The organism is uncultured Paraglaciecola sp., from assembly GCF_937123705.1.
Classification (GTDB): domain Bacteria; phylum Pseudomonadota; class Gammaproteobacteria; order Enterobacterales; family Alteromonadaceae; genus Paraglaciecola.
In genome coordinates, this window is record NZ_CAKZKO010000134.1 from 1 (window position 1) to 57,671 (window position 57,671).

Annotated in this window: 56 protein-coding genes and 1 other annotated feature (1 of these 57 running past the window's edge); of the genes, 28 read left to right on the forward strand and 28 right to left on the reverse strand. The window is 42.3% G+C overall.

Features of this window, described 5'->3' with window-relative positions; translation table 11 throughout:
• From Q0688_RS16530 to Q0688_RS16550, 5 genes are all read left to right on the forward strand, one after another.
• A partial coding sequence (locus tag Q0688_RS16530) for a thiamine pyrophosphate-dependent enzyme (RefSeq protein WP_299079327.1) occupies positions 1–526 on the forward strand: 526 nt, incomplete at its 5' end.
• Between the two features lie 95 nt (positions 527–621).
• A complete protein-coding gene (locus tag Q0688_RS16535) occupies positions 622–2,424 on the forward strand; it encodes an acyl-CoA dehydrogenase C-terminal domain-containing protein (RefSeq protein ID WP_299079330.1) in 1,803 nt (600 codons plus the stop codon).
• 85 nt (positions 2,425–2,509) lie between these two features.
• Positions 2,510–3,430, forward strand: coding sequence for an alpha/beta hydrolase (locus Q0688_RS16540; protein ID WP_299079332.1), 921 nt, complete (start codon positions 2,510–2,512; stop codon positions 3,428–3,430).
• A gap of 82 nt (positions 3,431–3,512) precedes the next feature.
• Positions 3,513–4,052, forward strand: coding sequence for a DUF6151 family protein (locus Q0688_RS16545; protein ID WP_299079335.1), 540 nt, complete (start codon positions 3,513–3,515; stop codon positions 4,050–4,052).
• Between the two features lie 17 nt (positions 4,053–4,069).
• Positions 4,070–4,690, forward strand: coding sequence for a class I SAM-dependent methyltransferase (locus Q0688_RS16550; RefSeq protein ID WP_299079340.1), 621 nt, complete (start codon positions 4,070–4,072; stop codon positions 4,688–4,690).
• A 28-nt stretch (positions 4,691–4,718) separates the two neighbouring features.
• Here the strand turns inward: Q0688_RS16550 and Q0688_RS16555 are convergent, their stop codons facing one another.
• Genes Q0688_RS16555 through Q0688_RS16565 form a run of 3 tightly spaced genes read right to left on the reverse strand, consistent with a single transcriptional unit; the run spans position 4,719 to position 9,095 of the window.
• Positions 4,719–7,751: an efflux RND transporter permease subunit gene (locus Q0688_RS16555; protein ID WP_299079342.1), complete on the reverse strand. Its 3,033-nt coding sequence runs from the start codon at positions 7,749–7,751 to the stop codon at positions 4,719–4,721.
• 4 nt (positions 7,752–7,755) lie between these two features.
• Positions 7,756–8,502: an efflux RND transporter periplasmic adaptor subunit gene (locus tag Q0688_RS16560; protein ID WP_299079345.1), complete on the reverse strand. Its 747-nt coding sequence runs from the start codon at positions 8,500–8,502 to the stop codon at positions 7,756–7,758.
• Positions 8,499–9,095 (reverse strand): TetR/AcrR family transcriptional regulator, encoded by a 597-nt coding sequence (locus tag Q0688_RS16565; protein WP_299079348.1) that lies wholly within the window; start codon positions 9,093–9,095, stop codon positions 8,499–8,501. Before Q0688_RS16565 ends, Q0688_RS16560 begins: the two co-directional genes overlap by 4 nt.
• Before the next feature lie 278 nt (positions 9,096–9,373).
• On the opposite strand from Q0688_RS16565, the gene Q0688_RS16570 reads away from it, so the two are divergent.
• Positions 9,374–9,625: a type II toxin-antitoxin system ParD family antitoxin gene (locus Q0688_RS16570; RefSeq protein ID WP_299079352.1), complete on the forward strand. Its 252-nt coding sequence runs from the start codon at positions 9,374–9,376 to the stop codon at positions 9,623–9,625.
• Positions 9,618–9,905, forward strand: coding sequence for a type II toxin-antitoxin system RelE/ParE family toxin (locus Q0688_RS16575; protein ID WP_299079356.1), 288 nt, complete (start codon positions 9,618–9,620; stop codon positions 9,903–9,905). The genes Q0688_RS16570 and Q0688_RS16575 overlap by 8 nt, the downstream gene beginning before the upstream one ends.
• 151 nt (positions 9,906–10,056) lie before the next feature.
• Here Q0688_RS16575 and hisIE read toward each other — a convergent pair whose 3' ends face one another.
• The 9 genes from hisIE to hisG are packed head-to-tail and all read right to left on the reverse strand — an operon-like array spanning position 10,057 to position 18,293.
• Positions 10,057–10,674 carry a bifunctional phosphoribosyl-AMP cyclohydrolase/phosphoribosyl-ATP diphosphatase HisIE gene (gene hisIE / locus Q0688_RS16580; protein ID WP_299079359.1) on the reverse strand — a complete coding sequence of 206 codons (618 nt, stop codon included), beginning with the start codon at positions 10,672–10,674 and terminating at the stop codon, positions 10,057–10,059.
• A gap of 1 nt (position 10,675) precedes the next feature.
• The gene (hisF, locus tag Q0688_RS16585; protein WP_299079362.1) at positions 10,676–11,449 is read right to left on the reverse strand and encodes an imidazole glycerol phosphate synthase subunit HisF; all 774 of its coding nucleotides are present in this window, start codon (positions 11,447–11,449) and stop codon (positions 10,676–10,678) included.
• Between the two features lie 6 nt (positions 11,450–11,455).
• The gene (locus tag Q0688_RS16590) at positions 11,456–12,454 is read right to left on the reverse strand and encodes a branched-chain amino acid aminotransferase (protein ID WP_299079365.1); all 999 of its coding nucleotides are present in this window, start codon (positions 12,452–12,454) and stop codon (positions 11,456–11,458) included.
• Positions 12,455–12,508: 54 nt separating this feature from the next.
• Positions 12,509–13,249 carry a 1-(5-phosphoribosyl)-5-[(5-phosphoribosylamino)methylideneamino]imidazole-4-carboxamide isomerase gene (gene hisA, locus Q0688_RS16595; RefSeq protein WP_299079368.1) on the reverse strand — a complete coding sequence of 247 codons (741 nt, stop codon included), beginning with the start codon at positions 13,247–13,249 and terminating at the stop codon, positions 12,509–12,511.
• A gap of 25 nt (positions 13,250–13,274) precedes the next feature.
• Complete coding sequence (gene hisH / locus Q0688_RS16600; protein WP_299079371.1) at positions 13,275–13,880, reverse strand: imidazole glycerol phosphate synthase subunit HisH; 606 nt, start codon at positions 13,878–13,880, stop codon at positions 13,275–13,277.
• 2 nt (positions 13,881–13,882) lie between these two features.
• Complete coding sequence (gene hisB, locus Q0688_RS16605) at positions 13,883–14,953, reverse strand: bifunctional histidinol-phosphatase/imidazoleglycerol-phosphate dehydratase HisB (RefSeq protein WP_299079374.1); 1,071 nt, start codon at positions 14,951–14,953, stop codon at positions 13,883–13,885.
• Positions 14,950–16,047: a histidinol-phosphate transaminase gene (gene hisC / locus Q0688_RS16610; RefSeq protein ID WP_299079377.1), complete on the reverse strand. Its 1,098-nt coding sequence runs from the start codon at positions 16,045–16,047 to the stop codon at positions 14,950–14,952. Before hisC ends, hisB begins: the two co-directional genes overlap by 4 nt.
• A complete protein-coding gene (gene hisD, locus Q0688_RS16615; RefSeq protein WP_299079380.1) occupies positions 16,044–17,354 on the reverse strand; it encodes a histidinol dehydrogenase in 1,311 nt (436 codons plus the stop codon). The genes hisC and hisD overlap by 4 nt, the downstream gene beginning before the upstream one ends.
• A 39-nt stretch (positions 17,355–17,393) precedes the next feature.
• A complete protein-coding gene (gene hisG / locus Q0688_RS16620; RefSeq protein ID WP_299079383.1) occupies positions 17,394–18,293 on the reverse strand; it encodes an ATP phosphoribosyltransferase in 900 nt (299 codons plus the stop codon).
• A gap of 58 nt (positions 18,294–18,351) precedes the next feature.
• Positions 18,352–18,465 (reverse strand) — a sequence feature (His leader region).
• 229 nt (positions 18,466–18,694) lie between these two features.
• Here hisG and Q0688_RS16625 point away from each other — a divergent pair.
• Positions 18,695–18,985, forward strand: coding sequence for a hypothetical protein (locus Q0688_RS16625; RefSeq protein ID WP_299079385.1), 291 nt, complete (start codon positions 18,695–18,697; stop codon positions 18,983–18,985).
• A gap of 72 nt (positions 18,986–19,057) precedes the next feature.
• Entirely contained in the window at positions 19,058–19,516 is a 459-nt protein-coding gene (locus Q0688_RS16630) for a hypothetical protein (RefSeq protein ID WP_299079388.1), read from the forward strand.
• A gap of 11 nt (positions 19,517–19,527) precedes the next feature.
• Here Q0688_RS16630 and Q0688_RS16635 read toward each other — a convergent pair whose 3' ends face one another.
• The 6 genes from Q0688_RS16635 to tsaA all read right to left on the reverse strand — a co-directional run bounded on the left by Q0688_RS16635 (position 19,528) and on the right by tsaA (position 26,361).
• Positions 19,528–20,865, reverse strand: coding sequence for a DUF4932 domain-containing protein (locus Q0688_RS16635; protein ID WP_299079393.1), 1,338 nt, complete (start codon positions 20,863–20,865; stop codon positions 19,528–19,530).
• 49 nt (positions 20,866–20,914) lie between these two features.
• Positions 20,915–21,673, reverse strand: coding sequence for a CPBP family intramembrane glutamic endopeptidase (locus Q0688_RS16640; protein WP_299079396.1), 759 nt, complete (start codon positions 21,671–21,673; stop codon positions 20,915–20,917).
• A gap of 20 nt (positions 21,674–21,693) precedes the next feature.
• Entirely contained in the window at positions 21,694–22,824 is a 1,131-nt protein-coding gene (locus Q0688_RS16645; protein ID WP_299079399.1) for a patatin-like phospholipase family protein, read from the reverse strand.
• 12 nt (positions 22,825–22,836) lie between these two features.
• The gene (locus Q0688_RS16650) at positions 22,837–23,676 is read right to left on the reverse strand and encodes an MBL fold metallo-hydrolase (RefSeq protein WP_299079402.1); all 840 of its coding nucleotides are present in this window, start codon (positions 23,674–23,676) and stop codon (positions 22,837–22,839) included.
• Positions 23,677–23,854: 178 nt separating this feature from the next.
• Positions 23,855–25,570, reverse strand: a complete 1,716-nt coding sequence (locus Q0688_RS16655; RefSeq protein ID WP_299079405.1) for a proline--tRNA ligase — start codon at positions 25,568–25,570, stop codon at positions 23,855–23,857.
• 89 nt (positions 25,571–25,659) lie between these two features.
• A complete protein-coding gene (tsaA, locus tag Q0688_RS16660; protein ID WP_299079408.1) occupies positions 25,660–26,361 on the reverse strand; it encodes a tRNA (N6-threonylcarbamoyladenosine(37)-N6)-methyltransferase TrmO in 702 nt (233 codons plus the stop codon).
• 152 nt (positions 26,362–26,513) lie between these two features.
• On the opposite strand from tsaA, the gene serB reads away from it, so the two are divergent.
• Positions 26,514–27,572: a phosphoserine phosphatase SerB gene (serB, locus tag Q0688_RS16665; RefSeq protein ID WP_299079411.1), complete on the forward strand. Its 1,059-nt coding sequence runs from the start codon at positions 26,514–26,516 to the stop codon at positions 27,570–27,572.
• 32 nt (positions 27,573–27,604) lie between these two features.
• Here serB and Q0688_RS16670 read toward each other — a convergent pair whose 3' ends face one another.
• Positions 27,605–30,118 (reverse strand): PilZ domain-containing protein, encoded by a 2,514-nt coding sequence (locus Q0688_RS16670; protein ID WP_299079414.1) that lies wholly within the window; start codon positions 30,116–30,118, stop codon positions 27,605–27,607.
• Positions 30,119–30,285: 167 nt separating this feature from the next.
• On the opposite strand from Q0688_RS16670, the gene radA reads away from it, so the two are divergent.
• Both radA and Q0688_RS16680 read left to right on the forward strand, forming a co-directional pair.
• Positions 30,286–31,650 (forward strand): DNA repair protein RadA, encoded by a 1,365-nt coding sequence (radA, locus tag Q0688_RS16675; protein WP_299079417.1) that lies wholly within the window; start codon positions 30,286–30,288, stop codon positions 31,648–31,650.
• 65 nt (positions 31,651–31,715) lie between these two features.
• The gene (locus Q0688_RS16680; protein WP_299079420.1) at positions 31,716–32,108 is read left to right on the forward strand and encodes a nuclear transport factor 2 family protein; all 393 of its coding nucleotides are present in this window, start codon (positions 31,716–31,718) and stop codon (positions 32,106–32,108) included.
• Positions 32,109–32,179: 71 nt separating this feature from the next.
• On the opposite strand, the gene ettA is transcribed toward Q0688_RS16680, so the two are convergent.
• Complete coding sequence (gene ettA, locus Q0688_RS16685) at positions 32,180–33,847, reverse strand: energy-dependent translational throttle protein EttA (protein WP_299079422.1); 1,668 nt, start codon at positions 33,845–33,847, stop codon at positions 32,180–32,182.
• 141 nt (positions 33,848–33,988) lie between these two features.
• On the opposite strand from ettA, the gene Q0688_RS16690 reads away from it, so the two are divergent.
• The 11 genes from Q0688_RS16690 (at position 33,989) to Q0688_RS16740 (ending at position 43,324) form a co-directional block, all read left to right on the forward strand.
• Positions 33,989–34,987 (forward strand): Gfo/Idh/MocA family oxidoreductase, encoded by a 999-nt coding sequence (locus tag Q0688_RS16690; protein ID WP_299079424.1) that lies wholly within the window; start codon positions 33,989–33,991, stop codon positions 34,985–34,987.
• Between the two features lie 127 nt (positions 34,988–35,114).
• A complete protein-coding gene (glyA, locus tag Q0688_RS16695; RefSeq protein ID WP_299079426.1) occupies positions 35,115–36,371 on the forward strand; it encodes a serine hydroxymethyltransferase in 1,257 nt (418 codons plus the stop codon).
• Positions 36,372–36,491: 120 nt separating this feature from the next.
• Positions 36,492–36,941, forward strand: coding sequence for a transcriptional regulator NrdR (gene nrdR, locus Q0688_RS16700; RefSeq protein WP_299079428.1), 450 nt, complete (start codon positions 36,492–36,494; stop codon positions 36,939–36,941).
• Positions 36,942–36,981: 40 nt separating this feature from the next.
• Positions 36,982–38,133, forward strand: coding sequence for a bifunctional diaminohydroxyphosphoribosylaminopyrimidine deaminase/5-amino-6-(5-phosphoribosylamino)uracil reductase RibD (ribD, locus tag Q0688_RS16705; protein ID WP_299079431.1), 1,152 nt, complete (start codon positions 36,982–36,984; stop codon positions 38,131–38,133).
• 10 nt (positions 38,134–38,143) lie between these two features.
• On the forward strand, positions 38,144–38,815 hold the full coding sequence (locus tag Q0688_RS16710) for a riboflavin synthase (RefSeq protein ID WP_299079434.1): 672 nt from the start codon (positions 38,144–38,146) through the stop codon (positions 38,813–38,815).
• A 75-nt stretch (positions 38,816–38,890) separates the two neighbouring features.
• Positions 38,891–39,991: a bifunctional 3,4-dihydroxy-2-butanone-4-phosphate synthase/GTP cyclohydrolase II gene (gene ribBA / locus Q0688_RS16715; RefSeq protein WP_299079438.1), complete on the forward strand. Its 1,101-nt coding sequence runs from the start codon at positions 38,891–38,893 to the stop codon at positions 39,989–39,991.
• An 82-nt stretch (positions 39,992–40,073) separates the two neighbouring features.
• Positions 40,074–40,550, forward strand: coding sequence for a 6,7-dimethyl-8-ribityllumazine synthase (ribE, locus tag Q0688_RS16720; RefSeq protein WP_299079440.1), 477 nt, complete (start codon positions 40,074–40,076; stop codon positions 40,548–40,550).
• Positions 40,551–40,973, forward strand: coding sequence for a transcription antitermination factor NusB (gene nusB / locus Q0688_RS16725; protein WP_299079443.1), 423 nt, complete (start codon positions 40,551–40,553; stop codon positions 40,971–40,973).
• Positions 40,974–41,030: 57 nt separating this feature from the next.
• A complete protein-coding gene (thiL, locus tag Q0688_RS16730; protein ID WP_299079446.1) occupies positions 41,031–41,993 on the forward strand; it encodes a thiamine-phosphate kinase in 963 nt (320 codons plus the stop codon).
• 26 nt (positions 41,994–42,019) lie between these two features.
• Positions 42,020–42,502, forward strand: a complete 483-nt coding sequence (locus Q0688_RS16735; RefSeq protein ID WP_299079449.1) for a phosphatidylglycerophosphatase A — start codon at positions 42,020–42,022, stop codon at positions 42,500–42,502.
• A gap of 12 nt (positions 42,503–42,514) precedes the next feature.
• Positions 42,515–43,324 (forward strand): caspase family protein, encoded by an 810-nt coding sequence (locus Q0688_RS16740; protein WP_299079452.1) that lies wholly within the window; start codon positions 42,515–42,517, stop codon positions 43,322–43,324.
• Here Q0688_RS16740 and Q0688_RS16745 read toward each other — a convergent pair.
• A complete protein-coding gene (locus tag Q0688_RS16745; RefSeq protein ID WP_299079455.1) occupies positions 43,321–44,175 on the reverse strand; it encodes an outer membrane beta-barrel protein in 855 nt (284 codons plus the stop codon). The genes Q0688_RS16740 and Q0688_RS16745 overlap by 4 nt on opposite strands.
• A 299-nt stretch (positions 44,176–44,474) precedes the next feature.
• Here Q0688_RS16745 and Q0688_RS16750 point away from each other — a divergent pair, with 299 nt between their 5' ends.
• Positions 44,475–45,020 carry a hypothetical protein gene (locus Q0688_RS16750; RefSeq protein ID WP_299079458.1) on the forward strand — a complete coding sequence of 182 codons (546 nt, stop codon included), beginning with the start codon at positions 44,475–44,477 and terminating at the stop codon, positions 45,018–45,020.
• 3 nt (positions 45,021–45,023) lie between these two features.
• On the opposite strand, the gene dxs is transcribed toward Q0688_RS16750, so the two are convergent.
• The 3 genes from dxs to xseB are packed head-to-tail and all read right to left on the reverse strand — an operon-like array spanning position 45,024 to position 48,075.
• Positions 45,024–46,886 carry a 1-deoxy-D-xylulose-5-phosphate synthase gene (gene dxs / locus Q0688_RS16755; protein ID WP_299079461.1) on the reverse strand — a complete coding sequence of 621 codons (1,863 nt, stop codon included), beginning with the start codon at positions 46,884–46,886 and terminating at the stop codon, positions 45,024–45,026.
• A gap of 56 nt (positions 46,887–46,942) precedes the next feature.
• Positions 46,943–47,833 carry a (2E,6E)-farnesyl diphosphate synthase gene (gene ispA, locus Q0688_RS16760; RefSeq protein WP_299079464.1) on the reverse strand — a complete coding sequence of 297 codons (891 nt, stop codon included), beginning with the start codon at positions 47,831–47,833 and terminating at the stop codon, positions 46,943–46,945.
• Positions 47,833–48,075, reverse strand: coding sequence for an exodeoxyribonuclease VII small subunit (gene xseB / locus Q0688_RS16765; protein WP_299079468.1), 243 nt, complete (start codon positions 48,073–48,075; stop codon positions 47,833–47,835). Before xseB ends, ispA begins: the two co-directional genes overlap by 1 nt.
• A gap of 303 nt (positions 48,076–48,378) precedes the next feature.
• On the opposite strand from xseB, the gene pomA reads away from it, so the two are divergent.
• Both pomA and Q0688_RS16775 read left to right on the forward strand, forming a co-directional pair.
• Positions 48,379–49,143, forward strand: a complete 765-nt coding sequence (pomA, locus tag Q0688_RS16770) for a flagellar motor protein PomA (protein ID WP_299079471.1) — start codon at positions 48,379–48,381, stop codon at positions 49,141–49,143.
• A gap of 3 nt (positions 49,144–49,146) precedes the next feature.
• Positions 49,147–50,049, forward strand: coding sequence for a flagellar motor protein MotB (locus tag Q0688_RS16775; protein WP_299079474.1), 903 nt, complete (start codon positions 49,147–49,149; stop codon positions 50,047–50,049).
• Positions 50,050–50,079: 30 nt separating this feature from the next.
• On the opposite strand, the gene Q0688_RS16780 is transcribed toward Q0688_RS16775, so the two are convergent.
• The 4 genes from Q0688_RS16780 to Q0688_RS16795 form a co-directional block, all read right to left on the reverse strand.
• Entirely contained in the window at positions 50,080–50,541 is a 462-nt protein-coding gene (locus tag Q0688_RS16780; protein WP_299079477.1) for a hypothetical protein, read from the reverse strand.
• A gap of 61 nt (positions 50,542–50,602) precedes the next feature.
• Positions 50,603–54,367: a M4 family metallopeptidase gene (locus Q0688_RS16785; RefSeq protein WP_299079480.1), complete on the reverse strand. Its 3,765-nt coding sequence runs from the start codon at positions 54,365–54,367 to the stop codon at positions 50,603–50,605.
• A gap of 144 nt (positions 54,368–54,511) precedes the next feature.
• Entirely contained in the window at positions 54,512–55,111 is a 600-nt protein-coding gene (locus Q0688_RS16790; RefSeq protein ID WP_299079483.1) for a PEP-CTERM sorting domain-containing protein, read from the reverse strand.
• Between the two features lie 523 nt (positions 55,112–55,634).
• Positions 55,635–56,408, reverse strand: coding sequence for an outer membrane protein assembly factor BamD (locus tag Q0688_RS16795; RefSeq protein ID WP_299079486.1), 774 nt, complete (start codon positions 56,406–56,408; stop codon positions 55,635–55,637).
• A gap of 172 nt (positions 56,409–56,580) precedes the next feature.
• Here Q0688_RS16795 and rluD point away from each other — a divergent pair, with 172 nt between their 5' ends.
• Positions 56,581–57,564 carry a 23S rRNA pseudouridine(1911/1915/1917) synthase RluD gene (rluD, locus tag Q0688_RS16800; protein ID WP_299079488.1) on the forward strand — a complete coding sequence of 328 codons (984 nt, stop codon included), beginning with the start codon at positions 56,581–56,583 and terminating at the stop codon, positions 57,562–57,564.
• Positions 57,565–57,653: 89 nt separating this feature from the next.
• Positions 57,654–57,671: the 5' portion of a peptidoglycan editing factor PgeF gene (gene pgeF / locus Q0688_RS16805; protein WP_367179814.1), read on the forward strand. It continues 657 nt past the right edge of the window; 18 of the gene's 675 nt are visible here — the first part of the coding sequence; its start codon is at positions 57,654–57,656; its stop codon lies off the right edge, out of view.

Consider the following 57,671-nt stretch of genomic DNA (forward strand, 5'->3'; position numbering starts at 1 on the left):
TAGTGTCGAAATTACAGAAACAGGCTTAAACCTTGGTGGCGCCGTAGGGTTGGCAATTCCTGCCGTAATTGGCGCTAAGCTTGCAAACCCGGATAATCAAGTGGTGGGGATCATTGGCGATGGCGCTTTTCTGATGAGTCAAACTGAATTATTTACCGCCGCACATTTAAATATAGGGGCAATTTTTACCATTTTTAATGACGGTGAGTTAGCACAAATCTCTCAAGCTCAGCAAACACCTTATAATAAAAAAACCTGTACCGTATTACCTAATGTTAAATTTGAAGCTATCGCTCATGCCAGTGGTTGTCAGTATCTTCGAATAGAGTCGAATGATGATGTCAGTGAAAAACTTGCACAAGCAATTAGCTATGCGCAAGATAATACCCCTGTAGTGTTAGATGTAAATATTGATTACTCAAAGAAAACCCGCTTTACTCAAGGCATTATCACAACAAATTTAAAGCGGATGAAATTGCCAACCAAAGTTCGAATGATTTCAAGAGCTTTATGGCGCCGAGTTTAATAACGTAAAAATAAGTGGTTTGACCAGTTGATTTTATAGTAAATGTTCAATAATATAAAGTTAATATACAGGTCAGACCTATTTGGAGTTTATTCATGTTGACTTATAAAGCACCTATTGCAGATATAAAATTTCTTTTTGAAGATGTATTTGGTTATTACAAACATTACGAACAATTCCCTGAATTTGAAGAGGCTAGTCCTGATTTAGTTGATGCAATTTTACAAGAATGCGCAAAGTTTTCTGAAAATGAATTATTACCAATGAACCAAAGTGGTGATAAAGAAGGTTGTAAATTTGATAACGGTAATGTCACTACCCCAAAAGGTTTTAAAGAAGCGTATCAACAATATGTTGATGGTGGCTGGACAGGTATGGCGCACCCAGAAGAGTTTGGTGGTCAAAATCTACCTTATTCTTTAAACAGCGTGATGGCCGAGTGGTTTAGTTCTGCCAATCACTCTTGGGCCATGTACCCAGGTTTGAGTCAAGGTTGTATCGAAACCTTAAAGGCTCATGGCACCCCAGCACAACAAAAGATGTTTTTACATAACCTTGTTGGTGGCAGCTGGACAGGCACTATGTGCTTGACCGAGCCGCACTGTGGTTCTGACTTAGGTATGTTGAAATGTAAAGCCGAGCCAAACGCCGATGGCAGTTACAACATTACCGGAACCAAGATATTTATCTCGGCGGGTGAGCATGATATGTCAGAAAATATCGTGCACATTGTTATCGCCCGCTTACCGGATGCGCCTAGCGGTACTAAGGGTATTTCGTTGTTTGTGGTACCTAAGTTTCATGCTGGTGCTAACGGTGAAAAGCTTGAGCGAAACCAAGTCACTTGTGGATCGATTGAACACAAAATGGGCATTAAAGGTTCAGCGACTTGTGTGATCAATTTTGACGGTGCAAAAGGTTATTTGGTAGGAACTGAAAACCGTGGCCTTAACTGCATGTTCACCTTTATGAACACTGCCAGAATAGGCACAGGTTTAGAAGGATTGTCAGCTTCAGAAGCGGCATTCCAAGGTGCTTTGGCCTACGCTAAAGACCGACTTCAGTTTAGAGCCATGACAGGTGTTAAAAACCCAGATGGTCCGGCCGATCCCATTATTAATCACCCTGATGTGCGCCGTATGTTGTTAACTCAAAAAGCCTTCGCAGAAGGAAATAGAGCGTTGGCCATCTACGCGATGCAATTAGTGGATATCACCCATGAAAGTCAAGACGAAGATGCCAAACAATTGGCTGAAGCTAAACTGGCTTTGTTAACGCCTATTCTTAAAGCGTTTTTAACAGAAACGGCGCAAGAAACTACCAGTTATGGTATGCAAGTGTTTGGTGGACATGGCTTTATAGCCGAGTGGGGCATGGAGCAGTTGGCCCGTGATACCCGTATTTGTACTATGTACGAAGGCACCACTGGTATTCAGGCCATTGATTTGTTGGCCAGAAAAGTGGCAGGCTCGAACGGCAAGTTACTCACAGTATTTACCAACGACGTGAAAGATTACTGTAAGAGCATTCGCGATAAGAGCCAGTTTAATGCTTGGTCGAATAGTATCGACAAACATATTGATGAATGGCATCAAATCACCCAAGACATTATGCAACGTGCCGCCAAAAATCCTGCGGAACTAGGTGCAGCTTCGGTGGATTATTTGATGTACTCAGGTTATATAGTGATTGGTTACTTCTGGCTTAAAATGGCTGTGGTTGCGCAACAAAAACTTGATGAAGGTACCAGTGACCCTGAGTTTTATAAAGCCAAGTTACACACGGCTAAATTCTACTTTGACCGTTTGTTAACCCGTACGCGCTCTTTAGTTTCGGCTATGGAATCAGGTGCTGATAACCTAATGGACATGGAAGAAGAGCAGTTTAATATCGTTTAAGCACCTTATAAGGCGTTTAAGAATATTCAAAGGTGAACATGTCAAAGTGTTCACCTTTTTTATTGGAAAAAGTGTGGAGACTGGTATGAAACATCAAACTATCAATATTGAAAATGTGAACCTTCATTATGTTGAAGCTGGCGTTAATAATATTAGCGATTTACCACGAGAGACCATAATATTTCTCCATGGCTTTCCTGAATATTGGGGAACATGGCATGCCCAGCTGGATTATTTTGCAAAAGACTATCGGGTTATAGCGCCGGACTTACCCGGCTATAATTTAAGTGATAAGCCAAGTGATAAAAGCTTTTTTGAAGTGCCCAATTTAATTCAATTTATCGCAAAGTTTATTCAAGGGGTGGCACCTAATGAAAAAATAGTGCTGGTGGCTCACGACTGGGGCGGGGCAATTGCTTGGCCGTTAACAGCGTTTTTTCCAGATTTAATCAAGCGTTTAGTGATCCTTAATGCTGCGCATCCTAGTACCTTCACCCGTGAAATGATCCACAACCCAGAGCAACGACAAAAAAGTGAATATATTCACCAACTAATCGCCCCAGACGCTGCAACAAGGTTATCTGAAAACCAATATCAATACCTTAAAGACAAAATATTCGGCGGGATGCGCGCGGGCACTTTAAGCCATGCCCAGTGCCAAGCCTATCAAGATGTGTGGGCAATACCCGGCGCTGTCGACGGTATGTTGCAATACTACCGCGCTATGCCACAACTGGCACCTTCTGAAAACTCTAATGGCGATACAAGTTCACACGTGATCTCAACCACTCAAATGAAAATACCCAATATTCGGATCAGCTGTCCAACGCTAATTTTATGGGGCGAGCAAGACCAAGCATTTGTTAAAGAAAATATTGATGGCATTGAAGAATACGTGCCCAAGGTACAAGTAAAGCGATTTCCGCAAGCGAGTCATTGGTTGCAACATGAATTACCAGATGAAGTGAATCGAGAAATACAAGATTTCCTAGTGGCAAGTTCTTAAAAAGAATATAAAACAAAACTAGTAGCTTAGTGTTGATTTTGTTCAAATAAAGGTATTCAGACTTTTTGGGGATGAGTGTTTTATGAATGTAAATCTTTCTTGTCGATGCAAAGCGGTTCAAGGTGTGGCGCTTAACCTGACCCCTAAAAACGGTAACCGTTTGGTTTGCTGTTGTGACGATTGCCAAGCCTTTGCCAATTATCTCAACCAAGAGGGCGATATTTTAGATGAGTTTGGTGGCACTGAAATTTTTCAAACCTCACAATCGCAAGTTAGAATTGACAGTGGAGCAGAACATTTACGCTGTTTACGCCTAAAACCTAAAGGCTTAAATCGCTGGTATAGCCATTGTTGCAATACACCAGTGGCGAACACTATGGGCGCGAAATCTCCCTTTGTTGGGTTAATTCACAGCTTTATTAATATCGAAGGTGAGCGCCACAACACCCTTGGTGCCATTAGAACTTATGTGCAAACACAACATGCCCACGGCACACCTACTTATCCGCACAAAGCAGATAAATTCCCTTTAGGTATTACGCTGCGGATGATTAGGATGATGCTGATGTGGAAACTTAAAGGTATGCACCAACCCTCAGCTAAGTCATTAATACCAAATTGAGTTGTAGAATAGCTATTATGAGCGAGAAAAACCTCCACATCCTTCACAAACGCACACCCAAAGTTTATGAAAATAATGCCAAGCTTTGGGATCAGCAACGACCACGAGTATTGTTTGAACAACTTTGGCTAGATAAATTCCTATCAACATTACCAGCTAATGGAAGTGTGTTAGATGTAGGTTGTGGCGCTGGGGTGCCTATTTCAGAATATTGTTTATCAAAAGGGTTTCAATTAAGCGGTCTTGATATCTCAGCGGCGATGTTAACTATTGCCAAATCGCGGTTTCCAGCGGCTAATTGGATAGCAATGGATATGCGAGATTTACAACTCGAGTCAACCTTTGATGGGATTATTAGTTGGGACGGTTTTTTCCATTTAACCCAACAAGAGCAGCGCCAAACCTTGGGTTTATTTGCAAAGCACCTTAACCCTAAGGGGTCGCTTATGTTAACCATAGGCCACGAGGAGGGTGAGGTGACGGGCACTGTGGCGGGTGAACAGGTTTATCATGCTAGTTTAGCGCCTGAAGAATATCGAACTATCCTCACATCTCTTGGTTTTAAAGAAGTCGAGATGGTTCTTCAGGACCCAGAATGGGAGTTTCACTCAATTTTATTGGCGACAGCCAAAGACTAACCTTTGGCTTAGCAACCTCTACTTGGTGTTAAATTTTCCCTACTTCGTACCATTTCCTGATCCAGCTATCCACAGGATAAAGAATCTTGTAAAAGGCGGGCACAACCAAGAGTGCCAAGATAGTAGAGCTAACTAAACCGCCGATCACCGATAATGCCATAGGGGAGTTCATCTCGTGGCCTGCACCGCTGCCAAATGCCAGTGGCATCATAGCGCCCACCATGGCAAAAGTAGTCATTAAAATCGGTCGTAGGCGTTTTTCACCGGCATGGATCAGGGCATCGTCCACTGATTCGCCATCTTTAATGGCGCGGTTGGCAAAGTCCACTACTAAGATGGCATTTTTACCTACCATTCCCAAGAGTAAAATGATGCCTATCATTACAAACAAAGAGAAGTTATTACCACTTAGTCCTAGCGCAGTTATCACCCCAGTAAAGGCTAAGGGCATAGTCACCATGATGATAATAGGTTGAATGAGAGACTCGTATAAGGCCGCCAGAATCAAAAAGATTAACACCACAGCCAATGCCACAGCTGCAGCAAAAGCAACGCCAGTCTCTTGCATACTTTCTACATCACCTGCAAAAATGTAGTTGTAGCCTTCTGGCAGTAATGCCTCGATATTATCTTCGACCTGAGACACGATAGAATTAAGAGGAACATTCGACAAGTTACTGCTTACCATCACTTTTCTTTCACGATCAAAACGATTAACCGTAGCTATGGAGCGACTTTGTTCAAAATTGACTAAGCCATCAAGAAATACATATTCACCATTGCTGGCGTGGATTTGTAGTTTCTTAAGGCTATTCATATCGGCACGGCTTTTATCATCAAATCTTAGGGTGATATCGTATTCTCTGCCGTTTTGTTCGAAATTACTGATTTTGCTTTCGCTGGAATAATTTGAATTCAGTAAAGCGGCGATTTGTGAAGCGGTTATGCCTAGTCGCGTGGTGTTTTGCCTGATCATCGAAATGGTGATCTCGGGTTTCCCATCCTGATAATCACTGTCGACATCCACGGCTCCTTCAAATTTGCCCAACATATCTGATACCTTATCTGATATTTCTTTTAGCGTGTTTAAGTCATCACCAGTGATCACAATTTGCACCGGGGCATTACTAGTACCCGTGCTGATGGGGGGGATTTTCTCGATCGCTAATTTCATAGAGTTGAGAGATTTAAATTGCTCACGGTATTTTGAAATGACTTCAGATTGACCTAGAGGGCGTTGTTCAATAGGTTTCAATTTTACATACACTAGCGCTTTGTGGGATTCTTTTGCGGCGCTATAGCCAATACTTAGGGCATGATATTCAACCATTCCATCTTTGGCTACGGCTTCTAAAATGGGAGACATTCTGCGTTTCATTTCCTCAATAGAGGTACCTACTTCCGCTTTGGCGGTAATTTGAAATTCGCTATCGTCTTCAGCAGGCACAAAATCCATGCCCACGTTAGTGAATATCTGGCTCGATAAAATAAGAAATCCAAAGGTCACAATAACAGTGAGGTATTTAAACTTGATTAGGGGTTTAAGAATTTTTACATAGCCATTATCTAATGCTTCTAAAAGCGGTTCGGTTTTTTTATGAAAAGTGGTTTCTTTGTGACGTAATACTCTTGCGCCAACTGTGGGAATAAACATTATTGCCACAAAATACGATAAGGTAATGCCGCAAGCAACGGTAATAGCAAAAGCGTTAAAAAACTTGCCGATTATGCCATCCATAAAGGCAACCGGGATAAATACCGCTAATAACATGGCTGAAATAGCTAATAACGAAAAGGCAATTTCGTGGACGCCTTCGTAGGTCGCTTGAAACGCTTCCATTCCCGATTCCATCTTTTTACTGATATTTTCAATCACCACTATGGCGTCATCAATAAATATTCCTATCGCAAGGGTCAAGCCAATTAAGGTGAGTTTGTTTAGGTCATAACCTAGATAGTCTATGATAGCAAAGGTACCAATAATCGAAGTAGGGATCGCCAAAGCAGACACTATAGTGGCAGTGAAGTTTCGCAAAAACATAAACACGATTACTATGGATAGCACAGCACCGAATACTAAATCAAACTTTACCTGATCGACACTTTGGATGATTTTACCTGATTGGTCTTTGATTAAGGTGATGTCGTATTCATCGCCAGCTAAGGCTTGAATTTCAGGCAAAATTTGTTTGGTTTGGTTGATAATACCAATCACGTTGGTGCCAGAAATCTTCATGATTTTTAGCATCACGCCCGCTTGCCCATTAAACGATGAATAACTTTCAACATCGCTTAATCCATCAAAAACAGTGGCAATATCTTTTAACGGCAATCCAGGTTTTATTTCAATGTTTCCAAGTGATGCAATGTTTTTGGCGTCTCCTTGAAACTTAATAATTAACTCTTGTTTATCATTAATACTTTTGCCCGAGCTGGATTTGAAGTTTTCTTGGCTAATGATGTTTTGCAATTCGATGGCTGAAATATTGTATTTATTCAGCAAATAAGGGTCGACTAAAATACGAATTTCTCGGTCTTGATAGCCATCAATGGTGACATCACCCACATTTGGAATGCGCTGTAACTTGGGTTTGATTTTTTCATCAACCAACTGCATTAATGCCGACATATCACCGCTTTTTGTGGCAACAAACATACTTATTGCTTCACCGGCAGTACTGATTTTTTGGACCACAGGGGCTAGGGCGTTTTCTGGTAATATAATCGCGCCTATTTTATCTCTGACGTCATTGGCCGCCTCGCTGATATCTCGATCAAGGTCAAACTGCACCACAACTTGGCTTAGACCCTCAAAACTGGTAGAGCTTAACTTATCAATACCACTTATGCCTGACACCGACTCTTCAATTTTATCGGTGATTTTAGATTCAACGGTTTTGGCGTCAGCTCCTGGGTAGGTTGTGAGTATGGTAATTATTGGAAAATCTACGTTGGGGTAGAGCGCCAATGGCATAGAAGAGTATGACTTGAGACCAAAAATTATCAGTGCCATCACGGCCATAAGAATGGTGATGGGGCGATTAATTGCAAATTTATACATAGGACTACTCTTGGCTATCTGCTACTGAGGTATTATTTGCATCTGAGGTGATAATTTTGCCTTCACCAAATAGACCCACTTTTAAATCTTTGGCTTGCACTTGCAATGCAATTTTGCGGTTGTCACCATTCACCTCAGGGTAAATTCGAAAAATTTTGCCTGTGTACTGGGTTTCATCACCATCAACTTTATACAAAAAGAGATCGCCAATTTTCACATCGCTGTTATATTTTTGGTCAAACTCCACCACTAAAATCCGAGCGCTTTCACTTTGAATATTAAAGGCTGTTTTAAGCATCTGACCGCTGACTACATCACCCAACTCAATCATTCTTTTGGTGATCACGCCATCAAAAGGCGCACGTAAGATTGTTTTAGCGTATTGAGTTTTTTCAATCTCTATATGGGCTTTTATGGCCTCGTAAGCTTGAGCATATTTATCCAGCATGGACTTATCAATTAGCTTTTGTTTATACAAGCCTTGATGCCTTTGGTAGTCCAACTTGGCATATTTTAGGGTGACTTTTGAGGCATTATTAGTGGCGACTAAATCTTCACTAGCTAAGGTCGCCAGCACGTCCCCCTTTTTAACCACACTCATAATGTCTACATGTAGTTCTTTCACTATGCCGCTGGAGTTAAAGGCCAAACTTGCCCCCTGTTTGGCAAATACCGTAAAGGTTGCGTAAATTTCTTTTGCATGTACGTTGGTCATGCAAAGAGCTAGTGCTAACGCTATTATTTTTTTCATTTTTTTATCTCTATCAAATCGAATAGGGTGCTTATATATTCTCTAAATGCTTGTTTCAAATCTTGGCCATCTGCCCATGCTACAAGCATAAATCCTCGTTCTGCTTTTATTATTCCGTCAATGAGGTTTCTAGAAATTTCCTTGATTTCACCTTTATCTATGCCTTCCTCGATGATGTCTTCGAGGATATTTCTGACAAATTCTGAGCATTCTCGATTGAATTCCACCATTGGGTTACATTTTGAAGACAAGGTGATGCTTAGGTACTCTCGGTAAAAATCCAAGTGCTTTTCATAAGGATTCGTTTCGGATAAGAAAAAATCGAACAGATAGATTATTTTTTGTTTGGTTGAGGTTTGTTTGTCGTTCTGGCTTAACAAGTTTTGATGATGTTCTGCGATAAAATTGCGAATAATCTCAAATACTATTTCTTCTTTATTGGCAAAATAGTCATACACAGTACCTTTGCCAATGCCTGCGGTTTTAGCAATTTCGGTAATGGTTAGATTTTTTAAGCCTTTTTCCAAAAGCAGCTCGGTACAAGCGGCTGCAATGTCTTTTCTCTTTTGGTCTTTATCTACTTTGATCGCCATGAATACCTACTAAAAGACTCTTTATGTGCCACCCAACAAATGACCGACAGTCGGTCATTAGTTGGGAGTGTAATTTAAGTCAAATAGAAAATACAATTTTTTTGGTCTATTTATTAATACCTATGACGCTAAACTGAATTAAGATAGGCCTGTAGGTTTGAATTGAACTGCAAAGTTGTTGCGATGGATGACTAGAGGGTAAGTACCCTTTAGCGCGTACAAATTATTACTCGTTTGTGGTAGGATTAAATCCTACTAATTAAGCTTTAGAGAAACTTATGGCAATGGTAAAGAAAAGTATCACAGTAACTGATACTCAAGATGTTTGGATGCAATCACAGCTTGAAACAGGAAATTACAGTACAGACAGCGAGTTAATTCGTGACGCATTGCGGGAGAAGCAAATGCGAATTGACGAGATAAACTATATTCGAGAAAAGTTGATTAGTGCGGAAAATAGTGGGTATAGCCTACAGACGCCTGATGAAATTAGGAATATGGTGAAAACTCGCTTAAAGAAAGATGTCTGATTACTTCTTAAAACTTTCGCTCACAGCACAAAATGATCTTAGCGCTATTTATGAAGAAGGTTTCCTTAACTGGGGAGAAATACAAGCTGACTTTTATTACGATGGTATAATAAACCACTTCAATACCTTATGTGAAAACCCTTATCTATACCAAAATGTCGATGAAATTCGTCAAGGTTATAGAAGAAGTGTTTGCGGTAAGCACTCAGTTTATTACAGGGTAATTAATGATACTGTTGAAATTATGGGGCTAGTCAAGCGTCAAAATCGTTACAATTAGCTTAGTTCGCCAAACGGCCGGTTTGGCGCGAATTTTTCCTTGCAGATGTGACAACCTTGGCGGCTTCAATTCGCTCATTAAAGTCTGAATGGCCAAGCTAAAACCTTAAAAACTTTACACACTGGATGTCAACTACTGCTGTTTAGTAGGATCACTTATGCCTTTTCCTCAACACACCAACCACATCTGATAAATTCAAATCGCTAGCCTGTAGCAATACAATTAGGTGATACAACAAATCAGCAGATTCGTTTTTTAATTCTTCTAAGTCTTTTACAGTGGCGGCTAGAGCGGTTTCGACCCCTTCTTCTCCTACTTTTTGGGCGATTCGTTTTATGCCTTTGCTGTAGAGGTGTGCGGTGTAGCTAGAGTCGGGATCTGCGCCTTTACGTGAGGCAATCACAGATTCTAATTCAGAGATAAAACTGATGTCAGCTGATTGGCTATCAGCCCAGCAAGTTTCGGTGCCTTTGTGGCAAGTAGTGCCAACAGGATTAACTAAAGCAAGTATCGAATCGTTATCACAATCACTGCTAATTTCCACGAGATTAAGGCTATTGCCAGACTCTTCGCCTTTGGTCCACAAGCGCTGTTTTGAGCGACTAAAAAATGTCACTAAACCTGTTTCTAAGGTTTTACCTAATGCGTCTTGGTTCATAAACCCTTGCATTAACACTTTGCCGCTTACTGCATTTTGCACAATACATGGAATAAGGTTATCCATCTTGTCCCAAGCTAAATTTACCACTGTGTCTTTTGTAATAATCATCTTAATCTCTTATGGCTATATTTTGTTTACGCAAGTATGCCTTCAATTCTGGTATGGGGATAATGCCTTTATGAAACACCGAAGCTGCTAATGCGCCGTCTACATCGGCTTGTTCAAATACATCCTTAAAGTGAATGCTTTCACCTGCGCCGCCTGAGGCAATTAAAGGTACTTTGCAACTTTGTCTGATTGCCGACAGTTGTTTAATATCGTAGCCCTGACGCACACCATCTTGATTCATGCAGTTAAGCACAATTTCTCCGGCACCTCTTTGTTGCACTTCTTTAATCCAATCGGCGGTTTGCCATGCAGTCACTTGGGTGCGTGATTCGTCGCCTGTGTATTGATGCACTTGGTATTGTCCGGTTTCTTCATTGAAAAAACTGTCGATGCCCACCACTACACATTGTTGACCGTAAGTATCGTGTAAACGGGTGATCAGTTCTGGGTCGGCCAAAGCGGGTGAGTTGACGGATATTTTGTCGGCGCCCATTTCTAATATTTTACCGGCGTCTTCGATGGTTTTGATACCACCGGCTACACAAAATGGGATATCAATGACCTGTGCAATACGGGTGACCCAGCTTTTATCTACCACGCGCTGATCGCTGGATGCTGTGATGTCGTAAAATACTAACTCATCTGCCCCTTGCTGTGCGTATTGCTGGGCTAAGGGTACAATGTCACCAATGATTTCGTGATTACGAAATTTAACCCCTTTGACTACTTTGCCGTCTTTGACATCTAAGCAGGGAATAATACGTCTAGCTAACATTAAATATTACCCTACCTTAGTTAACCAGTTGTGTGTGTCGGGTGTTTTGCCCCACTGAATGTCATTCAATGCTTGGCGTAATTTTTGGGTCGTTGGACCATGCTCACCTGTGCCAACTGGGTACTCTTTGCCGTTGTGAATAAGTGTACCAACCGAGGTGAGTACTGCTGCAGTACCAGAAAGGGCGGCTTCAACATTAGGTTTGGCAGCTCTCTCAAGTAATTCGGTAACGCTTAATTGGGTTTCGGTCACTTTCATTCCCATATCGGCGGCTAGGGTTAAAATAGAGCCGCGGGTTACACCGTGTAAAAACGAAGAATCTAAGGCTTTGGTAATCACTTCGTTGCCATCTATAAGTATGAAATTGGCCGCACCGGTTTCTTGTACATCACCATTGGGACAAAATAATATTTGGTCAGCTTGCACATCTTGTTTGGCAGCTAAAATAGGGCCTAATGCGCTGGCATAGTTGCCACCACTTTTTACCATACCCATATGCGGAGCACAGCGCATGCCTGTTTCGTCTAGTAATAATCTAAGAGGTTTAGCACCACCAGAGAAGTAGTCGCCTACAGGGGACGTAAGCACATAAATCATCGAGCTTGCACTGGGCGCGGCGGCTTTACCTATAGCGGCTTCAGTGCCTATGTGGGTCGGGCGGATATACATTGAGCCGGGAGGCTCTGGAATATCGGCGCTGTATTGTTCTACTATGTCCAATATCATCTGCGAGACTTGCCCTTGGTCTATATCAGGCAACGACAATAAACGGCTACTTTGAGCAAAACGGTTGAGGTTTTGATCCATACGAAACACATGAATACTACCATCCGCATGCTTAAAGGCTTTTAGTCCTTCAAAACAGGTGCTTGAATAATGTAAAACATGGGCACCGGGATGTAACTGGATGCTGTCGGATGCAACAATGTTTGCTGCATTCCACTGATTATTTTCAAAGCTAGTGTATGCCATCTTGGGCATAAACACTGTTCCAAAAGCCGCCATGATAATTTCCTAATTTGTTGTTTTTAAAGTGCTTACTAATATAATTTGTGCTGATTATATACCGCTGTTCCAACACGCAATGGCTTGCTCTACGGTAAATTTACCTTCTAGTAGTGCGCGTCCTAAAATCACGCCACTGACGTTAGTCGGTTTAAGTATGGCTATATCATCCAGATTACCAATACCACCAGAGGCTTGCCAACCTACAGTTGGAAATTGTTCGGTCATCTGGGTGTAAAGTTGATGATTCGCGCCTTGCAAAGTGCCGTCACGGCTGATGTCGGTACATAACACGTGTTTAGCGCCCACTGATAATAAGTCTTCGAGCAAGGCTTCAATCGACACGCCTGAATTTTCTTGCCAGCCGTGGGTTGCGATAAACTTATTCCCCGACTCGTCAATGTTTATATCTAAAGCTAACACTATGGCATCGGCACCGTATTTAGTTATCCAGCCTTTCACCAGCTCTGGCTCTTTTACTGCCAACGAGCCTATCACCACACGTTTAACGCCAATATTTAAAAGTTGCGCTACGTCTGCTTCGCTACGAATGCCACCGCCTGCTTGAAAGTCCATACGGTTGGTGGCAACCATTTTACCTATCAAGTCGAGTTGGCGTTTACTGGTGTTTTTAGCGCCCGTTAAATCAACTATGTGTAACCATTTTGCACCTTGATCGGCGTAGCTGTTAACCACATCAATAGGGTCGAGTTTATATTCGGTTTTCTGCTCATAGTCGCCTTGGTATAAACGTACGACTGAGCCATCTATTAAATCAATTGCTGGGATGATCATGAGTAACCTTGTTAATCTCTTGGTCTTATAATTCGATAAAGTTTTTCAAAAGTTGTGCACCCGCATCGCTGGAACGCTCAGGGTGAAATTGCACCCCAAAAAAGTTGTCCTTGTGAAGCGCCGCAGAAAAGTCCATACCATATTGGCAACTGGCCATTGTGAATTCTGAAACCGCCACCGCAAAGCTGTGCACAAAATAAAAGTAGCTACCGCTGTCTAGGCCTTTAAATAATGGTGCACCGGCAACTGGGGTAATGGTATTCCAGCCCATGTGCGGTAAACGTAAAGCACCTACTTGCATACGCTGCACTTGCCCGGGTATAAGACCTAAACAAGGTGTATTACCGCTTAGACTCTCTTGGGATGATTCAACCATCAACTGCATGCCTAAACAAATGCCTAATACCGGCTGAGTTAAGCCTTGAATACAATTGCTAAGTTGTTTCCTCTCTATGCTTGCCATCGCTGTATGAGCACTGCCTACACCAGGTAAAAATACCTTGTCGGCTTGTTGAATGACCGCTAAATCATCACTCACTGTGACTTTTTGGCCTAAACGTTCAAGGGCAAATTTCACCGATGAAATATTCGCGCAGCCGGTATTCACAATGACTATTTGTTGAGCCGCCATATTTACAGTGCACCTTTTGAGCTAGGTAAGGCTTCACCTTGTTTATGAATGGCTTGGCGTAAGGCGCGGCCAAATACTTTAAATAAGCTCTCAACTTGGTGGTGAGCGTTGCCTTCGGTGGTAGAAAGGTGCAACGACAACCCCATAGATTGTGCTAAAGAATAGAAAAAATGTGGCACCATTTCGGTGGCCATGTCGCCCACTTGTTCGCGGCTAAATTCAGCTTCAAACTTAAGATGCGGTCGGTTAGAAATATCTAAAATACACTCGGCGCGGCATTCATCCATTGGTAAGGCAAAACCAAAGCGGCCTATGCCTCGTTTATCGCCTAAGGCTTTTTTAAGGGCATCGCCTAACGCAAGGGCGGTGTCTTCAACGCTGTGGTGGTCGTCTATGTGTAAATCGCCGTCTACTTTTAAGGTAAGTTCAAAGCCGCCATGGGTGGCAATTTGATCCAGCATATGATCAAAAAAGCCAAGGCCAGTCTCGATAGTTGACTTAGCACTTGAGTCCAAATCTACCGTCACATGAATATCGGTTTCTGAGGTTTTACGCACCACAGAGGCAACGCGGCTTGAGGCCAATAATTGTTTTTCAATCTGCTGCCAATTTAAGTTTTCGCGATCATATTGGATCCCGACTATGCCCATATTTTGTGCTAGTTGCATATCGGTTTCACGATCGCCAATCACAAAAGAGCGGGTAAAATCGACTTTGCCTTGTTGCAAGTAGTCTTTGACTAAACCGAGTTTAGGTTTACGGCAACTGCAGTTGTCGGCGTCGAAATGTGGGCAAATCAATACCTCATCAAACAGTACACCTTGGCTTGAAAAAATATCCATCATTTTATCGTGGGCTAAGTCAAAATCAGTTTGCGGAAAACTAGCTGTGCCTAGGCCGTCTTGATTCGACACCATCACTAAACGAAACCCACTTTGCTGTAGCTTTAAAAGTACCGGGATCACTTGTGGTTCGAACACCAATTTATCGAGGTTATCTAATTGTTTGTCGATGGCCGGCTCTTCAACTAAAGTGCCGTCACGATCGATAAAAAGAATGGCTTGTTGGCTCATGCTGTTTGTTCCTGCTGCGAGAAAAAGCTTGCCATTAAGGCCAGCAATTTTTCATTTTGTTGTTGAGTACCCAGAGAAATACGAAGGCAATTTTCTAAGTTATGTTGTTTAGATTGATCGCGAATAAGTACCGAGTTAGCCACTAAAAAGTCCATCAATGCTTGCTTTAGAGGGTGTCTGAATAAAATAAAATTAGCTTTGTCATCGCCTATCAATTCTAATTCTGGAAACTGTAATAATTGTTGCTTTAGTTGCTGTTTTTGAATGCCCAAATACTCTACTTGCTGTGTCATTTGTTGTAACCCGCTGTTACTCAGCGCTTGAGCAGCTATTTGTGCCACAGGCTCGGGCACAGGGTAGGGCGCAATCACTTTCATAATATTGTGGATCACCTCGCTATTCGCCAAGGTAAAACCACAACGTAGCCCCGCCAATGCAAAAGCTTTAGATAGTGTGCGCAATACCACTAAGTTAGGGTAATTTGCCAGTTCAGGCGCCCAAGTATTTTGTGCATCAAATTCAATATAAGCTTCATCAACCACTACTAAGGCCGAATCGGCGAAATGGGTTAACACTTGTTGTAATTGTTCTTTGTCTACGGAAGTTCCAGTGGGATTATTCGGTGAACAAATAAATACTAAGTTGACTTGGCCTTGAAAACTTTTAATGGTCTCAAGATTTAAACTAAAGTCGTTATTTAACGGTGCTTTTTCGATAGCTACATTGCAGGTTTCGGCACTAATGGCGTACATACCGTATGTCGGCGGACAAATTAAGATTTTGTCCTTGCCTGGCGTGCAAAAGGTGCGAATAAGTAGTTCAATTCCTTCGTCTGCACCACGGCTAATAAGTAATTGATTGTTTTGCACGCCCGCATATTCAGCGTAAGGCAATAAAACGCTCGGTGGTTGGCAATCGGGGTATCGATTTAAGTGGTCGCTATCAATACTGTAGTCATTGGCAAAAGGGGACTCATTAGCATTTAGCCAAGTTTCGCTGTTACTGTCGCCACCTGCAAAAATTCGTCTTGCTGATTCGTAAGGTTTTAACGCTTTTAAGTTTTCAGCAACCAATTTATCGATTAAAGCGCTCATGACATACTACCTTGGGTTTGCTTGGCATCGAGTCTTAATTTCACCGCTTGTTTGTGAGCGTCTAAGCCCTCAGCATCTGCCAAATCCATAATGGCATTACCGATGTTTTGTAAGCCTTGGTAACTGAGCTGTTGCACAGTGTAACGGCGCATAAAGTCGGCTAAACCTAAGCTTGAATAATTGCGGGCATAACCATAAGTGGGTAAAACATGGTTGGTGCCACTGGCATAATCACCGGCTGATTCGGGTGACCACTGTCCAACAAATATTGAGCCAGCGTTAGTGAGCTTATCTAAGCTGTCACGGGCATTTTTGATTTGTACAATTAAGTGTTCCGGCGCATAACTATTACTGACTTCAAAGGCTTGTTCTAAGCTGTCGGTCAGGATATAACGGCTGTTTTGAATGGCCTGTTCGGCAATCTCTTTTCTGCTTAATTGGGTCAACTGTAAGGAGACTTGCAGCTTAACCTCATCAATTAGTTCACTGCTATTAGAAATTAAAACCGCTTGTGAGTCGGTGCCGTGCTCTGCTTGAGATAATAAATCGGCAGCCACAAACACCGGATTGGCTTGGGTATCGGCAATCACCAACACTTCAGATGGACCTGCTGGCATATCAATGGCAGGGCCTGCTGGAATACGACTTACCTGTTGTTTGGCTTCGGTCACATAACTATTGCCGGGACCAAAAATTTTATCGACTTTAGGTATGCTTTCGGTGCCTAATGCTAAAGCGGCAATCGCCTGCGCACCGCCTACTAGGTAAATTTCGTCGATGCCACATAAACTGGCTGCATAGCGAATTTCAACGGCTATTTGCCCTTCTTTGTTGGGGGGCGTACATAGCACTTTGCGTGGGCAACCTGCTACTTGAGCCGTTGCGCCCAGCATTAATACGGTTGACGGTAACGGCGCTGTGCCACCTGGGATATACAATCCTACCGATGCTAATGGTGCGTGTTTAAGTTCGCACACTACGCCGGGCGTGGTTTCCACTTCGACATCTTCTGGGTATTGCGCTTGGTGAAATGCCTTAATATTGGCATAGGCTTGATCTATGGCCCATTTCACTTCGGGCTTTAACTCGCTAGCAAAACTACCTAAAGAACTATCACTAAAACGTAATCCATCCAATTTTGCGCCATCAAATCGTTCAGTCAATTGCAACAAAGCAGCATCACCTTGTTGCTTAACCTGCTGAATAATACCGGCAACAGTATCGCTCAACGCTTGGCTATCGGCGAGTGCAGGTCTACTTAACAGCTCGGCTTGTTGTTTTGGGGTCAATTTTGGCCAATTTTGCATGACGGAACTTTGCCTCTACTTACTTGTGCTTTTTTGTCGTTAAGACATCATTTTTTCAATTGGCATCACTAGGATTGAACTACAACCCAAAGCCTTAAGTTTTTCCATGGTTTCCCAAAATAGAGTTTCAGGGCTTACTACATGGATGGCAACTGTATCGTCGTTACCCGCAAGAGGCAGTACAGTAGGGTTTTCTGAGCCTGGTAGTAAACTTTTGACTTGTTCCAAATAGGCTTTAGGCGCGTGAAGCATGATGTATTTACTTTCTTTGGCCTGGGTTACACCATCCATACGTGGCAACATTTTGCTGATAAGAGCTTGTTTGGCTGCTGGCATCTCGCCGCCGCGTTGAATAAATACTGCTTTGGAGACAAATATTTCGTCGGCTTCTTGTAAACCATTGGCTTCAAGCGTGGCACCGGTAGACACTAAGTCACAGATTGCATCGGCCACACCGGCTCGAGGGGCAACTTCAACCGAGCCTGTTAACATCACAGTGCTGGCATTAATGTTCTTTTCTTTGAAAAAACGTTCAAGTAAATAAGGGTAAGTGGTAGCGACCTTTTTACCTTCTAAAGATTGCACCCCTTGGTAATCCATTTCGTTTGGCACCGCAAGAGACAAACGGCAACCACCGTAATCTAAACGTCTTAACTCTGTGTATTCAGCTTGTTTACCGGCGGCTTGACGCTCAAGCATTTTTTCTTCGAGTTCGTTTTGACCAATAAAGCCTAAATCAACCGCACCATCCATGACTAAACCGGGAATGTCGTCGTCACGTACTAACAATAAATCGATAGGTTGATTGGTAGAATGTGCAATCAACAAACGATCACGAATTTGTAGTTTAATGCCAATGGCCTTTAATAACGCGATACTGTCGTCGCTTAAACGGCCCTTTTTTTGTACGGCTATACGAAGTCTGTTGCTATCACTCATGTTAGTTTTCAATCCTATTTTAATATTTATCGCTTAAGCAGCTGATTAAGCTCCAAAAGAAAAACCCCCGAAAGATGCCTTCCGAGGGTTTAGAGTGTGTCTGCGCCGCTAGAAGGTTCCAATAGACCTTCCAGCAAATACCTGAAAGGTTATGCTATATGATGATGGACGACTGCTTTCAGGGTATTGTTCATAATATTTTGGACTCGATAAAATCACTGCGCTTCAATGGCGCATACATTATTCAATCGGCCCGATTAATGCAAGACTATTTAAGAACAAATCAGCGGTTTTCTTACAATTTTATTAACTATGTTAGTCTAGAATCTCATGGTTGAATGTTTTATGAACAAAGTTGTCAAAATAACTGTGAACTCTTATTGGCCAAGTAGGAATAAATAATGACAAGTGATCTTTTATTTTCAGTACTTCCCCGTGAAGGTAAAGTGCCTATAGCGCACGATAGCCAAAAAGTTGCTCAGGTTGAAAAGCAAGAAAAGCTTAGGTCCTTGAGTGATGAAGAAAAAGAACTTAAAGGCGAGGAAAGAGACGCGAGAAAAAAACAACAACAGCAAAAAGAGAACGAGCAAGACTCTGAGCAAGAAGCTAATTCTGAACAAGTTAACCTAGACAATGACGAACTTGAAAAACAGCAACCCAAAGGGCCTAAACATTTGGATATTTATGTTTAGCATAAATAAACTTGAACATTAGGTTAATGTAAACCGCTTGCAAGCTAGGCATCAAAATAAACAGGATACAAAATGAAATATTTCGCAGCAATAACCTTATTAATCAGTTTGTTGGCGGGTGCTGAGGTTGAAAATAGCAATCCCAAGTTCGATCCTGAACTGGCAGCAAAATTAGGTGCCGATGATTACGGCATGAAGAGTTATGTGTTAGTGATACTTAAAAGTGGCAATAATTCCTCAAAAGACGAGAGTGCAAGAAAAAACGCATTTAGAGGTCACATGGAAAATATCAAACGTTTGGTTGCAATGGACAAGCTGATTGTTGCCGGACCGCTAGGTAAAAATGATAAATCCTATCGAGGCATTTTTATCTTAAATGTAGCCACGCTAGAGGCTGCTAAAGAAATGTTGCAATCCGATCCTGCCATCACTGCGCAATATTTAGACGCTGAACTATACAACTGGTACGGTTCTGCCGCTCTACCTGAATATTTACCGGCGTCCGATAAAATATGGAAAGCGTCGCCATAAGACATAATTTGCTATGAATTGATTGAGTAATTTTTTATCCAGGCAATTATTGTGGGATAGAGATCTACAATTTTTTGGGAAGATGTTTTAAGGCGGTATTGGCGAGTAAGCTCTTGGTTAAAAGCTTTAAATTGATGAAACCCTTTACGGGTCACCATAAACTGCTGAATGTATCTTTGAATAAACAAGTAGTCTTTTGAGGGGTAATTTTCCAAGGCATATAAAGAAAACAGTGACCAAGTCATATATTCATTAAATACTAAGTAGGGTTTGTTATAACTACCTCCTTTATACCAAAGTGATAAATCTGTAAAAGCGGCATTGATCTCGTCAATATATTTGTCTGAAGTCGGATTGACATAAGCATGATCAATTTCAGTGAAAAATGAGCGAGTAAACTTAATAAATTGAATGGGTAAAGGATCGAGGGTATTTTCATAACGATTCGGCGCGCTGATAAACAAAATGGATTCATCAAAGCCGTTATTAGAAAACTGTCGAGCACTATTGTTTCCGGGACCTAATGGTGAAAAGAAAACTTTAAGGCTATGGTATTTTGTAGGGAAGTGAGATTCTAACCAGCGCCAAATATATTCTGGTTGAGCCCCTAGGCGGAAAGTTTCGCTCAATTTTGCGTAATAACTAGTCTGTAGTTTATAAAATGTTTTGAAATCACTTTTATTTGCGAAGTCCTCTAACAAGGAAATGTTGCTGTTAATATTATCCTTTGCTCGAAAGCCATGGTATTCATGAGATCTTTGTATTTTGTCGCCGTTGAATACATATGCTGGGCCATTTTCAACGAATGAATAGTAATTGAGATCATCGCGTATTGTAAATATGTCATGGTCTTTAAAGGGCGCAAACCACTGCAACATGTCCTCGTAATATTCTCCTTTAGAATGCATCTTAAACTGGGTGTCATAAAATTTATCCGACAAAGCCAAAATGATGTTACTAAGCTCGTAAACTTCAGGTATTTCAATGCTGACCTTGCCTTTATGCCTTTGCATATATTTTTGACTGTAGTGGGCAGGGTTAGTTTGAATATTGAAGGAAATGGTTTTGACTTGTTGTTGAAATTTTAAATGTAAGTGTGCGGTTTCGTTGTCATGACTAACTATAGGTAAGCTTGTATGGTCATATTTAATTTCTACACTCGGCGTGGCTGACCAAAAAGTTAAATCAATCACTCTATTTTCGGGCAAAGAATTAAAATTTAAGTTTTCATTAAAAAAGTCATAGGTGAGCAGCGAAAAGTCAGCAGTCTTCAATGAAAGGTAATAGTCCTTAGCTTGTGTTACGCCACAACAGCAAAGGGTTAAAATTATAAATAGATATTTCAACACTAACTTATCCTTCAAACTATATTGCTGGTGATAGTTTCTTTTTTAGAATTTAGCTAATCGCAATGCCAAACATCATGGTTAGATGGGCAACTATGTGAGCTGCTATGGCACATTCCAATCCCCGTTTCCAATATAAATATCCAGCGATGAAGCCAAAAATGGCATTGGCCAAAACAATATAACAGATTAAAAGTAGACTTATTTGCGGTGACAATGCAAAAGCGATAGGCAGGTGGCCCGCCCCAAATAACAGGGCAGAGAGGGCAATTGCCAAGATATAGTTATGGGCTTTTATTACTTCGCCTTGGGTTTGCGTTACGCGATAGATTATCCACACCAAAGTAGACATTAAGCCCCAACGGATCAGTAATTCTTCGGTGATCCCGCCGTATAATATTTTTGTATACCAAGGTAAGGCTAGCTTTTCGCCGGCCACAATAAACTCTGCAGGAAGATAGGAGTAACTTGCGAAAGATATGATTAATAAAAGGGCTCCACCCAACACACCACCTAATAAAGCTGGCACTATTTGTGGTCTTAGTTCTTTAAACATAGCTGTAGAATTTGTCATGGCTAGAATAACCGGCGACTTTAGTCCTACTTTTTCTGAAAATACTTTGCCCAACACAATCATTAATAACAGAAACAGCGATGATTGTAATACTGAAATAAGCTGGAGTATTTCAATGGGAAAAGGAGGAGGTTCAGGTTGCAATGCCATTAACTTTGGGATCACCGGCAGCATGGATATCACACCAAGCAAGCCAAGTGAAAAAAGTATTGTTGTAGGTTGGGGTTGTTTAAACATAGTTACCCGTTTCATTTTTGTTAAATAGACAAAAAACTTCTTAATTCGTCTTGTCTTGCCAGCCCATCTTGCATACCTAAAGCAATTAACTCACGGCAAAATTCTTTCTCAAATAACAAGTAACTTAATAGGCTGGAGTCGGCTTTATCGTGCAGCCCCATCATGCGTAGTAAAATCTTAATCCCTGAGGGCATACGATGAAAATGACTTGCCGCCATATCGTTAAAGTTAATACTAGGATTAATCACTAAGGTGTCTATGGTTTTGAGCTTAGTTTGTTGTCGTTGTTGGTGCGTCATGTGGGCGATGGTTTGGTTTATCCGTGTGAGACGTTCGAGATCAGATTTAAGGGTATCGGCAAAAATGGTATCGAGCAAATGCCCTGCTATTGCGATACTACTGGGATATTTACTCATATCTACAAATCGCGAGATTTTTTCTGGTTGTTCGACCCCTATAACTAGTATTTTTTCTGCACCCAAATGGATCGCAGGGCTAAGAGGTGATAATTGATGCACCGAACCGTCTCCCAAAAACTCACCTAACATTTTTACTGGCGGAAACAACATAGGGATAGCCGAAGAGGCAATCAAATGTTCGGAGTTTAGAGTACAAGGTATGCCACGTCTTTGTTCTCGTTGCCAGGCAGTTAACTCACTATGGCCTTGGTAAAAGCTGATGGAATCGTGGCTAGAGTAACTCGACGCATTCACACATATTGCGCGCAACTGACCCATTGAAATGTTTCTATCGATACGATGAAAATCCAAGCTACTTCTTATGAGGCGGCGCAGAGGTTGATTGTTCAATAAGCTCGACGGGTGCTTTTGACTTTGCTCGGATTGAAAGCTAGTTAAAAAATTACCTGCTAGATGTTTAAACACATCTCTAATGCCACTGTCGTAGACTTGGCGAGTGTGAAAGTTTTTCCAAACCCATTCTAATTTTCTAAGGCCAAGATGGTAACAAGAAGCATAACAAGCTAAACCTGTAGCATTGATAGCACCTGCAGAGTTGCCACACACTATAGGAAAAGGTAAGCCTTGGTTGCGGGGTAAAAAAGTGGCTATGGCTTTCAGTACACCCAATTGATAGGCGGCTCTGGCACCACCACCAGATAATAACAAGGCATATTGATTTCGCTCTGACAAAAAGCATGCTCCTTATAATGTAAGCGATAACCCTTCGGCGGCAGCAAAAAGTACCAGATCTGCGCCACCAATTTCGATGATCTCTTGGCAGTGATGCTCGATCTCGGCAATATCGTCGTCGGTTCGAATATGGTCGTGGCTATACAAAGCCATGCGTTTTGCGCGACTGCCCATGGCGAGTTTTACCGCTTCTTCTGCGACCGAGTGCCCCCAGCCTGATTTAGCAGGCATGTCAGATATCATGTATTGGGCGTCATGGATAATGAGGTCGGCATCGCGGCTAAATTCCACCCATTCCAAAAAGTCAGTATTTTTTTTGTAGGGTGGATATAGCTCGTTGTCGGTGATATAGGCGACTTTTTTACCGTCTGCCTCTATACAAAAGGAACTGCCACTACCGGGGTGATTCATGGCTAGGCGGCTAATTTTAGCTGAGCCTATGTGCCACTCTTTAACTGTCTTTGGCTGCGGGGTAATCTGGATGTTAGACGGTAATGTTTTGTAATCAACGGGAAAGTAACTGCCACTCATTTGTTCGAGAATGGCATGGTCAGCGTCGAAGGTAATCTGACCAGGGGTGATAAATATATTACGTTTGGGTTGATAGATGGGTGCAAAAAAAGGAAATCCCTGAATATGATCCCAATGATTATGGGTCAGTAATAAATGAATATCATTGGATTGTTTAATGAGCTTTTGACCGAGGTTTTTGATCCCCGTACCGGCATCCAAAATGATATCGGTACCATCGTCTAAACACACGTGCACGCAGGCTGTATTACCGCCGTATTTAATAAACTCAGGGCCGGGAGAGGGGCAGGAGCCACGTACCCCATAAAAGGTCACTTGCATTTAAGATCTCATTAATAAGCTGGTTACTTCCATGGATCTAAACAATATCACTAAAGATGAATTGAATTAAGTATAAACTTATGGGGTATGTATGCAATAGTATAACAACTTGTTTTTTATAATAAAAAAGCGCCAAGAGGCGCTTTTTTAATGTACGTCATAAAAGTTGTGGGCTGGTTTATAAGTTAGCTACAAAGTCTGTCACTTGATCAATTTCAAGTAATTGTTTTTCACCGGTGCGGCGATTTTTAACTTCTACTTTATTTTCATCTAAATTACGTTCACCAATAACAATAGTGTAGGGGATCCCTACTAGTTCCATATCGTTGAACATTACGCCGGGACGCTCTTTTCTATCATCAAACAACACTTCTACTCCAGCTGCTTGGAGCTTCGCGTACATAGGCTCTGCAACCTCTTTAACGCGATGAGATTTATGCATATTCATGGGTACCAAAGCCACTTTAAAAGGTGCGATAGCGTCTGGCCAGATGATCCCGTATTTGTCATGGTTTTGCTCAATTGCAGCCGCCACAATACGTGATACACCTATGCCGTAACATCCCATGCTAAGGGTTTTGTTTTTACCGTTTTCATCTAATACGCCACAATTCATGGCTTCTGAGTATTTTTCACCGAGTTGGAATATGTGCCCTACTTCGATGCCGCGTTTTATTTCTAAGTTGCCGTTACCGTCTGGTGAAGCATCTCCGGCAACCACATTGCGAATGTCTGCGACTGTATGCTCAGCTGCATCTCTTGCCCAATTCACGCCAGTGTAATGAAAGTCTGTTTCGTTAGCACCACACACAAAGTCGGCTAAATGAGCGGCGCTGTTGTCAACTATAACTGGGATAGTCATGGCAACTGGTCCAAGTGAGCCAATAGTGCAGTTTAGCGTGTCTTGTATTTGTTGTTCATTTGCCATAGTTAGAGGGGCAAACACCCCTGTCAATTTTTCTGCTTTGACTTCGTTTAGCTGGTGGTCGCCACGCAGTACCAGTGCAATTAACCCTTGCTTACCTGTTTTGTCAGGTTCAGCCAATACAATTAGGGTTTTAACCGATTGCTGTGGGGGAATAGTTAAAAACTCGGCTACCGCCTCTATGGTCTTTTGCCCGGGAGTGGCAACTTTCTCTAAATTTTGTGTCCCTTGCGGGCAATCACCACTCGGTGCTAAGGCGGATGCTTTTTCGATATTGGCTGCGTAATCGGAGCCATTGCTAAAGGCAATGTCATCTTCGCCAGACTCCGCTAACACGTGGAACTCGTGCGAGGCACTGCCACCAATCGAACCATTATCGGCAATAACGGGGCGATAATCTAACCCTATACGTTCAAAAATATTACAGTAGGCTTGAAACATAGTTTGATAGGTGGTTTCTAAGCTGCTTTGATCTAAATGAAATGAATAGGCGTCTTTCATTGTGAATTCGCGGCTACGCATAATGCCAAATCTAGGACGAATTTCGTCTCTGAATTTGGTTTGGACTTGATACAGATTTAAAGGCAGTTGTTTATAGCTACTGACTTCGTTTTTAACCAGCGACGTGATCACTTCTTCGTGAGTCGGCCCCAATACAAAGTCACGAGCATGCCTGTCCTTAATTCGTAATAATTCAGGGCCGTATTCTTCCCAGCGGTTTGATTCTTGCCATAAATCAGCAGGTTGGACTACAGGCATCAAAATTTCAATTGAGCCAGCTTTATTCATTTCGTCGCGCACTATATCGGCCACTTTATTCAGCACTCGTAAACCAGACGGCAACCAAGTATATAAACCTGAAGCTAGTTTTCTGATCATACCGGCACGCAGCATTAACTGGTGGCTAATAACTTCAGCATCGGCTGGGGTTTCTTTTTGTGTGGATAACAAATATTGACTAGTGCGCATGAAGAATAAAATCTCTGGGTTTGAAGTAAAAATCGGCGCTTATTCTAACAGCTATATTGGCTAAAGCTAGGATGGAATATGGGATAGCGTTAATTTTTTTGGATGGCGATGACCACATTTTGTTGCTGAATAACTTGCCATTGAATATTGAGGTCGTACAAGCCCATACCGTAGGTTTTATCTGGCTGCGAATTGTGGTGATAAGCGGGGCGGGGATCTTGACTCAGTACTTCGCGAATAAGCGTGCCTAATGTGGGGTAGCTGTGCTCAAGTTGTTGTAATTGTTCGGTGGCTTGTTTATTAAAAGTTACTTCCATTAGATCTGGACTATCTTGTGCAATTCCGCCTTGAGCATGTGTAATGCTATCTGCGTAGGGTATATAAGGTTTAATGTCTATGATGGGGGTTCCATCTAATAAATCCATACCTTTAACCGTTAGAGTCACCTGATTACCTAGAGTGCATAGAGATTTAAATTCCACCACAGACATACCCAAACTGTTGGGCCTAAAAGTGCTACGAGTGGCAAATACTCCGAGTTTTTGATTGCCGCCCAAACGAGGGGGACGAACTAGAGGGGAGTGGCCTTTATCGGCAGTGTGGTGAAAACGAAATAACAACCAAAGATGACTAAATTGCTCTATGCCGCGCAAATAGTTAGGATCATTAAACTCCTCAAAAAAAGTGACTTTTCCTACTGCACTTTTAACTAAACCCGGCTGGCGAGGAATGGCAAATTTTTCTTTATAAGGCGTACAAATTTTTCCAATTGGCTGAATATTGATGGTCATAAACCTGAGTTCGTTGAGGTTGCAGAGGGTGTATTGCTATATGGTTGCCTAAACTCATGGCTTATTCAATGAAAACTATAAGGGCCTATTGGTATTCTGATAAGTCATTGGATACCATGACTTTATATTTGACCAAATAAAGTTGCTTAAGTGTGTTTGAATTAAAAATTACTGATAAAAATTTGTTGTCCCATTGGTATTTACATGATTTGGTGGCTCAGCAAAATCTAAAAGACTTTCGCTTGATTGACAGCATATTGTATAGCCCTAGCACTTTTGCAGACGCTCGGACTTCTAACTCGAAAATAAATGCACCAAAGGAGCATCTGCATAAGTTAGTCATTTTTACTGAAGCACTGCATCTACAACAATTAACCCAAGTGACAGATTCGTTAGCTGGGTATGTAGATTTAGCCTTTTATCGCGTTATTACAGTTGCTGGTGTTCAGGGATTCGCCATTTGTGCTTATGTGAGTCTGAAAACCCAAGATAACCTCAATCAGCAGTTAGAAAATACCGCTGAGCTTTTTAGTGTTGAGTTATGTTTATGTGATTCTGTCCCCACTTTAGCTCAACCTGGTTTGTTATTGATGGATATGGACAGCACGGTAATTGCCGTTGAATGTATTGATGAAATTGCCTCGTTGGCGGGTGTTGGTGAACAAGTGTCGGCCGTAACTGCACAAGCCATGCAAGGAAAGTTAGACTTTGCACAAAGCCTACGCACTCGCGTTGCCTGTTTAGAATACGCAGATGAATCCATTTTGCAGCAAGTGCGTGATGCCTTGCCTTTAATGCCCGGCGTGGCCAACTTAATTAGGATATTAAAAACCTACCATTGGAAAATCGCGATTGCGTCGGGTGGCTTTAGCTATTTTGCCGATTATCTTAAAGGCAGGCTCAACCTCGATAGCGCTGTGGCGAACGATTTACAAATAATCAATGCAAAGCTCACAGGTAAAGTCAAAGGCGATATCGTTGATGCCCAAGTTAAAGCACAAACCCTTAAAAACCTCGCCGAAAAGTGGTCTATAGCGCCAAGTCAAACTATCGCTATGGGAGATGGTGCCAATGATTTGCTGATGATGAATGCCGCTGCCTTAGGAGTCGCTTTACACGCTAAACCTATAGTGCGGCAACAAGCAGATATGGCTATTCGCCGCTCAGGGTTAGATTCACTACTGTGGGTATTAGCTGCAGCCCAAAGGTAGTTTGCCTACAGCTTTGAAGATAGCACTAAATATTAGGCTTTAAGTAACTGTTCAATGCCCACTTGCTTAATTTTGTGCGTTGCAGGGGGCTTGTGATTCAACTGTATTACATTTGCATCAAACTCAAAACGTCTTAACACTTCGTCGCTTACATCTATAATATCCCCCATTGCGGCAACATTCCAAAGTTGCTCTTCCAATGATTTCGCTTTATGTACAGCATAGGAGCTTACGTAGTTGAGTTCTGATTGCATGGTCTCAAAGTCGGGTCTTCCGGTGCGCGCTAGAAAAACTTTTAACGCAATGAATTGGCCATTTTTTAACGCTTGAGTAATAAACTGGCGGCGTTGTTCCGAGTTGCTAAATTGCTCTGAAAAGTAACTGTTGATTGCATCTCCAATTGCTTCTTGGCTTGGGTCAAAGGCCACAAATAACTCTCGCATTTCAGGGCGATCGTTAGGCCTAATCTTTGCCAATGTCCGATTGATAAAATCGTGACGATTTTTAGCATTTCGATACAGTGGGTATAAGTTAAGCTGGTTGGATTTAGCTTGAAATTGTAAAAGTTGAAATAGTCTATTGTTCACTGCTGCTGTAGCAACGACATCAGGAATAAAATCAACACTGTTTTTACGTAAAAAGAAAGCGACATTAATCACATTCTGAGCGTAAATGTTGCGCAGGGCTTCACCTATTCCCGGCACTTCTTCTTCGTCTCTGTAAGACTTAAGTTTAGAACGGTTTGACTTAATTAAGGCTTCAAAAAAACGTCGCGCGGTATTACTGTCTTCTGTGACAAAATTTTGTAAATGTAGGACGTTGCGATCATTTGATAGGTGGCGAACCATATAAGGTAAATTTGACAGCTCAAACTTAGATGTAACCGATTGTAGTTGTGGAAAACTCAAACTCACTTTAGCTTTAACATCTTGATGAAAAAACTTATCTAATTCAACCCTTAATCCTTGCGTAGAAATATCCTCGGTATGCCCATCAAACACCAGATCATCAATAGTCACTTTCACTGAGGTACGTAATAGAAATCGTGTCTCTCTGCGTTGGTTAAAATATTTGAAGCGATAAACTGTTACCACAGCAGGGGGCTTATTGCGTGGGTGTCCAAATACTTTAAGCTGCGACAGTTGTTCACGCTTGATCTTAATTTTTTGGTAGTGTTCGGTACTGTTGTCGTCGGTGATGTTAGTCAATAAGGCCACATGAGTAATATTTTTTAATCGCGACATTAAACGTGGAGAAGGTGGATGATTTTGTCTTTTAACTTTGTCGTTAATGGCATTTCCAATCGACAATGGTACAAAGCTTTGTTTTGGATCGACCTGCGTAAATTGCAATTTATAAATCCGCCAACTGGCTTTACGGGCACCATAACCTAGAAATAATTGCTTTAACTCGGGTTTTGCATCTAGCTCTGTATTGCTGGCCGAGTAAAAGTAGATCTTTTCATCTTTAATATGATTAAACACAAAAATAAACATTTCTTGCTGGCCTTTTGCAAGCCCTTGTTTTATGCGTTCTTCAGTTAATAAATAGCCAATTTTCAAGTCTTGTAATTCATTGGCCCAATACTGAATTTCTTCTCTATTACAGTCATTGGCTAAGGCGTACTTGGGCGTATACTGCTCATTTACTTGGTCGATAAAAACCGGAATAGAAGCAAAATTTGGAATGTAATATTGCTCGTAGGTTTTGTTTTGAATGGCAGTGATAGTATTGTCTAAATTGACTTTGTAGCGACGTTTATTGCCATGTATAAAGCGTTCGAAGAATTTGTCAAAAGAAGGAAATGGGATGTCGAATTGACGTTTTAGATGGACCCTTTGATCGTGATCTGTTCGCTCTACATGACTAATAATGTATGCCACGCCTTGGCGTTTATCGAGTAAATATTCTTTCTCTAAACCACGAAACTGTACGGTAAGGCGATCGTCAGGTTTGAGAAGGTGCTCTTTACTGGCTTTTACTTTAAGCCCATTGACCGAAACATCAATAGTTGTGGCTTGGATGCTTTTGTTTAGCTCAGTAAACATTTCAATGTTCACCGAAAAATTCATGCGCTCTTCGCCACGCTGTACAAAATTGCCAAACTTGATAAGCGGCGCCTGAAAATTTTCTGGTTTGGTTTTTTCGGATACGGGATTGGTTTTATTTTCTAACGCGGCTTGTTGTTCTTTTTTATGCATCACCCGAAAGTTGTTTTCGGTATTCATAACCGCTTCATATACACCTATGGTGTATTCACCAAAAATGCGTACTTGGCGTTCGAAGGTTTCTATTGCATGATCATCTAAAGAGTGCTGCTTGCCTTGGTGTACGTATATTCTGCATTTGCCGTCAACTAAGCCCCGTAAATCTATTAAACGGATACATGGCCTAGCCAATCGCATTAATTCCATTTTTAGTAGAAAGCGTTTTTGTTTTGGCACAGCTGCAGCAACCTGATTCAACACCTGATTAAATTCAGGCTCGTTGATCATAGGTTTAAGCTCTTCAATAATGTCGTGGTATTCTTCTAAGTCTTGACTCATGAATTCAGGGTAAACTTTTCATTATTATGAGGTTGAGTGCTTAATGTTATCGTTATCGGCATTATTGCTAAAACGTTGACTTATTGGTCATATCACCTAAACGTAAAATATGACAGTTAGCTGATGACAAACAACTTAAAACTTACAACAATAAAAGATAAAAATTAATGGCTAAACGCAAAACCGCTTATGTGTGCTCTGATTGTGGAGCCGAATATCCTCGATGGCAAGGACAATGTAACGATTGTAACGCATGGAATACCATTACCGAGTTTGTGGTATCTGCTGCAAGTAGTTCAAGTAGTCGCCATAGTGGAGGGTATTCAGGGCAAACTCAAGCAAAAGTAGAGTCCTTGGCAAGTATTGATTTACAAGCGTTGCCTAGATTCGCATCCACCTATAAAGAACTAGATAGGGTGTTAGGCGGAGGCATAGTGCCCGGCTCTGCCATCTTAATTGGTGGCTCACCTGGTGCCGGTAAAAGTACCTTGTTATTACAAGTTATGTGTCAAATGGCTGCGAAGAAAAATGCATTGTACGTTACTGGTGAAGAGTCTTTACAGCAGGTGGCCATGCGCGGGCAGCGCCTTGGTTTAGCAAATGACTCATTAAAATTGCTAGCAGAAACCAATGTGGAAGTGATCTGTGATTTAGCTTTGCAACACAAACCCGAATTGATGGTGATTGATTCAATTCAAGTGATGCAAGTGCCTGATGTGCAATCTGCACCGGGCAGTGTGTCTCAGGTGCGTGAAAGTGCCGCATACCTAACCCGTTTTGCTAAGCAACAACATATTGCCATGTTTTTAGTGGGCCATGTGACTAAAGATGGCAGTTTGGCCGGACCTAAGGTACTTGAGCATTGTATTGATTGTTCAATGATGCTTGAAGACGAAAGTGATAGCCGTTACCGCACATTAAGAAGTCAAAAAAATCGCTTTGGGGCGGTAAATGAACTAGGTGTGTTTGCCATGACCGAAAAGGGTCTGAAGGAAGTGAATAATCCATCTGCCATCTTTTTAAGCCGCGAAGAGCAACAATCACCCGGCAGCATAGTCATGGTGGTGTGGGAAGGAACAAGGCCGTTGCTGGTGGAGATCCAAGCCTTAGTCGACTATTCACAAATGGCTAATCCAAGACGCGTGGCCGTTGGGCTCGATCAAAATAGGTTGGCGATGTTATTGGCCGTATTGCACCGTCACGGCAATGTGCAGATGAACGACCAAGATGTGTTTGCCAATGTAGTAGGCGGGGTGAAGGTCAATGAAACCAGCGCCGATTTGGCATTGTTATTATCCATAGTATCTAGTTTTCAAAACAAGGTGTTGGATAAACAGCTGATCGCGTTTGGAGAAGTAGGGTTAGCAGGTGAAATTAGGCCGGTTCCCAATGGTTCAGAAAGGATCAGCGAAGCCGCCAAACATGGCTTTAAAAAAGCCATAGTGCCCAAAGCCAATGTGCCAAAGCAGAAGATGGCTGGCATCGAAATCGTTGGTGTGTCGAGGTTATCTGAGGCTCTTGAAGCAATATAAAGGTTGTGTGTTACAGTTAGGTGATTATCAAACGATTATTATTTAATAAATAAGGATATGATCCCATGACGAATCTAGAAATCATTCAAAATTTATATGAGTCTTTTGCTAAGGGTGATGTTACGGCTGTTCTTGCTGGCATGCATGAAGATATTATTTGGAATGAAGCTGAAAATTTCCCTTATGCCGATAGAAACCCTTATGTTGGTCATCAAGCCATCTTAGAAGGTGTGTTCACACGTTGTTTAGAGGATTGGGAAGGGTTCGCAGCTAAAATGGATAAGTTATATGATGCTGGAAATACGGTATTTGCAACAGGTCGATATGAAGGGATAAATAACCTAACGGGAAAACCCATGAACCCCCAGGCGGTGCATATTTGGACTGTGGAAGATGGAAAAATCATTAAGTTTCAACAGCACATAGATACCTTCAATGTTATAAATGCGATGACTTAGTTAATACCAAACCACATCCATAAGTGTTCAAGGTGAAAAAGGCGCTAAATGCGCCTTTTATGTTTAACGAGTTATTTACTGATTTTCTTATATTTCAACCTGTGGGGTTCGACTACATCTGTGCCATAGGTTTCTTTTAACCACGCTGCATATTCGGTGTAGTTACCTTCATAAAAATTGATTTTTCCTTCATCGCGATAATCCATGATATGGGTAGCAATTCTGTCTAAGAACCACCTATCATGTGATATCACCATTGCGCAGCCGGGGAATTCCATAATGGCGTTTTCAAGAGCTCGAAGGGTTTCAACATCTAAATCATTGGTTGGCTCATCCAACAACAATACGTTGCCGCCAGCTTTAAGTAATTTGGCTAAATGTACACGATTACGCTCACCACCCGACAAGTCTTTCATAAATTTCTGTTGATCAGAGCCTTTAAAGTTAAAGCGACCACAGTAAGCACGGCTATTAAGTTCAAAGTTACCAATACGAATAATGTCGGAGTCGTCAGAAATTTCTTTATAAACCGTATTGTCACCATTCATATGATCGCGGAATTGATCGACGCTGGCTAATTGTACTGACTCACCCAAATCAATCTTACCTGAGTCGGCTTGCTCGTCGCCGCTGAGCATCCTAAACAGTGTGGATTTACCAGCGCCGTTAGGGCCAATAATTCCCACTATTGAGCCTTTTGGCATAGTAAAGGTTAAGTCGTCTATTAGAACGCGCTCGCCATAGGATTTATTCAGGCCGGTCACTTCTATTACTTTATCGCCTAAACGTTCACCCGGTGGGATAAACAGCTCGTTGGTTTCATTACGTTTTTGGTAATCACCGGTATTAAGTTCTTCAAATCTGGCCATCCGTGCTTTGCTCTTGGATTGGCGACCTTTAGCATTAGAGCGTACCCATTCGAGTTCGGTTTTAATGGACTTTTGTCTGGCGCTTTCGGTTTTTTCTTCTTGTTCAAGACGGGCATCTTTTTGTTCAAGCCAAGATGAATAGTTCCCTTCCCATGGAATGCCTTGACCACGATCAAGCTCCAAAATCCAGCCCGCTACGTTATCTAAGAAATACCTATCATGGGTGATAGCCACCACTGTGCCTTCGTAATCGTGTAAGAAACGCTCTAGCCATGCCACCGATTCTGCATCTAAGTGGTTGGTGGGTTCGTCGAGTAATAACATTTCGGGTTTTTCTAGGAGTAACTTACACAGAGCGACGCGGCGTCTTTCACCACCGGAAAGTTTACTTACGTCAGCATCCCAAGGGGGCAGGCGCAGGGCATCGGCGGCGCGCTCTAAGGCGTTATCGAGGTTGTGACCATCCTTACTTTGAATAATGGCTTCTAGTTCCCCTTGCTCTTTGGCTAAGGCATCAAAATCGGCATCTTCTTCAGCGTAAGCGGCGTAGACTTCTTCGATGCGTTTTAAAGCATGTGCTACGTCGGCTACTGCTTCTTCGATGTTACCGCGCACGTCTTTAGACTCGTCTAATTGCGGCTCTTGGGGCAAATAACCAATTTTTAGTCCAGTTTGTGGAATGGCTTCACCTTCAATATCGGTATCTAGCCCAGCCATAATCTTAAGTAGCGTGGATTTACCTGAACCATTTAACCCCAATACGCCGATTTTGGCACCAGGGAAAAAGCTAAGAGAAATATTTTTGAGGATATGTTTGCCCGGTGGGACAACTTTACCAACCCTAAGCATGCTGTAAACGTATTGAGCCATAACTGTCTTTTGTGAGTGAACTTGGCACTAGTGTAATTCAGTGCAAGGGCAGGGTAAAAGGGAATTGCGAATAATTGCTGTGATTTTATGCTGTCTAACGTAGTATTTTCTATCTTACTAAGCTTGTAACTAAGGCAAAACATGCAAAGTTTTAATTGGGGAGTGTTAGGACCCGGAAGTATCGCCCATACCTTTGCAAAGGCAATCGCGCCGTCTAAAAAGGGAAAGATCACAGCAGTGGCGAGTCGTTCACTGCAACGGGCAACAGACTTTGCCAAAAGATATGCAATTGAAAAGACCTACTCAGATTACAAGCAAATGTTAGCTGATCCCAACATTGATATCATTTACATTGCCACTCCCCATAACTTTCATTACCAACAAGCAAAAATGTGTTTAGAAGCAGGCAAACATGTATTGGTAGAAAAACCTTGCACAGTAAACGCCGCACAAATGCAAGCACTGGTCGCCTTGTCTAAATGTAAAAAGTTGTTATTGCAAGAAGCATTGTGGAGCCGGTTTATGCCGTGTTTGTCGCAGCTTAGGCAGGTGTTAAAAGAAGGCCTTATTGGGCAAATCCAATACATTCAATCCGATATCGGTTTTGCATTTCAAAGCAGAAAAGAAAGCCGTCTACATCAAGCTGAGTTGGCTGGTGGCTCCTTATTGGATTTAGGCATTTACAGTATTAGTGTTAGCCAATTTTTACTTGAAGAACATCCAGATTCGATTAACGCGATCGGGCAACTGACTGAGCAACAAGTAGATGGTCACGTATTAGCAAATATGCATTATGCTTCCGGTCGATACGCGCAATTCACTTGTTCCATGTTATCCCAAACTAGCAATACCATGGGGATAGTAGGGACTGAGGGCCATGTTTATTTGCCCGCCTGTTTTTGGGATACCGATCTAGCCTTAATTTATAAAGATAATGAGCTAATCCAAAATATTGAGATACCTCACCCAGTCAATGGTTTTGAATATCAAATCGAACAAAGCATGCAATGCATCGAGCAAAACAAGCAATGTAGTGACATGATGTCCCATAAGGACAGCATAGGCGTGATGGAAGTGATGGATGACATTCGTAAGCAAATCGGCGTGAGATATCCAACAAATATTGAAGCCTTAAACTAAAGTGCAAAAGCGTTACATATAATGACGTTTCAAACTACAAAGTCACTATACAAATTAATTAAAATAACTAAACTATGCGCAGCTTTTATAAAGCCATTTTAAATTACCGCCGATTTGAGGAAATGTGATGCTTACACGTAACATGAATATTGCTGATTTTGACCCAGAATTGTACCAAGCAATTCAAAATGAAAACCAACGTCAGGAGCATCATATTGAGCTGATCGCCTCCGAAAACTATTGCAGCCCACGTGTATTAGAAGCACAAGGCTCACAACTAACTAATAAATATGCCGAAGGTTATCCCCACAAACGTTACTACGGTGGTTGCGAATATGTGGATATCGCCGAAGACTTAGCTATCGAGCGTGCAAAACAGTTATTTGGTTGTGATTACGCCAATGTGCAGCCTCATGCAGGTTCACAAGCTAATTCAGCGGTATTTATGGCGTTGCTAAATGCTGGCGATACTGTGTTAGGTATGAGCTTGGCCCACGGTGGACATTTAACTCATGGTTCGCACGTTAATTTCTCGGGCAAAACTTATAATGCGGTGCAGTATGGTTTGCACCCAGAAACAGGCGAAATTGATATGGCCCAAGTGGAAGCCATGGCAATCGAACATAAGCCTAAAATGATCATTGGTGGCTTCTCGGCTTATTCTGGCATTGTTGATTGGCAAAAATTCCGTGAAATCGCCGACAAAGTGGGCGCTTATTTATTAGTGGATATGGCGCACGTGGCAGGATTGATTGCTGCTGGTGTATATCCAAGCCCGCTACCCCATGCCCATGTGGTTACTACCACTACCCACAAAACCTTAGCGGGCCCTCGTGGCGGATTGATTTTATCTAGCTGTGGTGATGAAGCTATTTATAAAAAGCTAAATAGTTCGGTATTCCCTGGCAACCAAGGCGGTCCTTTGTGCCATGTTATTGCAGCCAAAGCAGTGGCCTTTAAAGAAGCGTTAGAGCCTGAGTTTAAAGTGTATCAACAGCAAGTAGTTGAAAATGCCAAGGCTATGGTTGCAGTCATCCAAGAGCGTGGTCACAAAGTGGTATCTGGCGGCACCGACAACCATTTATTCTTGCTGGATTTAATTGGTAAAGAATACACAGGTAAAGATGCCGATGCAGCCTTAGGCACAGCCAATATCACAGTAAATAAAAACTCGGTACCTAATGATCCGCGCTCACCTTTTGTGACTAGTGGTTTACGTTTAGGCTCTCCAGCCATCACCCGTCGAGGTTTTAAAGCAGAACAAGCCAAACAAGTGGCTAATTGGATCTGTGATGTGCTGGACAATATCAATGATGAAACTGTTATCAACCGCGTCAAAAGTGAAGTGGTTGCACTTTGCGAGCAATTCCCCGTTTACGCTTAATACTCAGTCATATTGTTATCAATAGCCGGCGAAAGTCGGCTTTTTTATTGGTTTAGGTATGCCTCACACAGGAATTTTGCTAATTTAGCTCAATTCATTACCGCGAAATTAAAATCCATTATGCATTGCCCATTTTGCTCAGTACAAGAAACAAAAGTTATCGACTCCCGATTGGTAGCCGATGGCAGCCATGTTAGGCGCAGAAGAGAATGCACAGTGTGCAAAGAGCGCTTCACCACCTTTGAAATGGCAGAGCTGGTGATGCCAAGGGTAGTAAAACGTGATGGCTCACGGGAGCCATTTAACGAAGATAAACTTCGCGCAGGATTACAGCGGGCACTCGAAAAACGCCCAGTGAGTACCGAACAAGTCGAGCAGTGTATTAGCCGCCTTAAGTCTTCTTTGCGAGCCACGGGGGAACGGGAAGTTGGCAGTGAGTTTCTAGGTAATTTAATTATGGATGCCCTAAAAGAGTTGGATAAAGTGGCTTATGTGCGTTTTGCTTCTGTGTATCGTTCTTTTGAAGACATTCGTGAGTTTGGTGAAGAAATTGCACGTCTTGGGGATTAGGCGCAATGTTCATAGGTAAGTTTTCTTTGGTTGGCAGAGCATGACGCAATTTTCTCATTTCGATCATCAAATGATGGCCCGCGCTATTCAACTGGCCAAACGGGGCCAATATACCACTGCTCCTAACCCTAATGTGGGATGTGTTATCAGCGATAGCCAAGGTACTGTTGTGGGTGAAGGTTGGCATCAAAAGGCCGGCACGCCTCACGCCGAAATTCATGCATTAAGCCAAGCGGGACAAAAAGCCCAAGGGGCCACTGCCTACGTTACTCTAGAGCCTTGCAGCCATTTTGGTAAAACGCCGCCTTGTGCCGACGCCCTGATCACTGCTGGCGTAACAAGAGTCGTGGCAGCTATGGTCGATCCTAATCCTCTGGTATCAGGTAATGGCTTAAAAAAACTGCAACAAGCTGGTATCAAGGCGGAGCATGGTTTATTACACAATGCAGCTGCACAGCTAAACCGCGGATTTATTAAGCGCATGAGCCGCGGAAAACCTTGGGTAACGGTAAAATTAGCAGCAAGTTTGGATGGCAAAACTGCCCTTGAAAATGGCCAAAGTCAGTGGATCACCAGTCCAGAGGCGCGGCAAGATGTGCAAAGGCATAGAGCCCTAAGTTGCGGGATCTTATCGGGCTCTGGCACTGTGATGGCCGACAACCCCATGTTAAATGTGCGCTTTAGTGAGCTGAATTTAAGCAACCAAGTACTGCCTGAAGAGGCGTTACGTCAACCACTACGGATTTTGTTAGATGGGCGCAATCAGTTACCCCCTTCTTTAAAATGTTTGCAGCCGATGCAGGCTAATCTTGCTGGTAATGTGTTATTGGTCAATGGGCATACCAGTGAGCATCAATTCCCCGAGCATGTCAGTCAGTGGCAAGCACCTTTTAAGGGCAATAAATTAGATTTAGTCACTGTCATGAACAAGTTAGCTGAGATGCAGTTAAATCATATTTGGGTCGAAGCTGGTGCGAAGTTAAGCGGCGCACTGCTTGAAAATAATTTGATTGATGAATTGATTTTGTATCAAGCGCCCAAACTTATAGGAGGCAGTGGTCAAAATCTATTTGATACTCAGCCTCTTGTGGCGATGGAAAAAGTGCCAGAGCTGAGGTGGAGCGATGTTCGCCAAGTGGGTAAGGATATTAAGATGACCGCCCTGTTTAACCACCCAGCAGCGACTAATTAGTAGAGAAATTATGTTTACCGGAATAATAGAAGATGTAGGTGTGATTGAAGGGTTAGTACCTTCAGGTGAAGATATAAGGTTGTCTATAAAAACCGACAAACTTGATATGAGCGATGTGTCATTAGGGGATAGCATTGCCAACAATGGAGTGTGTTTAACGGTCGTGTCCATGTCCAAACATGGCTTTAGCGCCGATGTATCTCACGAGTCCATTAAGCGCACCGGGTTTGCTCATTATCAGGCCGGTAGCAAGGTCAACCTTGAAAAAGCCTTACAAGCCAATAGCCGCTTAGGCGGACATATTGTTAGCGGTCATGTGGACGGTGTTGGCGAAGTATTATCGATAGCGCCCGTTGGACGCTATGTGGAAATCTGGGTGCAAGCCCCAGATGATCTGGCCAAGTATTTGGCTGAAAAAGGCTCGATAACAGTAGACGGTGTTAGCCTTACCGTGAATCAAGTAGATGGCGCGAAGTTTTTATTGACCCTTATTCCACACAGCTTGCAAGAAACCATCATTGGTCTGTATCAAGTTGGAACGCAAGTGAATTTGGAAGTCGATGTCATAGCCAGATACTTAGAACGATTAATGTTAGGCGATAGAGCGGCAGAATCCTCAACAGGCACCGCAAAAAAAGATATTAGCATGGCGTTTTTAGCTGAAAACGGCTATTTGAAGTAACATAGACATCGCCGTAACGTGCTTGGCATAATAGCGTAAGCAACACATTTAACAAATCACAAGAAGATAGTAGACATGCCATTAAATAGCAGTGAAGAGATAATCGAAGATATCCGCCAAGGTAAAATGGTTATTTTGATGGACGACGAAGACCGCGAAAACGAAGGCGACCTGATTATGGCCGCCGAACATGTGACCCCCGAAGCTATTAACTTTATGGTGACCCATGCCCGCGGACTGGTGTGTTTGCCTATGACAGCCGAGCGCTGTAAGGCGTTAAATTTACCTTTGATGGTGGATGACAATAGCGCGCAATTTTCCACAAATTTTACGGTTTCTATCGAAGCCGCAGAAGGTGTGACCACAGGCATATCAGCCTCAGACCGTGCCAAAACTGTATTGGCGGCTGTTGCCAAAGATGCAGACGCTAGCAACATAGTACAACCTGGGCATATCTTTCCACTCATTGGTAAAGAAGGTGGCGTATTGAACCGTGCTGGGCATACCGAAGCAGGTATCGATCTAGCACGATTGGCAGGCTGTGAACCCGCATCTGTGATAGTTGAAATACTGAACGAAGACGGCAGCATGGCCAGACGCCCAGAATTAGAAGTGTTTGCCGCTAAACATAATATGAAGATTGGCACCATTGCCGATCTAATTGAATATCGCAATTTAAATGAAACCACTATTCAGCAGGTGGCTAGATGTAAACTGCCAACTGAATACGGTGATTTTGATTTAGTGACCTTTAAAGACGTGATCGATAATCAAGTACATTTTGCCATGTGTAAGGGCGATATCGACTCAGAAACGCCCACTTTAGTACGGGTGCATTTGATTAATAGCTTTAGCGATTTATTAGGCTCACAGCGTTCTATTTCTCGCAGCATGGGCTTGCCTCAAGCCATTAAATATATTGCAGACAATGGCGGCGTATTAGTGCTGTTGGGCAAAGATGAAGACTTATTGCACCAAGTTAAACAATTTGCCGCCGAAGACAATGGTGAAACACCCACTCATGCACCCTGGAAAGGCTCGTCAAGAACCATAGGGGTCGGCAGTCAAATATTGGCCAGCTTAGGTGTGCGTAAAATGCGCTTGTTAAGCAAACCTAAAAAATACCACGCCTTATCGGGCTATGGATTAGAAGTGGTAGAGTACGTCGAAATTTAGAATGTATAAGCATTAAAATTCTCAATCTTTCCCATTACGGATGTGCTAAACTGCGCGCCGATTTTTCAAGTAAGGTTTTTAGATGAATATTATCGAAGGTAATATGCGCGCAACAGGCAAAAAATTTGCGCTTGTGGTCGCTCGCTTTAACAGTTTTGTGGTTGAAAGTTTAGTAGATGGCGCTTTAGATGCCCTTGAAAGGCAAGGCGAAGTAAACCAGCAAGATATCACATTGGTACGTGTACCTGGTGCATATGAGTTACCTATTGCTGCTAAAAAACTTGCCGAACAAAATAAATACGATGCCATTATCGCTTTAGGTGCTGTTATCCGAGGTGGTACTCCACACTTTGATTTTGTAGCGGGTGAGTGTAATAAAGGCCTAGCCCAAGTATCGCTAGAATATGGCATTCCAGTTTCATTTGGCGTCATTACCACAGATAGCATTGAACAAGCCATCGAGCGCTCTGGTACAAAAGCCGGAAATAAAGGCGCAGATGCAGCTGTAGGTGCGCTGGAAATGGTCAATGTATTAGCTAATATTGCAGAGGCCAAATAGGTGAAACCTAAAGCTCGCCATCTAGCCAGAGAATTTGCCGTTCAAGCGGTGTATTCATGGCAAATGACCCAGAATCCAGTTGAGCAAATTGAGCTGAGTATAGTTACCAATAACAATATGCAGAAAGTAGACACCGAATACTTTTTGGAATTGTTACGCGCTGTAGTGAAAGATTGTGCAGACTTGGATAAAAAAATTAAGCCTTACCTTGGGCGCCTGCCTGAGGAGCTCGATCCTGTAGAGTACGCTATTCTCAGAATTGCGACTTACGAACTGACCGCAAGAATTGATGTCCCATATAAGGTGGTCATCAATGAAGCCATTGAGTTGGCGAAATCTTTTGGTGCAGAAGAAAGTCATAAGTTTGTGAATGGTGTACTAGACAAAGCGATTAAAACTCTTCGCAAAGATGAGTTGTCCTAGCCTATTTGTATAGGCTATGGGCAAATTTTCCCAGCTTATTAACTCTAAGTAGCAACAGTGAAAGAATTTAATGTGATTGAAGACTTTTTCAAGGCAAAAAGTATTCAACGTAAAGACGTGATTATCGGAATTGGCGATGATGGCGCTGTCACTCATGTCCCTCAAGGACAAGCCTTAGTGACCACCACTGATACCTTGTTAAGTGGTGTGCATTTTTTGCCAGATACCTCACCCCATGCTATCGCCCAAAAAGCCATCGCCGTTAATCTGAGTGATTTAGCCGCTATGGGCGCACAACCCGCATGGATAAGTTTGTCGTTGAGCTTACCTGAAGTTGATCAAGCTTGGTTACAGGCATTTTCGACTGGATTACAGCAGCATGCCGAGTATTATTCAGTGCAACTTATTGGCGGCGACACAGTAAAAGGGCCGCTGGCTATTACTATTACGGCTCAGGGCTTTGTACCATTTGATCAAGCATTAACTCGCAGTCAGGCCAAACCTGGTGATTCAGTGTATGTCACAGGCACTTTAGGAGATGCGGGGTTAGGTTTACATATCGCCCAAAACAAATGTGTTGTAAATGACCAGCTTAATCGAGAATATTTGCTAAATCGTCTGCATTACCCAACACCAAGGTTAATGGCCGGTACTAGCCTAAGGCGTTTGGCCAGTGCCTGTATCGATATTTCAGATGGCTTGGTGTCTGATATCAAACATATCCTTAAGGCTTCTCAATGTGGTGCTACATTACATGTCGATAAGTTGCCCTTGTCTCAAGCCTTAAAAGTTTCGGTGAGCAGTAGCCAAGCAATAGACTATGCCTTAAGTGCGGGAGATGATTATGAGCTGTTGTTCACTGTGAGTGAAGAGCAAAAAGGGCATTTAGAAACCACCTTAGCCAGTGCCAATGTGCCCGCTACCTATATTGGCCAGTTAAACGGCAATATGGGTAAATTGGAGTTGCGTCAAAACGACAAACCCTTTGAATCCAGTGCCGAAGGTTACCAGCACTTTTAATTGAGTCAGTTACGAGGAGTCTAACTGTGGATAAGGCAATACGAGCCCGTGTTAGCTTACTAAATCCTGTGCATTTTTTAGCACTAGGGTTTGGCAGTGGTTTAGCGCCAAAAATGCCAGGTACCTTTGGAACCTTAGCGGCGTTACCATTAGTTATCGCCTTATCTTACTTCAGTCATGTTTCAAGCTACTTAATGGTCACTGTATTGGTGAGTATTATTGGTATTTGGATCTGTGAAAAAACCGCACATGATATGGGGGTACACGACGACTCATCTATCGTTTGGGATGAAATTGCAGGTATGCTGATTACTATGCTGGCTGTGCCTTTGAGTTGGCAAACTTTATTAGCTGGTTTTGTGCTGTTTCGGTTTTTTGATATTCTAAAACCATGGCCTATCAGTTATTTAGATAAACACGTACATGGTGGCTTTGGCATTATGATTGATGATGTTTTAGCAGGGGTGTTTGCTTTAGGTGTGTTACATTTAGGGCTGTGTTTAGTTTAATAAGGGGTTTGAATGTTAAGTAACCAGATTAGATTGTTATTTTGCACTTGTCTTATCTCCTTATCCTTACAGACTTGTGCAGCAGCGCAAGATGTAAAACGTTTTGCCTTAGTGATAGGTAATACTAACTACCGCACCGCCCCCCTAAAAAATGCCGGCAACGATGCTAATGCCATGGCTCAGAGTTTAACTGCATTGGGATTTCAGGTTAGTTTATTCAAAGATGGTAATTTGTCTGATTTGACTAGCCAAGTGCAACGGTTTTATAGCCAAGTCCAAAAAGACCAATATTCGAATAAGTTAGCGCTAATTTACTATGCAGGCCATGCTATTCAAGTTAATCACCACAACTATATTGTGCCTTTGGCTATGAAGTTCGACAATTATTCAGAATTTATGTCTGGTTTGTATAAAGTCGATAGTTTGTTTACCGAGATCAACAAATCTCCTGACTTACAAAGTATTATTATTCTGGATGCATGCCGTAATAACCCATTCGAAAGCAACGCTGTTGCAAACAATGGCAATATGTCCCAAGGCTTAGCGCCAGTTAAAGCACCGTCAAATACAATGATTGCCTTTGCAACGGCACCAGGAGGCGTGGCGGCCGATGGGGCAGACAAAAACGGTGTGTATACTAAGCATTTGCTGCAACATATAGCGAAACAAGTGAGAGTTGAAGAAGTATTTAAAAAAGTCAGATCTGCAGTGGCAAAAGAAACGGCCAATAGGCAGATACCTTGGGAGCACTCCTCCTTGCTGAATGAAGTGTTTTTTAGCCCACCAAAAAATCGCGACATCCCAGATTTAATTTCTTTCTAGAAGACATAAGCCAGACCAATGTGTAAGGTGGTAAAGGTTTCGTCGATATTCTCAAAACGCTCCCCATCAACCATTATATCTTGTTGGTAGTCATTGATCTTAAATCGGGTTTGAAACAACAAATTGCTTGAAAGTGGCATAGTCCAACTTAGCCCATAGCTGAAACCTTTTGTATCGCCTTTTACTCGACCGCTCAAATCATCAAATTCTGGCAACTCATCTTCCTCGTCGTCATCGTCAGTATTCGCAGAGAATTGGTTAGTTGCCTCTAAAGAGGCGTATGCCAATGAAACACTTAGGCTTCCCGCTTTCTCAAACCTCCAGCTGTAACTCACACCAATAAAAGGGCCTTTTTGACTGTAGCTTTCGTTGCTTAGTTCAACAATATCTGGTGCATCTACTTCATCTGGTCCATCATCTTCATCCAAATCTAGTTCGTTATCTTCTTCAATCTCTTCATCTAAGTCTCTAGGAACAAAAGCCATGTCGGTTTTACCATATTTAAGTCCAGCAAACAGTGACCAGTTTTTGTCGACTCTATAACCTAAAGTAACATCTAAATCTTTTCGTGATGCCTTTCCTATATCTTCTTCTTCTGCAATATCTGCATCGGTAAGGGTACTGCTGGCGTTTAATGAAAGCTGCCAGTTATTGGTGGTTAAGGCAATAGGAATGTTGGCGCTAGGAAATGAAATATTGTGATCGAGTTTTTCAGGAAACGAAAAGTCGCTGTAACCTAGGGATAAACCTGTTACCACTCGGATGTTGTCAAAACTTTCTTGGCTCAAGACACTTTGTGACACTAACAATAATGACCAACAAGAAACACCACAGCTTGTTCTTATATGCATGATTACCCTTAATTTTTATTTAAACACTATTACATTAACTACGCATAAATATTAGTATAGTGTTAATCATAAACCCCAACGATTGGAAATCCTATGAACTATTTTCTATTGCGACGAATGTTTGTTTTATGTGCTACTTGTACGCTATTTTTAGTCGCTTGTGAAAGTACGCCAGAGCAAGATAAGGGATCACATTGCAAAGATGACGCGAACCAAACTTGTGTAAAAAAAGCTGACAATGGTGAGGATCGTGGATATAACCCCTGCCTAGTTAATAAAAATTTACCCGTTTGTAAAAAATGACCGAACAAGAATTAAAACTTCAACTCGCCGAAGTAGCCGGAACTTGGGTGGCGGCAATAGCTGTAGTGATTGGTGGTTTGTTTGGGATCTATCAATACTTGGAGCATAAATCTGCGGTGCGAGTGGATAGATCTATGGCATTTGTGGAACGCTACCAAGGTAATAGTATGTTAGTAGCGGCTAGAGTAAAAATTACCGAGTCCCAGAAAAAACACGCCATTCAATTGAATCAAATTTTACAAGATCCCACTATTCAAGCTAAAGACTTAGCGGCAAAGTATGAAAATGAAATTTTAAAACAGATTGATGAAGACCAATTAAATGGTGCCTTAGAACAACTTTTTACTTTCTATGAACAAATTATTATGTGTCGTGAAATGGCGCTATGCGAAGCAGATGTAGCCGAGCAGTTTTTTGATACAAATGCGCAAGATCTTGTGCACACTTATTACCCTTATATTTGTAAAGTACGAACCGAGTGGCATAATCCCAATCAATTTCGAAAAATCACCCAGTTTTATAGCCCTAACTTACTCTGTTAATCGTTACGCCTTGAATGCAGCCAATTTTGACAGTATGCCGTCACTGTCTAGTCCTAGCTCGGCATACATTTCTTGTTGAGTACCTTGCATAATAAATGTATCAGGCAGTCCAAGTTGGATGAGTTTACTGTTGTGTGGGCTGGATATTAGATATTCAGCTACCGCACTGCCAGCACCACCTATTACAGCGCCGTCTTCAATACTCATAAACACCTCATGGGTGGCAGCAAGCTGGTTAATAATGTTGGTATCTAAGGGTTTTACAAATCGCATATCAATCACAGTGGCATTAATTTTTTCTGCTGCTTCAAGAGCATAAGGCAATAAAATGCCAAAATTGAGAATAGCGACTTTTTCTCCTTCTCTAATGGTGCGACTTTTACCTAATTCATAGCTTTGCATTTGTTGGCTAGGAACAACACCAGTTGCAGAGCCGCGAGGATATCTTACGGCTGCTGGTTTTTGTAGTTTGTGCCCTGTGTACAACATTTGGCGGCATTCGTTTTCATCTGACGGCGCCATAATGATCATATTAGGAATACAGCGTAAAAACGGGATATCAAAAGCGCCTTGGTGAGTCGGGCCATCTGCACCCACTAACCCAGCCCTATCTATGGCAAATAAAACCGGAAGGTTTTGGATAGCCACATCATGTATAAGTTGGTCATAGGCGCGTTGTAAAAAGGTTGAGTAAATCGCCACCACAGCATTCAAGCCTTCTTTTGCAAGACCGGCAGCAAAAGTGACGGCATGTTGTTCGGCAATGGCTACATCAAAATATTGTGACGGAAATTGCTGGGAAAACTTAACCATACCCGAGCCTTCACGCATCGCTGGGGTAATCGCCATTAACTTTGAGTCTTGTGTTGCCATGTCGCATAACCAATCCCCAAATACCGCCGAGAAAGTTGGGTTACTGGGCGCGGCTTTAGGTAATGCTTGGTCTTGTGGGTTGAACTTAGGTACCGCATGAAACTTAATAGGATCTTGTTCGGCCGATTGGTATCCCTTGCCTTTTTTAGTGACCACATGGAGTATTTGTGGGCCGTTTATATTGCGCATATTACGCAAGGTGTCCACTACGCCATTGACGTCATGACCGTCTATGGGGCCAATATACTTAAAGCCTAGCTCTTCAAAAATGGTGCCTGGCACTACCATGCCTTTAATATGTTCTTCAGCGCGGCTGGCAAATTCTTTAATGGGCGGGACATTGCTTAGTAACTTCTTACCGCCATCTCGGATGGAGTTAAAAAAGTTGCCGGTTAGGAGTCTGGCTAAGTGACTATTTAAAGCGCCAACATTCTCAGATATAGACATTTCATTGTCATTTAACACCACCAGCAAATTTTTACTAATGTCGCCGCCATGATTTAACGCTTCAAAAGCCATACCCGCAGTCATGGCGCCATCACCAATAACTGCTACTACTTTGCGACCTGAAGCTTCTTTTTCGGCCGCAACGGCCATGCCTAATGCGGCGCTGATTGAAGTAGAAGAGTGGCCAACGGCAAAGGTGTCATATTCACTTTCGGGTGGCCAAGGGAAGGGATGTAACCCACCTTTTTTGCGAATGGTAGGCATACGCTCTCGACGACCCGTTAATATTTTATGGGGATATGCCTGATGACCCACATCCCATAACAAACGATCAAAGGGGGTGTTGTATACGTAGTGCAAGGCGACCGTTAGCTCGACTGTGCCTAAGCCTGATGCAAAATGGCCACTGCTTTGGCTTACGCTAGTCAATAAATATTGTCGTAACTCAATACTCAGTTGCTGTAGTTTATCTTGGGATAATTCTCTTAACTGCTGAGGAGTATCAGCTTGAGCGAGGATAGGGTAGTGAGCAATATCTAAGGTCATTAAATGGGTATCAACTAAGTAAATTTCATTTTATCCAGCGGTCCTTACTATGCAATTTAGTAATGACGGTGGATAACAAAGTCGGTAAAAGAAACCAACATCTGGGTATTGTAAGGCAAAGCACGCAAAGCTTGAAGTGCTTGTTGCTGTAGATCTTCAAGATAACGTTGCGCTTGCTCTAATCCTAATAAAGCTGGATAGGTACTTTTGAGCTGGGCCTGATCTGAACCTTGCGGTTTTCCTAGTACCGAAGAGTCACCCACTACATCTAAAATATCATCTTGAACTTGAAAGGCCAGGCCAATAATTTTGGCATAGCTCATCAAATGCTGACGATTTTCAGCTGATATTTCTGACGCCAAGGTGATGGCCATTTCTACACAAGCAATGAGTAAAGCCCCGGTTTTTTTACTGTGTAAATTTTCGAGTTGCTGCTGCGTGACTGAGTGGCCAGTTGCGGCTAAATCCATAGCTTGGCCACCGCACATACCGTTGTATCCAGCCGCTTGACTGATAATTTTGACCAAATCGATACGTTTTAAGGCTAAGTCGTGTGAAAGTGGATGGTTGCACAATATCTCAAAAGCCAAAGTTTGCAGGGCGTCACCGGCCAATATAGCTGTGGCTTCGTCAAATTGAATATGACAAGTGGGTTGCCCCCGCCTAAGCGCATCATCATCCATTGCCGGTAAATCATCATGAATAAGTGAGAAAGCATGAATCGCTTCAATGGCCGCCGCTGGGCCTTGGAGATCGCTCTCTTTAACCCCGAGCATTTTGCCTGTTGCAAATACTAAAAAGGGGCGCATTCTTTTTCCCCCCATTAAAAGGGAGTATTCCATGGCTTGCTTAAGCGTTTTCGCATGGTCAGGTAGGCTGTTTATCACTTGGCTTAAGGTTGAATTGACAGTATCGCAACTAACCTGTTGAAAGGTGGATAAGTTCATTAGTTATCTGTTTCAAACACGTCTAGGGTTTGCTGCCCATTTTGAGTGGTAAGAATTTGCACTTTTTGCTCTGCATCTTTTAGCTTTTGTTGGCTATGTCTGGCTAGCTGCACACCTCGTTCAAAACTCTGTAGTGCATCTTCAAGGGGAAGATCGCCTTGCTCCATCTTGGCTACTAATGTTTCTAGCTCTTGCATAGATTGTTCAAAGGTGAGTGATTCTGCTTTTTTACGGGTTGTCATAATACTCTTCAATCGATTTCTGAAGTGGCACGCACCTTACCTGAGGGGAAAAATAGGGTCAAATACTTTTCAAACTCAAGGCGAAAACAGATGAAATAAAACGTCTGGTGTGCGAAAACGCTAGCCTTAACACCAGTAACCTGAATGGTGGCTATAGAATTATTCAGGATTGTCGATAAAATAAATTGATAAACAGTTAATTTTATTACCTTTTAAGTTTATTGTGGATACCTAAAGTTAACAAAAGGCTGAATCTTTAGTCTTTGAATGTAGTATTTATACCTTTATTTTGGGGAGCATAGTGTGGATTTAGCAACCATAATCGGTATTCTTGGCGCTCTTGGTTTAATCATCATGGCAATGATCCAAGGTGGTGATATTGCCATGTTTGTCAACGTACCTTCGATACTGATTGTATTTGGCGGCAGTTTATTTGTGGTGTTATCTCAATATACCTTAGGACAATTTTTTGGGGCGGGTAAGGTGGTTGGTAAGGCCTTTATGTTTAAAATAGATACGCCCGAATCACAAATTGAAAAGATAGTTGAAATGGCAGACGCTGCCCGTAAAGGGGGATTTTTAGCGTTGGAAGAAGCTGAAATAGAAAACCCTTTTATGCAAAAAGGGGTGGATATGTTGGTAGATGGCCATGATGTTGAAGTGGTCAGAGAAACCTTAAGCAAAGATATTTCCATGACATCTGAAAGACACGAATTTGGTAAGTCGATTTTTAAAGGTATGGGGGATGTTGCACCAGCAATGGGAATGATAGGGACTTTGGTTGGTCTGGTTGCTATGTTGTCAAACATGGACGATCCTAAGTCAATTGGGCCAGCTATGGCAGTGGCACTTTTAACTACCTTATATGGCGCCATGCTCGCCAATTTATTTTGTTTGCCGGTCGCCGTTAAGTTAGGCAATCGAGCAGATGAAGAAAAACTCAATCAAAGCCTAGTGTTAGATGGCATTATTGGTATAGCCGATGGACAAAACCCTCGTGTTATTGAAGGCATATTGAAAAACTATCTCGCCGCCAGTAAACGCGGTGCAGCAGAAGATGCAGAATAACTGATGGCCGATGAATGCCCTAAATGTCCACCCGAAGGGCTGCCAGCTTGGATGGGAACCTTTGCCGACTTAATGTCACTGTTGATGTGTTTCTTCGTGTTGCTGTTGTCTTTCTCAGAGATGGATGTACTTAAGTTCAAACAAATCGCAGGTTCGATGAAGTTTGCCTTTGGGGTGCAAAATAAAATTGAAGTAAAGGACATTCCTAAAGGAACCAGCGTGATAGCTATGGAATTTCGCCCTGGACGCCCAGAGCCCACACCTATCGACACTATTCAGCAACAAACCACAGATATGACTCAAGAAATGCTTGAGTTTCAAGCGGGCAGTGAAGACTCAGCAGGTGGTCGCCAGAAGCAACGTGGTGAACAAAGAGGTGGTGCGGCCCAACAAACGGCTGCAGAGCAACAAACGACCAGTCAAGAAGTTTCTGAGAGGATGCGTAAAGTTGCCCAGCAATTAGAAAAAGAAATCATTGATGGCGCCATTGAAATGGAGTCGCTAGGTCAGCAAATTACTATTCGTATTCGAGAAAATGGCTCTTTTTCCGCAGGCTCAGCGTTTTTACAGCCGCAGTTTATTCCTATTCTAAGAAAAATCGGAGAATTGTTAGCAGATATGCCCGGAGATATAGAAGTCTCTGGGCACAGTGATAGTCAGCAAATTTCCAATGAGTTGTACCGTTCTAATTGGGATTTATCGTCGCAGCGAGCAGTAGCCGTGGCCGAAGAGCTTAGGCGTGCAGAAGGCTTCGATGAAAGCCGCATGTCTGTAGTTGGCAAAGCCGATACAGCGCCTATGAGCGATGGTAACGAAGCACAAGATCGCAGTCGCAATAGGCGGGTGGAGATTTCAATTAATCAAGGTAAACCTAAAGTTTCAGATCCAATATCAGTGCTAGAGTAAAATTTAGATTAATCCAATCCATCCCAAAGACTAGATTTTGTCAATTTGCAGTTTAATGATCTGCGAAAGCTGCGGGATCACTTTTCCTTTTTTGGGATGAGGCGCCACATCCACTAAGCGAATTCTATAACCTAAGGCATTCGCAGTGGCAGACTTAGGTTGGTTTAGCAAGGTAACCACTGTTTTTTCTGAATGGTTATTGGATACCTCAAGCGTGACTTTCACCTGACCTTCCCAGATACATTGTTCGCCTGTAGGACAACGAGAATCTTCCACGGCAATCACTGCCAATTTAATCTCTTGATAAGCTAACTCTTCCCCTGCACTTAAGGTGACTTCAGATCCTAACGCGTGCTGACTTACTGAATTGAGCGAAGTTTGTTGCTGTACTTCGGGTAATACCTCAGCTTTAGACTGGGTATCAGCTTTTGTTTCTTTGCCTGTCATACAGCCAGATAAAAGGATGATGGCAATAAAAGTGAGTTTATACATATATATTTTCCCCAAAAAAAAAGCTCGACTTACGCCGAGCTTTTGAGTGTTAAGTTATGATTTACTGCGGTGCTGGCGAAGCACAGCGCGGTAAAGTACATACAGCCATACACTGACGGGCATCAGACATAGTAATGGCACCATCACCATCATTGTCGCGAACATCCCCTGGTGCTGGCGTTTCGTTACGTCCAGATAAGATCATATTAACATCAGTACGGTCAACAACTCCATCTGAATCAACATCACATCTAAGGGCTTGTGGCTCATTGCTACAAGTTAAAGAAACATCATCAACTTGAGCAAACCAATCCCAATCACCTGAATTAGGATCGAAGTAGTGCCAGCGTAATTTAACATCAGACTCACCTGCATAATGAGTCAAATCAACTGAAACAGCTTCAGCTCTATGACTATCATTCCAAGTAAGCAAGTTGTTCCAGCTACTGCCGCCGTCGGTACTGATGTCCAAGTTAAGGAAATCTGAATTAGCTAGATTTCTGTAATCTACAAGGAATTCTAACGATGCTCCAGTCCAACCACTTAGGTCAACTGAATTAGAATGTAACTCAGTATCAAATTCAGTGAAAACGAATGCATCACTATTAGCTGTTGCTGCATCACCAGCACCACCTGTTCCGTTACCGGCTATGCCAGAATCAGCAATGTTAGACCAAACAACGCCAGTGCCAGCATTATCTACCACCGACCAGCTAGTAGGAATGCCGCCATCAAATCCAACGGGCTCTACATTACAAGCCACTTCTGTTACGTATTCAGTACATACGCTAGGCATAGCAGGTTGAGCCATGTTGTCTTCAATCACCACATCATCGATAAAGAAGTTAGAGTGAGTGCCATTTGTTCCGCTAGCTGTACCACCAATATACAAGGTATGCATTGCGCCATCATTGTAAGGAGCAATGGCGTAACTACGAGGAACAAACCCAGCGTCAACTACCGAACAATCTACCTTGCCAATTTCATTACCATCAATAAGAACATGAATGAAATCATCTGGAGAGTCACACAGTGCAGCTTGAACATTAAGGGTTATCTCTGTTGCACTTGATGGGATCATCACGTCTTGAGTGACACTGCTGGTTATACCTGCCAATCCACCAACCCAAACAGACCAACCACCTGAAGTGGCAACACCAGCTGCAGGACAGCCATTACCAGCGCCACAAAGTGGGAAGCCGTCAATGCCCCCAAAGGTAGAAGTCGCTAACCATTCTGCATTAGGAACCCCGCCTTCAAAGCTCCAATCGGCAACAACATTAGTACTGTCAACTGCTTCTGTTGGTGCAGTACAAACAAAACCATCTTCTACTTGACAAGTAGCAGAACAACCGTCGCCATTTGCAGAGTTACCGTCGTCACACATTTCGCCTAAATCAAGTATACCGTCACCACAAACTGGTGGTTGTTCAGTAGAGCAAGAATAAGCTTCAACGCTTTCAACGTACCAGCCTGTAGAGCCGTTACAACCATCAGTACCAAAGTCGAAACGTAATTGCACGGTATCGCCAGGAGAAGCTAAACCATATAAGTCAACTTGTGATTGACCCCAGCTTCCGCTCAAGCTGCCGCCATCGGTACCAGTAAAGGCTTCTTCACCTGCTAATGGATTGTCGCCTGCTGCTAAAGCACCGTTATAAGGGTTAAATGAATAAGCTGCGCCTGGTACAACAACAAAAGGCCCACCATTAATACTCATTTTAAGATTACCACCATCCCAAGTAGCTTCGGTAGAAACCCAATGGTTGAATGCCAGATGTGGAATTTCACCAACAGGTAGCTCTATTACAGGGCTGTCCATATTGACGGCACCCGCTTCAGTATCGGCAGCACAATCACCAGATAGAAGATCTGGTGCAAAGGCAGCTTTAGTACCGTTAGAACCAAAAGGTATCGCATCTGTTACTAACCAGCCTGGGCTGTCGAAAGTGGCAGGGTTTGCTACATCATGCGAACTCACAGTCCACCCAGCAGGTAAACCTGACTCGAAATCAGCAGCGTAGAATGATTCTACGTCACCTAAACCATCACAAAGTGGTGGCGCTTCAGCTAACATAGGTTCAAAACCACATTGTTCTACTGGAGAAACACGGAACTCAACGGCAGCAATGGTATCGCTAACTACTGCACAATCGCTGGCAGTGATCATTTCGCCTGAAGGCGAACCATCGGTTAAGCTTGCGAGATCTATACCTTCTAAAGCACTACATGAGGCTTCTAATGCATCAGCGTGATCAAAAAAGTTACTGGATGGCGTAAGCATGTTTTGCGCTGCCCAGTGGATATGAGCTGCCTTAGTTAAGCCAATGCCTGCAACGGTATAACCATTGTAAGTGCCGCCGTCAGTCATCAAAGAATAAGCACGGTTAGGTACACCTGAATTAATGTGCACACCACCAAAGTCTGAAGTATCACAGTGATACAGTGCATCTGTCACTTTAGCTGGGTCACCGGCACAATTTGGGTTCCACATATCACGTAGCGCACCCGTTAATCCAGGAGCGGTCGAGTCTTCACCCAACAACCAACGAACGCTATCATCGCCTGATCCTTCCTGATAAATTGAACAGCTTCCGTCGGTACGAGGCGTTACTGGATCAGTTGTATCATCTCGGCCATTAAGTCGATCAACAGTTTCCCCCCAAATGTCTGAAAAAGATTCATTTAAAGCACCGGATTGCCACTGATAGATCAAGCCATTAGTTTCTTGAGTATAGGCATGACCCCATTCGTGAGCAGTAACATCGTCGGTGGTTAAACCAGGACAGAAAGAAATGTAAACACCATTCCAAGAAGCGTTAGGACAAGAATCACCACGGTTAAATATGGCGTCCATTGTGCCACCTATGCCATCAAAAGAGTCTCGACCAAAAGAGTTAGCAAAGAAATCATAAGTCTCTTTAGAAGCATTAATCATGTTGTCTGCTTCAACATTTCCTGTTGGTAAATCCTGACCTTCAACCCAAAATGGATTAGCGGCATAGTTAGGACCAGGATGCGGTTGACCTTCAGCATCAAAGGCTCTACGGTCAACTTCTAAATCGTGAGTACCAGTAATTTGGTCAACAACACCGCCCTTAATGGCATCTACGTATACAAATTCACGTACATCACCGGCTTTGTTTACCACTTCTACTTCGTATACTAAATAATCTGCCCCAGGCGTACCTTTAACTAGGCCTTCTCGGAAAATCATTAAAGTACTAGATTTTGCGCTTAAGTTGGATGTCTTGTTTTGCGCATTGGCTAGGCTTTCTGTCGTGATCAGTTGTGCTGGATTTTGACTGACTTTCCTAAAAGCAAGTTGCTCTGCTTGAGCTGAAGTTAGGCTTGGAGTCGTACCGACTTTAATATTGGCAACAAAATTACCATTAACTGCAATCATCTCTCCAGCTGCATTAAAGTGAGTTCTTAACTCACCCGCAAAGACCGGCAGACCTTTAAAGTTCTGTGCAAAAACACTGTGTTTACCGCCCATATGGTCGGTATTAGAACTTTTTAATGATAACTCAGAGTAAGCATTTGTTATTCCAAAAGCACTGCCATAATCACGTAAAAATGACAAAGAAATGTCATCAGTATTGACCGCTGCTCTGCGTGATTGTGTTTTAAGTGAGCGATTTTGTGTTTTAGTGGGGGCAAGACGAATAAATCGGGCGTACCCAGTGTTTTTATCGACACTGATTTGTGCGGTACCTGCGGTATCCGCTATAAGGTTTTCGGCGCCTGTTGCTTTATCAGCTAGGGCCATGGATGTGTTTAAAGTTAAACACAATACTGCTGCAATTTTACTAACATTATGCATATGTATTTCCTAGTATTGACGTTGAAATTTTTAAAATTCCTAAATTCTCTGGACTGCTTATTACAGATTTTTAATGAATTTTTATTATTATGTAATGTGAAGCCAATAAAGACTGACACTAGTCAGGCCTTTATATATTTTTAGTTATACTTTTCTTCTTACTAACAATGTTACTAAAGCTAGACCCATTAACATTATTGTAGAAGGGGCAGGAACAGTCACTGAAGCGCCTTGAACTGTAAATGGAATAGCAGCGCCATCACCACTAGCAGCTACAAGTTCATTAACACTTAATGATAGATCTGTAGTACCAGATGTTGAGTCAAGTGTAAAAAACACTTCTGCTAAAGCGAAGCTAGCGTCTTGCATAGCTTCAAGGGCATCGTCAAGAAGCCAGCTAATTTCATAGAGGTTGACAGACCCTGCACCATCATAGCCGCCGCTCAAATCGGTAGCATCAGAGAGCCAATCGTCTGGATCCGTAGAAATATTTTCTCCTAAGCCACCAAACAAGTTGTAGCCAACAAAAGACAACGCACTTGAGTCAAAGCCTACATCTAAATTAAACCCTGCAAGAGTGAAATCTGTGCCCTGACCTAAGCCACTTATCATCACGGTTGCGGATATCAAATCACCTGTATGTGCACCTTGGGTAGTAGGTGTAAGTGATATAATGGCACTAGAGCTTGCTGTACTAACAAGCAAGAAGCTCACCGCTAATACCAAACGAGTTACTACTTTCATAAATACTTCCTTCTTCTAATTCTATTAAAAACAATTGTTGATTTTATGTGCGGCTTACTAACAGTTTTGATTTTGTCCTTCCTTAAGTGTCAATTAAAAAAGCTCAAACCCAGCATGTTAAAAATATGCTACACAGGTGTTACAAACAATTTTATGCATAACCCTTGCCAATCAAAAAATATCTTTTGATTACAATCTGTTACACTTTTTCAAATGTTTTTTAATTGTTAAGTTGTAAAAAAAACGGACATTAAGAAGCTGGGAGAAGCTAGATTTAAACAGTTTAGTAGGCAGAACAAACTGTTTTTGGTTTAGTTAAGAGCACAAATATTGCACAATAATGCTTATTGGTTAATAAGTAAGCAATTGATTGTTATATCAATTATCAGAAATAAGGGATTCATTAAAGAACGCCAGTAATGTGACAGATAGTGCAAAAGCTATAAAGATAAAACGAGGTGTTACCGAGCGTAATATATACAAAAAACGCGCCGAAAGCGCGTTCTTTGAATTTGTAGACTTGTTAACTAATAAAACTGCTATTGGGATAATTCAATTTAAGGGTTTTCATGGCGTTTCTCTTTAAATCCTCCAATTGCAATTGGTCGTAACACTCCACCATTATTTCCAAAGCTTCTTGTACATGAGTGGTGTCAGGATAATGTTCGATTACATATCTACCGCGATTGGCGGCGGCTACATAAGCATCGCGGCGCATATAATATCGAGCAATGGATATCTCGTATTTCGCTAAACGACTTTTAATATGCAGCATACGCTTTTGCGCATCTGCAGCGTATTTACTATTAGGATACTTTTCAATCAAACGTCTAAAATCGTTAAATGCTTCACGTGAGTTGCTAGGATCACGGTCGGATCTGTCAATGCCTACCAATTCTTGGAAAAGATTGCTATCCACTTCCATATTAGTTAAGCCACGCATATAAAAAGCGTAATCTACGTCTGAATGGTTTGGATTGAGCCTAGTGAAGCGATCAATGGTCGCTAAAGCCTCGTCTGTTTTTCCTGTTTTGTAGTAGCCATAGATAAGGTCTAATTGCACTTGATGTGACAATGGGCCAAAGGGAAAACGTGAGTCCAATGCGCTTAACGCTGCGGTGGCGGCATTATAATTGCCAAGCCGCATTTTTTCTTTAGCGTCTTCATACAAACTTTGAGCACTTTTATTGCGTAGCACTAAATCGACATCTTCGTCTTCTGGAGACGATGAACACCCAGCTAACACAATTAGAACACTGCTTAACAAAATATTTTTTAGGTTGTTTTTACTGATCATATCGCTCTTATTTACTCTCAATTCGAATTCGAATGGTGATGCCTGATTCATTAGGATTAAAAATCCGTTAGAATAGCGTTTTACCAAATCGATAACTACAGCGCATTCTACCCTAGCAAATTGGGCTATGCACATATAAATCGTAACGAAACACATTCAGGATGTTAAATGCATGTCTACCGCACATGAAAAAATTCAATTGCAGGCTATTGTGCCTGAAAACTTGTTTGGCAAAAGATTAGATCAAGCTTTAGCTGAAATGTTCCCAGATTATTCACGATCACGTATAAAAGAATGGATTTTGGCTAATTATGTAAAAGTTGACGGTCAAATACTCAACAAACCTAGAGAAAAATTAATAGGTGATGAGAAAATTGAAATTGACGCTGAAGTTGAAGTACAAGTACAACATCAAGGCCAAGAGATTGACCTAAACATAGTGTTTGAAGATGAACATATTTTGGTGATTAACAAGCCCATGAACTTAGTTGTGCATCCAGGCGCAGGCAATAGTGATGGCACGGTTTTGAACGCATTACTCAATCACGCGCCAGAAATTGCAAATGTGCCCCGCGCCGGAATTGTGCATAGACTGGATAAAGATACCACTGGCCTTATGGTGGTAGCAAAAACCATCCCTGCACAAACCCATTTAGTGGAACAATTGCAAGCCAGAGAAATCAGCCGAGAGTATGAGGCTGTTGTGGTGGGGACTATGGTTGCCGGTGGTACAGTTGATGCACCTATTGGTCGACATCAAACCAAACGTACCAACATGGCAGTGCGAGAATCAGGCAAACCAGCCATGACCCACTACCGCGTAAAAGAGAAGTTTCGGGCTCACACCTATATCCGCTTAAAATTGGAGTCGGGACGTACCCATCAAATCCGCGTACATATGTCTCATCTTCGATATCCATTGGTAGGAGACCAAGCGTACGGTGGTAGACCTAGGCCACCTAAAGCCTGTAATGAAAACATGGTGGAAATGTTAAGACAGTTTCGTCGTCAGGCATTGCATGCTATTCAATTAGAGTTAACCCACCCAGTTACAGGGGAATGGATGAGTTGGCAAGCACCACTCCCACAAGACTTTACTGAACTTCTAGATGTTTTACGAGAAGACAAAGCAGAGCATGGCAGCGGCGAAGTGTAATTTTGAGTCAGCCCCGATTTATATATCCCAATTGGCCTGCGCCTAAAAATGTTCGGGCCTTTACAAGTTATAGAAGTGGGGGCTTTAGTTTGCCCCCTTTTGATTCG

Bases quoted from the DNA above. Each gene is read 5' to 3' on its own strand.
- hisB (WP_299079374.1), bottom strand. From the start codon at position 14,953: ATGAGCCAACAAGCCATTCTTTTTATCGATCGTGACGGCACTTTAGTT.
- ribD (WP_299079431.1), top strand. From the start codon at position 36,982: ATGACGCAATTTTCTCATTTCGATCATCAAATGATGGCCCGCGCTATT.
- Q0688_RS16745 (WP_299079455.1), bottom strand. From the start codon at position 44,175: ATGCATATAAGAACAAGCTGTGGTGTTTCTTGTTGGTCATTATTGTTA.
- Q0688_RS16750 (WP_299079458.1), top strand. From the start codon at position 44,475: ATGACCGAACAAGAATTAAAACTTCAACTCGCCGAAGTAGCCGGAACT.
- Q0688_RS16710 (WP_299079434.1), top strand. From the start codon at position 38,144: ATGTTTACCGGAATAATAGAAGATGTAGGTGTGATTGAAGGGTTAGTA.
- Q0688_RS16565 (WP_299079348.1), bottom strand. From the start codon at position 9,095: ATGGCGATCAAAGTAGATAAAGACCAAAAGAGAAAAGACATTGCAGCC.
- ettA (WP_299079422.1), bottom strand. From the start codon at position 33,847: ATGGCTCAATACGTTTACAGCATGCTTAGGGTTGGTAAAGTTGTCCCA.
- Q0688_RS16560 (WP_299079345.1), bottom strand. From the start codon at position 8,502: ATGAAAAAAATAATAGCGTTAGCACTAGCTCTTTGCATGACCAACGTA.
- Q0688_RS16555 (WP_299079342.1), bottom strand. From the start codon at position 7,751: ATGTATAAATTTGCAATTAATCGCCCCATCACCATTCTTATGGCCGTG.
- Q0688_RS16570 (WP_299079352.1), top strand. From the start codon at position 9,374: ATGGCAATGGTAAAGAAAAGTATCACAGTAACTGATACTCAAGATGTT.
- Q0688_RS16790 (WP_299079483.1), bottom strand. From the start codon at position 55,111: ATGAAAGTAGTAACTCGTTTGGTATTAGCGGTGAGCTTCTTGCTTGTT.
- glyA (WP_299079426.1), top strand. From the start codon at position 35,115: ATGCTTACACGTAACATGAATATTGCTGATTTTGACCCAGAATTGTAC.
- hisD (WP_299079380.1), bottom strand. From the start codon at position 17,354: ATGCAAAATTGGCCAAAATTGACCCCAAAACAACAAGCCGAGCTGTTA.
- rluD (WP_299079488.1), top strand. From the start codon at position 56,581: ATGTCTACCGCACATGAAAAAATTCAATTGCAGGCTATTGTGCCTGAA.
- Q0688_RS16550 (WP_299079340.1), top strand. From the start codon at position 4,070: ATGAGCGAGAAAAACCTCCACATCCTTCACAAACGCACACCCAAAGTT.
- Q0688_RS16630 (WP_299079388.1), top strand. From the start codon at position 19,058: ATGAAATATTTCGCAGCAATAACCTTATTAATCAGTTTGTTGGCGGGT.
- hisIE (WP_299079359.1), bottom strand. From the start codon at position 10,674: ATGATTATTACAAAAGACACAGTGGTAAATTTAGCTTGGGACAAGATG.
- Q0688_RS16650 (WP_299079402.1), bottom strand. From the start codon at position 23,676: ATGCAAGTGACCTTTTATGGGGTACGTGGCTCCTGCCCCTCTCCCGGC.
- hisA (WP_299079368.1), bottom strand. From the start codon at position 13,249: ATGATCATCCCAGCAATTGATTTAATAGATGGCTCAGTCGTACGTTTA.
- hisC (WP_299079377.1), bottom strand. From the start codon at position 16,047: ATGAGCGCTTTAATCGATAAATTGGTTGCTGAAAACTTAAAAGCGTTA.
- Q0688_RS16575 (WP_299079356.1), top strand. From the start codon at position 9,618: ATGTCTGATTACTTCTTAAAACTTTCGCTCACAGCACAAAATGATCTT.
- hisF (WP_299079362.1), bottom strand. From the start codon at position 11,449: ATGTTAGCTAGACGTATTATTCCCTGCTTAGATGTCAAAGACGGCAAA.
- radA (WP_299079417.1), top strand. From the start codon at position 30,286: ATGGCTAAACGCAAAACCGCTTATGTGTGCTCTGATTGTGGAGCCGAA.
- Q0688_RS16680 (WP_299079420.1), top strand. From the start codon at position 31,716: ATGACGAATCTAGAAATCATTCAAAATTTATATGAGTCTTTTGCTAAG.
- Q0688_RS16535 (WP_299079330.1), top strand. From the start codon at position 622: ATGTTGACTTATAAAGCACCTATTGCAGATATAAAATTTCTTTTTGAA.
- Q0688_RS16780 (WP_299079477.1), bottom strand. From the start codon at position 50,541: ATGTATAAACTCACTTTTATTGCCATCATCCTTTTATCTGGCTGTATG.
- Q0688_RS16540 (WP_299079332.1), top strand. From the start codon at position 2,510: ATGAAACATCAAACTATCAATATTGAAAATGTGAACCTTCATTATGTT.
- Q0688_RS16740 (WP_299079452.1), top strand. From the start codon at position 42,515: ATGTTAAGTAACCAGATTAGATTGTTATTTTGCACTTGTCTTATCTCC.
- xseB (WP_299079468.1), bottom strand. From the start codon at position 48,075: ATGACAACCCGTAAAAAAGCAGAATCACTCACCTTTGAACAATCTATG.
- nrdR (WP_299079428.1), top strand. From the start codon at position 36,492: ATGCATTGCCCATTTTGCTCAGTACAAGAAACAAAAGTTATCGACTCC.
- dxs (WP_299079461.1), bottom strand. From the start codon at position 46,886: ATGACCTTAGATATTGCTCACTACCCTATCCTCGCTCAAGCTGATACT.
- ribBA (WP_299079438.1), top strand. From the start codon at position 38,891: ATGCCATTAAATAGCAGTGAAGAGATAATCGAAGATATCCGCCAAGGT.
- hisH (WP_299079371.1), bottom strand. From the start codon at position 13,880: ATGGCGGCTCAACAAATAGTCATTGTGAATACCGGCTGCGCGAATATT.
- hisG (WP_299079383.1), bottom strand. From the start codon at position 18,293: ATGAGTGATAGCAACAGACTTCGTATAGCCGTACAAAAAAAGGGCCGT.
- Q0688_RS16590 (WP_299079365.1), bottom strand. From the start codon at position 12,454: ATGGCGGCTTTTGGAACAGTGTTTATGCCCAAGATGGCATACACTAGC.
- Q0688_RS16775 (WP_299079474.1), top strand. From the start codon at position 49,147: ATGGCCGATGAATGCCCTAAATGTCCACCCGAAGGGCTGCCAGCTTGG.
- Q0688_RS16785 (WP_299079480.1), bottom strand. From the start codon at position 54,367: ATGCATAATGTTAGTAAAATTGCAGCAGTATTGTGTTTAACTTTAAAC.
- Q0688_RS16690 (WP_299079424.1), top strand. From the start codon at position 33,989: ATGCAAAGTTTTAATTGGGGAGTGTTAGGACCCGGAAGTATCGCCCAT.
- Q0688_RS16625 (WP_299079385.1), top strand. From the start codon at position 18,695: ATGACAAGTGATCTTTTATTTTCAGTACTTCCCCGTGAAGGTAAAGTG.
- Q0688_RS16545 (WP_299079335.1), top strand. From the start codon at position 3,513: ATGAATGTAAATCTTTCTTGTCGATGCAAAGCGGTTCAAGGTGTGGCG.
- ispA (WP_299079464.1), bottom strand. From the start codon at position 47,833: ATGAACTTATCCACCTTTCAACAGGTTAGTTGCGATACTGTCAATTCA.
- ribE (WP_299079440.1), top strand. From the start codon at position 40,074: ATGAATATTATCGAAGGTAATATGCGCGCAACAGGCAAAAAATTTGCG.
- Q0688_RS16795 (WP_299079486.1), bottom strand. From the start codon at position 56,408: ATGATCAGTAAAAACAACCTAAAAAATATTTTGTTAAGCAGTGTTCTA.
- Q0688_RS16640 (WP_299079396.1), bottom strand. From the start codon at position 21,673: ATGTTTAAACAACCCCAACCTACAACAATACTTTTTTCACTTGGCTTG.
- Q0688_RS16670 (WP_299079414.1), bottom strand. From the start codon at position 30,118: ATGAGTCAAGACTTAGAAGAATACCACGACATTATTGAAGAGCTTAAA.
- tsaA (WP_299079408.1), bottom strand. From the start codon at position 26,361: ATGACCATCAATATTCAGCCAATTGGAAAAATTTGTACGCCTTATAAA.
- Q0688_RS16655 (WP_299079405.1), bottom strand. From the start codon at position 25,570: ATGCGCACTAGTCAATATTTGTTATCCACACAAAAAGAAACCCCAGCC.